35 protein-coding genes and 1 other RNA gene are annotated in these 45,071 nt (G+C 38.3%); 27 read left to right on the forward strand and 9 right to left on the reverse strand.

The window, feature by feature from the left end; translation table 11 throughout:
• Nucleotides 1-77 precede the first annotated feature (77 nt).
• Nucleotides 78-1,325: a tRNA (N6-isopentenyl adenosine(37)-C2)-methylthiotransferase MiaB gene (gene miaB, locus PLR68_03940; protein ID HOW60870.1), complete on the reverse strand. Its 1,248-nt coding sequence runs from the start codon at nt 1,323-1,325 to the stop codon at nt 78-80.
• A gap of 157 nt (nt 1,326-1,482) precedes the next feature.
• Between miaB and PLR68_03945 the strand changes: the two genes are divergently transcribed.
• Nucleotides 1,483-1,728, forward strand: coding sequence for a hypothetical protein (locus PLR68_03945; protein HOW60871.1), 246 nt, complete (start codon nt 1,483-1,485; stop codon nt 1,726-1,728).
• A gap of 73 nt (nt 1,729-1,801) precedes the next feature.
• Here the strand turns inward: PLR68_03945 and thrS are convergent, their stop codons facing one another.
• Entirely contained in the window at nt 1,802-3,538 is a 1,737-nt protein-coding gene (thrS, locus tag PLR68_03950; protein HOW60872.1) for a threonine--tRNA ligase, read from the reverse strand.
• A 287-nt stretch (nt 3,539-3,825) separates the two neighbouring features.
• Entirely contained in the window at nt 3,826-7,320 is a 3,495-nt protein-coding gene (locus PLR68_03955) for a DNA polymerase III subunit alpha (protein HOW60873.1), read from the reverse strand.
• 309 nt (nt 7,321-7,629) lie between these two features.
• Here PLR68_03955 and PLR68_03960 point away from each other — a divergent pair, with 309 nt between their 5' ends.
• The 8 genes from PLR68_03960 (at nt 7,630) to typA (ending at nt 15,605) form a co-directional block, all read left to right on the forward strand.
• Complete coding sequence (locus PLR68_03960; GenBank protein HOW60874.1) at nt 7,630-8,622, forward strand: hypothetical protein; 993 nt, start codon at nt 7,630-7,632, stop codon at nt 8,620-8,622.
• Nucleotides 8,623-8,765: 143 nt separating this feature from the next.
• Nucleotides 8,766-9,509 carry a L,D-transpeptidase gene (locus PLR68_03965; protein HOW60875.1) on the forward strand — a complete coding sequence of 248 codons (744 nt, stop codon included), beginning with the start codon at nt 8,766-8,768 and terminating at the stop codon, nt 9,507-9,509.
• A 12-nt stretch (nt 9,510-9,521) separates the two neighbouring features.
• Nucleotides 9,522-10,199 (forward strand): ribonuclease HII, encoded by a 678-nt coding sequence (locus PLR68_03970; protein ID HOW60876.1) that lies wholly within the window; start codon nt 9,522-9,524, stop codon nt 10,197-10,199.
• Nucleotides 10,200-10,287: 88 nt separating this feature from the next.
• On the forward strand, nt 10,288-10,965 hold the full coding sequence (locus PLR68_03975; GenBank protein ID HOW60877.1) for a 50S ribosomal protein L25: 678 nt from the start codon (nt 10,288-10,290) through the stop codon (nt 10,963-10,965).
• A gap of 181 nt (nt 10,966-11,146) precedes the next feature.
• The gene (locus PLR68_03980; GenBank protein ID HOW60878.1) at nt 11,147-11,443 is read left to right on the forward strand and encodes an RNA-binding protein; all 297 of its coding nucleotides are present in this window, start codon (nt 11,147-11,149) and stop codon (nt 11,441-11,443) included.
• Between the two features lie 153 nt (nt 11,444-11,596).
• Nucleotides 11,597-13,108 carry a hypothetical protein gene (locus tag PLR68_03985; GenBank protein ID HOW60879.1) on the forward strand — a complete coding sequence of 504 codons (1,512 nt, stop codon included), beginning with the start codon at nt 11,597-11,599 and terminating at the stop codon, nt 13,106-13,108.
• 18 nt (nt 13,109-13,126) lie between these two features.
• On the forward strand, nt 13,127-13,699 hold the full coding sequence (yihA, locus tag PLR68_03990; GenBank protein ID HOW60880.1) for a ribosome biogenesis GTP-binding protein YihA/YsxC: 573 nt from the start codon (nt 13,127-13,129) through the stop codon (nt 13,697-13,699).
• A gap of 112 nt (nt 13,700-13,811) precedes the next feature.
• The gene (gene typA, locus PLR68_03995; GenBank protein ID HOW60881.1) at nt 13,812-15,605 is read left to right on the forward strand and encodes a translational GTPase TypA; all 1,794 of its coding nucleotides are present in this window, start codon (nt 13,812-13,814) and stop codon (nt 15,603-15,605) included.
• A gap of 56 nt (nt 15,606-15,661) precedes the next feature.
• Here typA and PLR68_04000 read toward each other — a convergent pair whose 3' ends face one another.
• Nucleotides 15,662-16,393, reverse strand: coding sequence for a ChbG/HpnK family deacetylase (locus PLR68_04000; protein HOW60882.1), 732 nt, complete (start codon nt 16,391-16,393; stop codon nt 15,662-15,664).
• Nucleotides 16,394-16,509: 116 nt separating this feature from the next.
• Between PLR68_04000 and PLR68_04005 the strand changes: the two genes are divergently transcribed.
• The 7 genes from PLR68_04005 to PLR68_04035 all read left to right on the forward strand — a co-directional run bounded on the left by PLR68_04005 (nt 16,510) and on the right by PLR68_04035 (nt 23,253).
• Nucleotides 16,510-17,556, forward strand: coding sequence for an AI-2E family transporter (locus PLR68_04005; protein HOW60883.1), 1,047 nt, complete (start codon nt 16,510-16,512; stop codon nt 17,554-17,556).
• A 30-nt stretch (nt 17,557-17,586) separates the two neighbouring features.
• Nucleotides 17,587-18,441 (forward strand): prolipoprotein diacylglyceryl transferase, encoded by an 855-nt coding sequence (lgt, locus tag PLR68_04010; protein ID HOW60884.1) that lies wholly within the window; start codon nt 17,587-17,589, stop codon nt 18,439-18,441.
• Nucleotides 18,442-18,499: 58 nt separating this feature from the next.
• Nucleotides 18,500-19,528: a hypothetical protein gene (locus PLR68_04015; protein ID HOW60885.1), complete on the forward strand. Its 1,029-nt coding sequence runs from the start codon at nt 18,500-18,502 to the stop codon at nt 19,526-19,528.
• A gap of 218 nt (nt 19,529-19,746) precedes the next feature.
• Nucleotides 19,747-20,472, forward strand: a complete 726-nt coding sequence (locus PLR68_04020) for a hypothetical protein (protein HOW60886.1) — start codon at nt 19,747-19,749, stop codon at nt 20,470-20,472.
• A 97-nt stretch (nt 20,473-20,569) separates the two neighbouring features.
• Entirely contained in the window at nt 20,570-21,490 is a 921-nt protein-coding gene (locus tag PLR68_04025; GenBank protein ID HOW60887.1) for an EamA family transporter, read from the forward strand.
• 35 nt (nt 21,491-21,525) lie between these two features.
• The gene (locus PLR68_04030) at nt 21,526-22,551 is read left to right on the forward strand and encodes a cellulase family glycosylhydrolase (GenBank protein ID HOW60888.1); all 1,026 of its coding nucleotides are present in this window, start codon (nt 21,526-21,528) and stop codon (nt 22,549-22,551) included.
• 3 nt (nt 22,552-22,554) lie between these two features.
• Nucleotides 22,555-23,253, forward strand: a complete 699-nt coding sequence (locus PLR68_04035; protein HOW60889.1) for an HAD family phosphatase — start codon at nt 22,555-22,557, stop codon at nt 23,251-23,253.
• A gap of 193 nt (nt 23,254-23,446) precedes the next feature.
• Here PLR68_04035 and rplT read toward each other — a convergent pair whose 3' ends face one another.
• The 5 genes from rplT to smpB all read right to left on the reverse strand — a co-directional run bounded on the left by rplT (nt 23,447) and on the right by smpB (nt 25,650).
• A complete protein-coding gene (rplT, locus tag PLR68_04040; GenBank protein HOW60890.1) occupies nt 23,447-23,791 on the reverse strand; it encodes a 50S ribosomal protein L20 in 345 nt (114 codons plus the stop codon).
• A 76-nt stretch (nt 23,792-23,867) separates the two neighbouring features.
• Complete coding sequence (locus tag PLR68_04045; protein HOW60891.1) at nt 23,868-24,074, reverse strand: 50S ribosomal protein L35; 207 nt, start codon at nt 24,072-24,074, stop codon at nt 23,868-23,870.
• A gap of 30 nt (nt 24,075-24,104) precedes the next feature.
• Nucleotides 24,105-24,608, reverse strand: a complete 504-nt coding sequence (infC, locus tag PLR68_04050; GenBank protein HOW60892.1) for a translation initiation factor IF-3 — start codon at nt 24,606-24,608, stop codon at nt 24,105-24,107.
• Between the two features lie 125 nt (nt 24,609-24,733).
• Nucleotides 24,734-25,137: a transfer-messenger RNA gene (gene ssrA, locus PLR68_04055) on the reverse strand.
• Between the two features lie 66 nt (nt 25,138-25,203).
• Complete coding sequence (gene smpB / locus PLR68_04060) at nt 25,204-25,650, reverse strand: SsrA-binding protein SmpB (GenBank protein ID HOW60893.1); 447 nt, start codon at nt 25,648-25,650, stop codon at nt 25,204-25,206.
• A 110-nt stretch (nt 25,651-25,760) separates the two neighbouring features.
• Between smpB and PLR68_04065 the strand changes: the two genes are divergently transcribed.
• From PLR68_04065 to PLR68_04115, 11 genes are all read left to right on the forward strand, one after another.
• On the forward strand, nt 25,761-27,041 hold the full coding sequence (locus PLR68_04065; protein ID HOW60894.1) for a U32 family peptidase: 1,281 nt from the start codon (nt 25,761-25,763) through the stop codon (nt 27,039-27,041).
• A gap of 22 nt (nt 27,042-27,063) precedes the next feature.
• Nucleotides 27,064-28,017, forward strand: a complete 954-nt coding sequence (locus PLR68_04070; protein HOW60895.1) for an NGG1p interacting factor NIF3 — start codon at nt 27,064-27,066, stop codon at nt 28,015-28,017.
• Nucleotides 28,018-28,024: 7 nt separating this feature from the next.
• The gene (locus tag PLR68_04075) at nt 28,025-29,293 is read left to right on the forward strand and encodes a pitrilysin family protein (GenBank protein HOW60896.1); all 1,269 of its coding nucleotides are present in this window, start codon (nt 28,025-28,027) and stop codon (nt 29,291-29,293) included.
• A gap of 12 nt (nt 29,294-29,305) precedes the next feature.
• Nucleotides 29,306-30,241: a hypothetical protein gene (locus tag PLR68_04080; GenBank protein ID HOW60897.1), complete on the forward strand. Its 936-nt coding sequence runs from the start codon at nt 29,306-29,308 to the stop codon at nt 30,239-30,241.
• A 98-nt stretch (nt 30,242-30,339) separates the two neighbouring features.
• Nucleotides 30,340-30,561 (forward strand): preprotein translocase subunit SecG, encoded by a 222-nt coding sequence (secG, locus tag PLR68_04085; protein HOW60898.1) that lies wholly within the window; start codon nt 30,340-30,342, stop codon nt 30,559-30,561.
• Nucleotides 30,562-30,728: 167 nt separating this feature from the next.
• Nucleotides 30,729-32,345 (forward strand): peptide ABC transporter substrate-binding protein, encoded by a 1,617-nt coding sequence (locus PLR68_04090; GenBank protein HOW60899.1) that lies wholly within the window; start codon nt 30,729-30,731, stop codon nt 32,343-32,345.
• A 24-nt stretch (nt 32,346-32,369) separates the two neighbouring features.
• The gene (locus PLR68_04095) at nt 32,370-32,978 is read left to right on the forward strand and encodes a glucose-6-phosphate isomerase family protein (protein ID HOW60900.1); all 609 of its coding nucleotides are present in this window, start codon (nt 32,370-32,372) and stop codon (nt 32,976-32,978) included.
• Nucleotides 32,979-33,117: 139 nt separating this feature from the next.
• Nucleotides 33,118-33,822, forward strand: a complete 705-nt coding sequence (locus tag PLR68_04100) for a hypothetical protein (protein HOW60901.1) — start codon at nt 33,118-33,120, stop codon at nt 33,820-33,822.
• A gap of 299 nt (nt 33,823-34,121) precedes the next feature.
• Nucleotides 34,122-34,706 (forward strand): hypothetical protein, encoded by a 585-nt coding sequence (locus PLR68_04105; protein HOW60902.1) that lies wholly within the window; start codon nt 34,122-34,124, stop codon nt 34,704-34,706.
• A gap of 167 nt (nt 34,707-34,873) precedes the next feature.
• The gene (locus PLR68_04110; protein ID HOW60903.1) at nt 34,874-35,848 is read left to right on the forward strand and encodes a hypothetical protein; all 975 of its coding nucleotides are present in this window, start codon (nt 34,874-34,876) and stop codon (nt 35,846-35,848) included.
• Nucleotides 35,849-36,112: 264 nt separating this feature from the next.
• A partial coding sequence (locus PLR68_04115; GenBank protein ID HOW60904.1) for an FG-GAP-like repeat-containing protein occupies nt 36,113-45,071 on the forward strand: 8,959 nt, incomplete at its 3' end.

Raw genomic sequence — 45,071 nt, forward strand, 5'->3', positions numbered from 1 at the left:
TCATCAAGGAGGATGTGAGGGTGTAGCTTAATTAAAAGAAATTCAAAAACACCCCAGGAGGGGTGTTTTTTTTGGGGTTAAAAACTAGCCTCTAAATTCCATATATTAGCTTTGGTTATTTTTGCTTTCACGATTTTTCCAACCAAATTTTTTATTTTAGATTTTATTTTAACGTTTTTCATTGTTCTTGTTTTACCAAAGTAAATATTATTAATTTGTTTTTCTATAAGGATATCTATTTTTCTTCCGACATACTTTTTGTTATTTTCTGTAGCAGTTTTTTTCAATATCTCATTAAGAATTTTTTCACGTCTGACTTTTTCTTTTTTCGAGACATTATCCTTTATTTTCCAGGCAACAGTTTCAGGGCGGGGAGAGAATTGTCCAAAAAATACCATGTCAAATTTAGCTTTCTGCGCAACTTCCGCTGAATCCATAAATTGTTTTTTTGTTTCGCCAGGGAAGCCTACTATAATATCGGAAGATATGGAATATAAAGAATCAGGTTTATATTTTTTAAAAGCTAAACGTATTTTTTTGATAAGTCCAAGGTAGTGTTTTTGTGTGTATCTGCGGTTCATTCTTTCCAGAATTTTATCATTGCCGGATTGAATTGGTAGGTGCACCCATTCGCAGACTTTCTTGCATTTAGCAATCGTTTCAATAAGTTCATTGCTGAAATCTTTGGGGTGTGAAGAGACGAATGAAATCCAAAAATTTCCCGGAATGGTATTTATTTTTTTCAATAACTTTGAAAAATTTATACCATCATCTTTGTATGAGTTCACATTTTGTCCCAATAAGATAATATGCTTGTAGCCTTTTTTAATCAGCGCCTGTACTTCTTTTTCTATTTCTTTTGCTGGTCTGGATATTTCTCGTCCGCGGGCATAGGGAACAACGCAATAGGAACAGAATTTGTTGCAACCGGTCATGATAGGAACATAGGCTTGAAATTTATTTGTATGTTTTGGTTTTATGCACAAATAATTCATTTGTTTCTTGGAAAAGTTTTTCGGAAAATCTTTAATTTCTGTAAATAAATCAACTACCTTTTTCATTCTTATCTGCACATCTTTTCTGTTGGCAAGACAACCAGTCAAGATTATTTTTGTATCTTTATGTTTTTTTCTCAAATCATGAATCATGCCATAAGCTCTGTTTTCAGCAGTTTGCCTAATTCCGCAAGTATTAAAAACAACCAGATCGGCCAATTCCGTCTTTTTAGCCAATATAAAGCCCTGTTTCTCCAAAAAGGAAGCAATCCGCTCGGAATCAGAAACATTCATGGCGCAGCCAAAAGTTTTGATGTGATATTTTGGCATATTTTATCTATATCAAAGCATATCTTGACGGGAGATTGACAATTACGCTTTTTTATTTAATACTTTATTGATTGTTATTTAAAAAATAAGCAGTTGGTATAATGCTTTATATAATATACATGATATAAAAAATAAAAAAAAAGATAAAGGGGGTCTTATGCTAAAGCAAAAAGTAATTCTCTCAGGGAGCAGCCTAAATGATCACAACGTTATTCAAGAAATTGTAAGCAGGGCTACAGAAAAAAAACAAGGTGCCGAGGCTATTTTTGTAAAAGCCAAAGGCAGAAAAAAGAAGGTTTTCTTAATGGTGGATAATCGCCAGCTTCTGGTTAAAAAAGGGAGAAGCAGGCAGACTTTTATCTACGGTGCTGATGACAAAGTCGTATTTCCGGCAATACCGTAACAAAAAAACTTGTGCAACAAATGAGCGGACATACCCAAAAGGGATGCCCGCTCTAATTTTTTATAATGTTTTTTTATTTCTTTTCTTCGATTTCTCTGGCAATTTTTTCAATAAATTTATCAATTGAAAGTATTTGTTGTTCCTTGATTCCGCGTAATCTCACGTTAACGCTTTTTTCTTTTATTTCACGCTCTCCGACAACTAGAATATACGGAGATTTTTGTTTTTCAGCTTCAGAAATTCTTTTACCCAATGATTCTCCTTTATCATTTATTTCTACGCGTATAGTTTTTTCAATTAATTTATTTTCAACTTCTTTGGCATAATCAGAAAATTTTTCAGAAACTGGAATAATTGTCACTTGCACGGGCGAGAGCCAGAGAGGCAAAGCTCCGGCAAAATGTTCCAAAATAATTCCAATAAATCTTTCAAATGTTCCAAAAATAGCTGCATGAATCATAACAGGAGTTTTTTTGCTGCCGTCAGAATCCACATATTCCAAATTGAATCTTTGAGGTAATTGGAAATCAAGCTGTATGGTTGCTAATTGCCAACGGCGGCCAAGTGCATCTTTTATATCAATATCAATTTTTGGTCCATAAAAAGCACCGTCCTTTTCCTTAATTTCAAAGTTCACACCTTCTTTCTTTAAGGCTGTCTCAAGATCTTTTTCTGCTTCATCCCAATCTTTTATTTCGCCCATAAAATCATCCGGACGGGTAGAAAGGAAGAATTCAGGATTTATTCCAAAAACTGCATAATATTCTTTCGTCATTTTAATAAGATTTATAATCTCTTCCTTTATTTGATTTTTCATCAGGAAAACATGTGAATCATCCTGGGTCAGATGGCGGACGCGGAGCAGGCCATTAAGCTCGCCTGATTTTTCATTGCGCAGTATCCTGCCAATTTCGGTATAGCGAATAGGCAATTCTTTGTAGGATCTCTGCTGAGTCTGGTATATTTTTATGTTAAAAGGACAATCCATAGGTTTTAGGCAGTATGTTTCTTTATCCAGATCGAAAGAAAACATTGTATCTTTATAATGATCCCAATGGCCGGAAGTTTTCCATAAAGTATTTTTAGCTAAAATTGGAGTCTGAATTTCAGTATATTTATATTTTTTGCGGATACTTTTTCCGAATTTTTCCAGTTCATTCCAAATGATCATACCTTTTGGATGCCAGAAAGCACTACCAGGAGCTTCCGGGTGGAAAGAAAAGAGATCTAGTTCTCGTCCTAGCTTTTTATGATCGCGCTTAATTGCTTCTTCTTGTTGAATTTTATATTCTTCCAACTCTTTTTCTTTTTCAAAAACCACGCCGTAAATCCTCTGCAGCTGCTGATTTTTTTCATCGCCTTTCCAATAGGCTCCGGAAATTTTTGTCAGCGTAAAAGCTTTCAGGTTTATTTTTCCGGTCGATTCAATATGCGGTCCAGAACAAAGATCCACAAAATGGCCAGCTTTATATACAGAAACTTTTTTATTTCCTTCTTTTTCGAGGTCGTCAATAAGCTCAAGTTTATAAGTCTGCCCAAGTTTTTTAAAATCTTTTCTGCCTTCTTCAGTTGAAATTTCTGCGCGCTCAAACTTGTAATCATTTTTGACTATTTCTTTCATTTTTTCTTCCAGGAGAGGCAAATCTTCAGGAATAAGAGTGCGGGGAAGTTCGAAGTCATAATAAAATCCGTTTTCAATGGCCGGACCAATCCCAAACTTGGCTTCTGGAAACATTTCTAAAACTGCACTGGCTAAAACATGAGAAGTTGAATGGCGGAGAACCTCTAAATTGTTTTGTTTAGTCTTCATAAAATTTATATAATAATTTTTAAAAATAAATTGATATTAAATCACTTTGTTTTCATCACTCGCTCGGAAATGAAAAAATATTCATTTCACTCGCTTCGTTTGAAAATAAATACCCAAAAAATAAATAATTTCGAGCCCCGGCATAAGCGGGGGGTTCCACTCGAATTCCCTTATTTTTTGGGCACTCTTTTTTCCAAATCGCTGGAAAATGGCGGAGACTCAGCGGTTGGTTAATCCGCTTCATTGTATCATTTAATTGTGCTTTTAGTATAAATAAGACTTTATTTTTATGCAAGTTCAACTTTTCCTTCTTTTATTATATTTTTAACCTTTTCCAGTATTTCCTTATCATGTTCAATAGAAAAGGGAGTTTCCATCTTATTTGTTTGGTGGTGCAAAAATACTTTGCAATCACCGGATTTACAATCGCTTAAAATCTGTGTGAGACTTTGAATCATATCCGGCTTGGCATCATCAGGCAAAGTAATGATTAGCCTTTGAGATTCGAGATTTGAGATTTGAGAATCATCTCTTTCTCTATCTCTTGTCTCATGCCTTGTTCTTGTTGCTTCTATGCGCATATTATTTTCCAATTCAGCCTGGTTTATCTCTCTGGCGTCGTCAACTATTAACTTGTATTGGTCATCTTTGTCTGAAAGTCTTCCGGTAGCAATAATAACTTTTTCTTCCTCCCAAAGACTGGTAATTCTTTCCAGCACTTTTGGGAAAACTAATAATTCGATAGTTCCTTTTGTGTCAGCAATAACTATAAAATACATTGTCTGTTGATTTTTGGTGAGTATTTTATGGATTTTTAAAATTACGCCGCCGACAGAAATTTTTTGTCCAACCAGATCTTTTGATAGCTTATCCAAAGGCAAAGCCACTTTTTCAATGTATGATTGATATTCGCGTGCCGGATGGCCACTTACATATAAACCCAACAATTCTTTTTCCCAATTTAATTTCTGCCTTTCAATGGCGGGAGTTGCTTCAATCAATTGAACATTAGGAGCCTCTAAAACAGTTTCGCCAAAAAGGCTGACCTGATTGGAATTTTTTATTTTCTGAATATTTTTTGTAAAAGTCAGAATATTATCCATGCTTTCAACTATTTGGTTCCTTTCTCCCAATTCATCCAGGGCGCCAACTTTAGCCAGAGCCTCAATAGATTTTTTATTGAGATCTTTAGTTTGGACTCTTTCCAGAAAATCACCAAGAGACTTGAATTTTCCATTCTTTTTTCTTTCTTCAACTATTTCATGGGCCACAACATGGCCGACGTTCTTGATAGCATTGAATCCAAAGCGTATGCGCTCAATTCCGTTTTCATCAACAATCACGGCAAAATCCTCAAAACTTTCATTTATATTCGGCTCCAAAACTTCTATGCCCATTTCCCGGCATTCTTCAGCTTCAATAGCTATACGGTCAATATTGTCCTGGTCAGAAGTTAAAAGAGCAGCCATGAATTCAGCAGGGAAATGAGCTTTAAGATAAGCTGTCTGGTATCCAATCAAAGCATAACAGGCTGCATGAGAACGATTAAAACCATATCCAGCAAAGGGCTCAATAAAAGAAAAAACTCTTTCAGCAATTTCACTGCTGATACCATTATTGACGCAACCTTCAATAAATTTAATTCGCTGTTCCTTGATGAGCTCGAAAATTTTCTTGCCCATGGCTTTGCGTAGAACATCAGCTTCACCCATTGTAAATCCGGCCAGATCCCGGGCAATTTGCATAACCTGTTCCTGGTAGACTGCTACTCCGTAAGTATTCTGTAAAATAGGTTCCAATTTTGGATGAATGTATTTTATTTTCCCACCATGTTTTCCTGAAATAAAATCCGGAATCCAATCCATAGGTCCTGGACGGTACAGAGCTACCATGGCGATTATATCTTCAAAAACAGTTGGTTTTAATAATTTAAGATATCTTTTCATGCCACTGCTTTCCAATTGGAAAACCCCGGTAGTGCGGGCTTCCTGCAGAAGCTTGAAGGTTTCTTTATCATCCAGAGGCAACATATCCATATCAATGTTGAGATTTCTTGTTTTTCTGACAATGCGCAAAGTATTTTGTATGATGGTCAGGTTTTTAAGTCCCAAAAAGTCCATTTTAAGAAGACCGATTTTTTCCACATAGCTGGATTTCGTTGAAGATGAATATTGGGTTACAGTGCCTTGGCGATCGCCGATTACATTTTGAATAGGAGAATATTCTGTTACAGGTTTTTTGGTGATGACAACTCCGCAGGCGTGCATCCCGGCATGCCTGACAACTCCCTCCAAACGCATAGCGTTATCAATAAGTTTTTTAGCATCAGCACCAGAATTATAATGAACTTTAAATTCCGGAACATCTTCCAGTGCTTTTTTTATGGAAGAAAACATCGGGATCATCTTGGCTGTCTTGTCGCAAAATTCATAGGGAAAACCAAGAGCTCTGCCCGTGTCACGGATAGCTGCGCGGGCGGCCATTGTTCCGAAGGTTATGATCTGTGAAACATGGTCATCTCCATATTTTTTTCTGACATAATCAAGGACTTCATCTCTTCTATCGTCAGCAAAATCCATGTCAACATCAGGCATAGAAATACGTTCCGGATTCAGAAATCTTTCAAAAAGCAAATTATATTCAATCGGGTCAATGTTTGTTATGCCCGTAATATATGAAACAAAACTTCCAGCAGCACTGCCTCTTCCTGGTCCGACAACAATTTTGTTTTCTTTAGCCCAGTTTACGAAATCCTGTACGATTAAAAAGTAAGAGGCATAACCAGTTTTTTCAATAACAGAAAGCTCATATTCCATCCTTCTTCTGTGTTTTTCTTGGATATTACCGTCGAAACGTTTTTTAAGTCCTTCTTCACAGAGATGTCTTAAATAGGACATGGGCGTAAAACCCTTGGGAACATCAAAATGAGGGAGCTGGGTTTCTCCAAGCTTCAATTGAAAATTACACTGATCAGCAACTAATTGCGTATTGGAAATAACTTCTGGATTATCTGGAAAAGCGAATGCAATTTCTTCAGGACTGCGGAAAGATAAATTAAAGTCTGATAAATTAAGGCGGTCTTTTTCGTAAACCTTGCGGTTAGTTTGAACACAAAGAAGAATATCTTGTGCATCTGCATCTGTTTTATTCACATAATGCACGTCACAGGTAGCAACAACCGGAATATTAAGCTCTTTGGATAATTTAAGAATTCCTTCATTAGCAATTTTTTGATTTTCATAATTTGGATGATCCTGTACTTCAAGGAAAAAACCATTTTCATCGAAGATATCCTTATATTCCAAAGCTAATTCCTTAGACTTTTCGTATTTTCCCATAACTATATGTGCTGGAATTTCTCCTTCAATACAGGCGGAAAGTCCAATTAGGCCCTTGGCATATTTTCTGAGCGTCTGTCGGTCGATCCTGGGTTTGTAATAAAATCCTTCCAAGTGGGCGATAGAAACAAGCTTCATTAAATTATGATAACCCTCTTCATTTTTAGCCAATAATATCAGATGATACCTTTTCCGGTCTTCTGCCGTTGGATTTTTAGAATGTAAATCATTTGGGGTAACATACATTTCACAGCCGATGATTGGTTTGATGCCTTTTTCCTTAGCTTTAATAAAAAGCTCTACAGCACCATACATTACTCCGTGGTCAGTCAGGGCGATTGAATCCATGCCAAGTTCTTTGGCGCGATCAAGCAGGTCGTCTATTTTTCCAAGACCATCGAGCAAAGAGTAGTGAGAATGGACGTGAAGATGGGTAAATTTCATAACTAACTTGTTTAAGCGTTAACGTGTTAACGGGTTAAAGAGTCGGAGCCCGTTAACTCGCAAACTTGTTAACTGTTTAATAATAAAAAACAAAAGCCTCTACCAAAATAGCAGGGCTTAAAATAAAAACTAGTTGAAATTTGAAATTTGGGTTTTGACATTTTTTTGTTATCTTCATACCCCGGGAACTAGCCACTGGGTTTTGCAAGATATTTTATGTTTTCATAATAGCATAGTTTTTAAATGTGCAAAAGTTTTTTTTGTGTTATAATAACATTCAATAAGAGTCTTAAATATTAAAACAAAAAAATGAAAACAAAAACAAAATTTATTTGCTACTGTTTAGGTTTAATAATGATGTTAATTTTAGGTTCTGATACTACCTTTGCTAGAGAAAAAGTGAGAATAATTTCTCCAATTGGCGGAGAGCAGTGGTATTGGGATAATACATATAAAATCAAATGGCAGGCAGATGATTCGGTCAAATCCGTAATGGTATATGTTTATAATGAGGAATCAAAAAAGGGTAGTGGCTATATAAATTATATAACTCCTAACGGAGAACCAATTTCGGCAAAAAGCGGTTCTTATTCTTGGACAATTCAAAAAAGTTTATTGCCTGCATATGATGGGGATCCTGTTCATCATGATTATTATATAAGAATCGATGGTTTAAGTAGTGATGGCAATGTTATTACTTCTACACATAGCCCCAAGTCTTTTAGTATAAGGAATCCTGTTTATAAGACTCAAGACAGTACGTTTAAAGTTACTTATGAAGATGAAAATTTTGGCAAGGAAATTAAAATAACTTCGCCCGTAGGTGGAGAAATTTGGAAATATGATGGTTCATATCATATCACCTGGGAATCTGGAGAAAAAATAAAAGCAGTTAATATTTATGTCTATGACAGCAGGATTCAGGGCAGTGGCAATACTAACTACATAACGCCAAATGGCTACGCTATTCCTGTCGAAAACGGTTATGGTTTTTATACCTGGCCTATTAATTCCAAATCATTACCTATGCCGGCTGACGGTTTAAAACCTGATAATTATCAAATAAGAATAGATGGTTTCGACCAAAATGGAAACATTCTCAATTCTGTATTCAGTAATCATTTTGAAATATCAGAGCCAGTTGTTTATTCAAACGAGATTGCAGAGGAAAATGTTATTCAAGAAGCACAATCTCCAACATCATCAAATAATCAATTAGATGTTCCACCATCTAAGGCGGGCAATTCTCTGGGAAATTGGTGGCATGGACTAGTTACTTTTATAAAGCATCTATTTTTATAATAGGCTTTTTCCTGTGGTTATAAAAAATCTTATAATAATAAAAAATTCACCGCTCTGAAAAGGCGGTGATTTTTGTCTTATCTTTTTCTTTTCATGATATAATATAAATTACAAAAGAATAATGAATTTTTAAGAATCAAAAAATGCATTCATTCATACCCCATAAAGATAATCCCCATATATTACGTAAGTTTTTTGGCGGTGCAGTCATAATATGTGCTTCTTTTGGCATAACATATTTTATCCAAACTTACTCACAAAAACTGCAAATAAAAGCGCAAGCTGAGCAAATAGATAATGAATTTATTATTCAAGAAAGTGAAGTCGAACAGGCTAGCGGGACAAATCAAGCTGCAATAGCAGAAACATTGAAGGATGAAAAGAATAATGAGGCATTGAAAGCTGATATTATTCCAGAGCCTGTTATCCCACCACCTCCAGCTGAAGGACGCAATAAAAATCCAAATACCAAATTGGGTGAGGCTATGATTTATACAAAGCCCCAGATATTAACAGGGAAATATATTGATATAAGTTTAGGATATCAAAACATGGTTATCTTTGAAGATGGAAAGGCTTTAGACGCATTTTTAATTTCTTCCGGCAGAAAAGGATTTAATACCCCAATAGGAACATTCAAAATCGAAAATAAATATCCCAGAGCCTGGTCAAAAAAATACGCACTCTGGATGCCTTATTGGATGGCTTTTAAACCGGCAGGGGAAATGGGGATACATGAATTACCTGAATGGCCGGGAGGCCACAAAGAAGGGGCTAATCATCTAGGGACAGCTGTTTCTCATGGATGTGTCCGTCTTGGTGTTGGCCCAGCCAAACAAGTCTATGATTGGGCAGAAATTGGAACGCCAGTCATTATTCATAAGTAATTTGTTGTACAAATGGAAAAATCTACATTTTTGTTAGAAAAGGAATTTATAGAAAAAGGACACAGTTTTGTAATTGGTGTGGATGAAGCTGGCCGGGGACCTCTTTGCGGGCCGGTTTTGGCTGCTGCAGTAACACTTAAAAAACAAGAATTAGGAATAAGAAATCAGGAAGATGGTATGTGGGATTTGGTAAGAGATTCTAAGAAGCTTTCTGAAAAACAAAGGGAAAAGGTTTTTGATTTTATTTATGAAAATTTTCATGTTGGCATCGGACTTTGCGACCATAAAACAATTGATCGTATAAACATATTAGAGGCTAGTTTTTTAGCGATGAAAAAAGCAGTTGCTGACTTAGTCCGCAACAAGTCTAAGGTTGAAAGTCTAAAATCTGAAGCTGATGGAAAAATAGTTATTCTGGTTGATGGAAATAAAAAGATACCTAATTTTAGTATTGATCAAAAGGCCGTTATAGGTGGAGATAGTATCGTAAAATCAATTTCTGCAGCATCCATAATTGCAAAAGTTACCAGAGACAGGATGATGGTAGAAATGCATGAGAAATATCCACAATATGGTTTTGATAAGCATAAGGGCTATGGCACGAAGATGCACATGGAGGCACTTTCTAAATACGGACCATGTGAAATCCACCGCCAAAGTTTTGCGCCAGTAAAAAAAGTTTTAAAATAAAAATCTAATTCAAGAAAACCCCCTTTACATTTCGGCTGAATAATGTTATCCTGGCTGAAGTCTAATAATATATTAAGATTTTATAAAAATGAACAAAGTAATCACATTGAAAGCTAAAATACGTGAAATTACAGGTAAAAAAGTGAAAAAATTACGTGAGGAAAGTTTAATTCCTGCTGTTTTATACGGCCATGAGACTAAGCCTCAAAATATTCTAGTAAATTATCTTGATTTTGGTAGGGTATATGAAAAAGCCGGAGAGAATGCTCTTGTAGAACTCGAAATAGGCGGTAAAAAAACAAATGTTCTCGTCCATGATACTCAAAAAGATCCCATGAGCGGAAATTTTTCCCATGTGGATTTTTTCCAAGTAAACATGAAAGAAGAAGTTGAAACGGAAATTCCTTTGGAATTTATAGGCGAATCTCCCGCGGTTAAAGAGCTTGGAGGAATATTGGTTAAAAGCCTGGATGAAATTACGGTCAAATGTTTGCCGGCTGATTTACCTGAAAAATATGAAGTTGATATTTCAAAGCTGATTACCTTTGATGATGTTATTGCAGTTAAAGATCTGAAAGTTTCCGATAAAATTGAAATTTTAATTGATAATGAAACAATCATTGCTTCCGTACAGGAACCGAGAACACTGGAGGAATTGGAAAGCCTTGAGGCTAAGGTTGAAGAGGATGTTTCTAAAGTCGAAGGAGTTGTGAAAGAGACACCAAGCGAAGCTACAGCCGGAGAACCAGAAAATAAGGAGAAATAAAAAAATAATTTGATTTTTAAATAGAACCCCTTTTTATGGGGTTCTATTTTTTTAATTGACAAAATGTTCAAGGCAATGTATCATGGGCTCAATTGTAAGTGTCTTACTGGTTTTCGCATTTTGTCGAAAATTAAGAGAAGAGGTCGCCTTACAAAATTAATTTTTTACAAAAAGCGAAAATATGGCAAAGAAGCTATATGTCGGCGGACTTCCTTATTCAACTTCGGAAGATCAGCTGAAAGACCTTTTTGCTCAAGCAGGATCTGTTGAATCATCTATTATTATAATGGACAAGATGACAGGCCGTTCAAAAGGTTTCGGATTTGTTGAAATGTCTTCTGATGAAGAGGCATCAAAAGCAATTGAAATGTTTGATAAAAAAGAGTACGAAGGACGCACACTGACTGTAAATGAAGCTCGCCCAATGGAAGCTCGTCCACCAAGACGTGATTTCAACGGAGGAGGAAACAGATACTAGTCTAATTGATATAAAACCCCCGATTTAAGTCGGGGGTTTTTGTTAGAAAAAATTATAGACATTTAGTTTAAAATATGCTATAATTAAAGGGTAATTAAAAAAGCAGGGTGCAAACCCCGCTTTTTGCTTTAATAATAAGAATAAGAATAAAAAATGTTTACAAGACAAGTAGTCACCAACAAACAACTCAAACCCGTAAACTACCGCAAGAGTAGCGTTATGACGGATATGCTTAAAAAGGGAGGAAAGGAGCTTTTGAAAACTGGGCGTGATCGTCAAGCTTTTTGGAATTCTTTTAGAAAAGAAGCAAAAGGAGGGCTTACCAATGAAGGCTTAAAAAAGGCTTTCGGCAGGCTAATGAAAAACAAAGAAGACAGGTTTTCTGACAAGAAAATGAGAGACTTGTCTAAAATTTGGAACAAGGGTAAGTCTTATACTCTTTCAGGAAGTTCATCCTCACAAAACATCAATGAGAAACATTCTGATTTAAAAAATAACGTAAAAAATGAAAGTGGAAATTTTAAATCTGCATCCAGGGCAGATGTCAGGAGTGAATCAAAAGAAAACAGATTAGCTAAAGATATCAGGAGCAATATTCCTGAAACAAAAACTCTAAATCTCAAAACTGTTAATTATGATATCAATAAAACTGAATCATCTAAGCTTTTTGCTGGAAGCGAAAGAGCTAATATGCAAGAAATGGAGAAAGATATCAGTTTGGCAAAATATTTTAATAAAAACCAGGAAAGCTACAATATTAATGATGTAAAAGACAGACTTAGGAAACTACAGGAAAATACTCCCAAAGAAGAGAACAAGCCAGTTTCTTTTCAGGAAAAAAACAGTATGATGAATAGCATCAAGGAAATGGATCAACAAGAAAAAAACCAGGCTTCCTTAAGAACATATACTGCGAATCGCCAAGAAGATTCATATGCAAACATTGGTGATGTGAAAAACAGGCTCAAAGAACTCCAGGAAAATCACGCCATGAACGAAAGCGTACCAGCCTCTTTTCAAGAAAAAAATAATATCCAAAATGATGCAAAAGAAATATCTCAGCAAGAAGAGGAGCAATCTGCTATTGGCGTATATATTCCAGGACTTCACAAAAAAGATGAAAGAATGGATAAGATAAAGGAAAGACTTGCAGAAGTTCAGAAAAAAGCGGATGAAAAGGAAATTGTCAAAGAGGATGCAAGCAAAAAATATGAACAATATACTAAAGAAAGCAAAAATTTATCTGAACCTTCATTACAAAAAGAAACAATATCTGCAAATATTAAAAAAATATATAGTGATTATTCTTTTAAACTTCTCGCTAAAGACGTTATTGCTGAAAGCGGATTTGATTTATATAGTGTTGACGAAAAAGGTTGCCTTTTATTCCAGGATCTGGCAGGTAAATCAGAAAGTGAAATTGATGACTATATATATAATTTAGTCGGAAATTATTCAAATGAAGGTCAGAATTTTGAAAAAGTAAAGGAAGAAAAAATAGCAGTGCTGTCTTTACTTAGTGAAGATTTAACAACCAGGACCAAAGATCGTAATTTAAGCGAAGATACGCAGGCAAAAATAAAAGATTCTGTGGCTGAAATAGAAAGAATAATCGGAATAATAAAAAAATGCAATCCAAAACCTGCTGATATCAAGGAAGATTAATTTACGATGAATATAGTTATGTTTGAAATAAAATCTGCAAAATTTTTGAAAGGAGCTATTGGCGGGGAAGGACTGCCACAAGATGCATTGCCACAAGTTGCTTTTGTTGGCCGTTCTAATGTTGGAAAATCAAGCGTAATCAATACTTTAGTTGGCATGAAAGATCTGGCGATTTCCAGTTCTACTCCTGGCAGGACACTGCAACTCAATTTTTTTCTTATTAATGAAGACACATATTTTGTCGATTTGCCCGGCTATGGCTATTCCAAACAGTCCCTGAAGTTTGCCGAAAAAATGCGCAAGATGATTATGTGGTATCTGGAACAAAATGAAAAAAAACCCAAAAAAGTGATTTTAATAATTGATGGAAATGTTGGACCAACCAAATTTGACCTGGAAATGATGGAACTTTTACAGGAAAATAAATATAAAATAATTGTAGTTGCCAACAAAATGGACAAAGTAAAAAACAGTGAATTATCCAAAAAAAAGAAAGGCATTATTGAAAAATTACAAACTGAAAATATTATCTATTTTTCTGCAAAAACAAAAAAAGGAAAATTTGAACTTTTAGAAAAAATTTTTGATTGACCTCCGCTTAATTTAATGATATATTTCAATGTAGCTTGGTTAAGGAGAAAGCCTGCGCACTATATAATAAAAGTGCGGGGTAAACTGCCGAGGGGCAGTCTTTTTATTTATTATTATGGAAATTAGGAATATAGCCATCATTGCTCATGTTGACCACGGTAAGACAACGCTTACTGATGTTATTATGAGGCAAACAGGTATGGTGGAAGAAGGGGTGAGTATGGATTCCAATGCGCTGGAACAAGAACGTGGAATCACAATTTATTCCAAAAACACATCTGTTTTTTATCGTGGTTCAAAAATAAATATTGTGGATACTCCCGGGCATGCCGATTTTGGATCTGAAGTAGAACGGGTTTTACGCTCAATTGACAGCGTGCTTTTGGTTGTGGATGCGCAAGAAGGTCCGATGCCACAAACAAGATTTGTGCTCAAAAAATCTTTGGAGCTTGGCCTTAAGCCGATAGTGGTTATTAATAAAATAGACAAGCCGGCCGCCAATCCAGACTTGGTTCAGGAACAGGTATATGAATTGTTTCTGGATTTAGGCGCCAATGATGAACAATTGGATTTCACAACAATATATGCAATCGGAAAACAAGGTATTGCCAAGGAACATCTGACTGATGAATCTAAAACAATAGAGCCGCTGCTGGATATGATTTTGCTTAAAGTTAGACCGGCTAAAGCTGATAAAGATGCAGAGCTCAGAATGCAGCCTTTTAATCTTGGATATGATAATTTTTTGGGACGATTAGCTATTGGACGCATCCATGAAGGAACTATAAAAACCGGTCAAATATACTTGCTTAAGAAAAATGACGGTACGATTGAAAAATCACGCGTTACAAAACTTTATACTTTCAAAGGAACAAGCAGGGATGAGGTAGACGAGGCTTATGCTGGAGATATTGTCATGGTGGCTGGATTTGGAAAAATAGATATTGGTGAAACAATTTGCGAAAATGAATCTCAGGAATCTTTGCCAAAGATTACTATTGATGAACCAACCATATCGCTCCGATTCATGGTTAATGATTCTCCGTTTGCTGGGCGTGAAGGAAAATTTGTGACTAACAAACAAATTCTAGAAAGACTCAAAAAAGAATTGGAAGTTAATGTCGGACTTAAAATAGATTTTTCTTCCTCGGCAGAATATTATACGGTTTTTGGGCGGGGAGAACTGCATGTAGCCATACTTCTGGAAAATATGCGCAGGGAGGGATATGAAATCCAGGTTTCACAACCGCAGGTTATCATAAAGGATGTTGAGGGTGTCAAAAGCGAACCATTCGAAGAGGTGACAATTGATGTTCCGAGTGAAATATCAGGAACAGTCATAGAAAATATGGGAAAACGCAAGGGAATTATGAAAGATATGCAGATTCATGGATCACAAGCCAGACTTTTGTTTGAAGCTCCAACGCGCGGACTTCTGGGATATCGCGGGCAATTTATAGTTGATACGCGAGGTGAGGGAATTTTTTCTTCCCGTGTAATCGGATTCAAACCATATGTCGGGGAAATAAAGAGAAAGGAAGTTGGATCAATGGTTTCAATGATAAGCGGAAAAGCTTTAGGATTTTCGCTGGCAAATCTGCAGACTCGCGGAGTGCTTTATATAGGACCATCAACGGAAGTTTATGAAGGTATGATAATTGGGAATGTCGCTAGAGGAGAAGATATGACAGTCAATCCTATAAAGGGCAAACAACTTACAAACATGCGCGCCTCCGGAACGGACGATGCAATCAATTTGACTCCGCCATGGGAAATTTCAATCGAGCGCGGACTGGAAATTATGAATGAAGATGAATATCTGGAAGTAACTCCCAAAAGCGTGAGGCTTAGAAAACAATTTCTTTCTGAAATAGACAGGATTAGGGCAGTCAGAAAGAAACAGTAAAAATATTTTAAACATTAAAAATCCCGGCGCTGTGCCGGGTTTTTTTGGTTAATTTTTCAGAAATATTTCTTTATTTTTTCAAAATCATCAATAACTTCAGGATGGCATGCAATTTCAGTAATGCCTTTAGGTAAGTTATTAATAAATCCTTCTATATCCTTTATCCAATCCAGGTTAGTGAATGATTCGGATGAAACATATCCGTTTTCTCGAAAATTTTTTCTATTAACTATTTTTAACCAATGTAAAATGCGTGCAGCGGGCTTGTTTTGCTCAGCTAAAGTACTCTCTCCAAAACGAATATAGGGAATAGAATATTTAGCCTGCAGTTTAAGTGCAATCTTAAAAAAGGGAGGATAAAAGTGTACATGTTCGTGAGAACTTATGCCGTCTGGATTTTTGCCGAACATTTTCCTGAATTTTTCTATCTGTTTGGTCCAATCAGCTTCTACTTCTTCATTTGATAATTTTCCGGTGATTCTTTTTGCCATAAACTCTATTACGCGAAAAACTACCCCGGTTCTTTTTCTGTGTTCCTCGTTAAATTTATGCAGAACATCTAGATGAATATCTAGCTTAACTCGGCTTCTGGCCAGCTCTTTTATTTCTTCTTCATAAATTTTTCCGTATGTCATTAAGCCAACTCTGTCTATTTTTCCAAGCATTATTAAATAGAGAGTATTGCTATTTGCATATCTGCTTATGCCAAAATCATCTGCACTTATCATTACACGATGGCGGTGAGAATTTAGATGTGATTTTAAATATGCATCTTCTAGGGCAATCATTTTTGTATGATGTATTATTAATTAAATACTTGATAAAATGCTTTTATATGATACAATGTTATAAGGTTAATGTGCAAGGTTAGGAACATAAAAGCATCTGTTTTTATAAAAAATATATGGAATCAAAAAATTTTAACGTGTATTTTTTTCTTTTTACCTTAGTATGTATAAGTATTTTGGCGGTTTTTATTTTTAAGCCGTTTTTCATAGCAATAGCATTGGCGGCTATATTAGCCGTAGTTTTTCAAAAGCCTTTTAATTTTTTTCTGCGTATAACCGGGAATCGCCAAAGAATAAGCGCATTCATTATATCTTTCTTGGGGATAATTATTTTCGGAGCTTTATTTTTCGGAGTTATAAGCTTGGTGGTAAAAGAAGTCTCTGTTCTTTATCATAATTTATATAATCAAAACTATATAGATAGTTTGGTTCAGGGTGTAAATTCTAACCCAATCCTTAAATCATTGGGAGCTGATAATCTTATCAATAAGGAAACGATAGGAAAATCTATATCAGATTTGAGCCAGGGAGCTTTCTCTATTTTGCAAAAAACTTATGAAAGTATTGCGAACTTTATCCTTATGGGCATAGTTATGTTTTTTACCCTGTATTATTTCCTTATCGACGGTAAGGAATTGGTGCGAAAGGCTATGTATATAAGTCCCTTGCGTGATACTCACGAGAAAATGCTTATTGATAAATTTATTTCCATGAGTAGCGCAACGCTCAAGGGATCTTTGATAACTGGGATAGTTCAAGGCATAGCAGGAGGATTATTGTTTGCGGCAGTAGGAATACCGTCGGCTGTAATATGGGGCATTGTAATGATGTTTTTTTCTTTAATTCCGATGTTTGGTACCAGCTTAATCTGGCTTCCTGCCGGGATAATAATGCTTTTTCTTGGGAACATATGGCAGGGAGTCGTTATTTTAGTTGTCGGCGTGAGTGTTGTTTCAGTTATTGATAATTTGCTAAGGCCGAAATTGGTAGGAAAAGATTCTCAAATGAATCCGCTGTTAGTTTTTTTCGCCATGCTTGGAGGCATAAACATATTCGGATTTCTTGGTTTTATAATAGGTCCTATTATTGTTGCTCTCGCCCTTACTCTTTGGGATATTTATGCGGTTGAATTTAAGAGTCAGCTGAAAAAATATAATGCTTGAAATGACTAAAAATATTAAAAAGATTTAGAAATGTTGTATTTTTACCAGCATATTCCACAATATATAGATCCGATCATTTTTACGGTCGGTTCTTTTTCTATAAGATGGTACGCTTTGTCATATATCGCTGGCTTTCTTGCAACTTATTTAGTTTTAATCTACAGAAGCAGAAAAGGAGAATTTGTTCAAGAAAGTTCAAATTTAAAAACAGAAGAAATTACAATTTACAAATCCCAATTTTCAGGACTTATTTCTGATTTTTTGTTTGTGGCTTTTTTTTCTTCTATTATCGGAGGAAGGATTGGATATGTTTTGTTTTATAATTTTTCATATTATATTTCCAATCCGCTTGCGATTATTTCTCCTTTTGAAAATGGAAATTTTACCGGAATATATGGAATGAGTTATCACGGTGCCTTGCTTGGAATATTGCTGGGAAGTTATGTGTTTTTGCGCATCAAGAAAATAAATTTTTGGAAATGGGCTGATTTTGTTGCTCCTGCTGTTCCTGTGGGATATTTTTTTGGCAGGATTGGAAACTTTCTGAATGGAGAGCTTTATGGACGGGTTACTGATTCTTCATTAGGCATGTATTTCACAAACAGCCCGTTGTTGTTGCGCTATCCATCTCAAATTCTGGAGGCCTTTTTCGAGGGGATTGTCCTTTTTGCAATTCTCTGGAGTATAAGGAATAAGAATTTTTTTCCGGGAAAGATTTTTTCCATATATCTTTTGGGTTATGGTTTTTTCCGTATTTTTTCCGAAATATTCAGGGAACCCGATCCTCAAATTGGCCTTATTTTAGGGTATTTTACCTTAGGGCAACTTATGTCTCTTATTATGATAATTGCAGGAGCAGTTATATTTGTTTCCAGAAAACGTTAAAATATGTTATACTCAAATAAGAAAGTAAGGGGGTTAAACTGATTGAAATCCTTTTTTCATGGGTATTGATTTCAGAAACAAAAAAAGCATAGACATAAAAAGCATAAAAAAACATTCTAAAATTGCTTTTTTAAGGCGGGAAGAAAATATTCCTGTACTTTTTTCGCGTGGGAGAAAGACGAGGCAATTCTTTACTGAAGACTCAAAGCTGTACATAACTCCCAAAGAGCAGGCTTTAATCAGGCAGGGCATAAAGCTTGATAGGGATTTGAAAAAATGGGATAGTCTTAGTTCGCGTATCGTTCGTGAATTTTCATATTACAAACCAAAAAAAGCAAGCAGGCTCGTAGAACTGTTGGAAGAAAAGCGGGAAATTGTTAATAAGTCTATCTCCCAGACTCGTCAAAGCTTAGTAGGCTACTTTTCCTTAGTCAGGCTTTGGAATCTGTCAATAATAGGGTCTATTTTATTCGGAATGTTTATAATGACTTTTGTTTATAAATATTTGGGTCAGGGAGTTTCCGCTGAGCAGATTCAAGAAAATGTAAATAATGAACAGCAAATTTCGCAATCAGCCAGGGTACTGGGAGACGAAGACAGTAAAGATGAAGCAGAAGAATTTACGCAAAGAGTTCTGGAACTTGAAAAAACCAATGGCCGCAAAGAGTTGGAAAAAGAAATCAGAAAAATGGTCGAGGGATATCCAATAGAAAAAATGGTTCCTTATATTGCCAAGAAAGACAGGGTGGTAGCAGCTTTTTTAGTGGGTATTGCCAGGAAAGAAAGTAGCTGGGGAGTGCATGTGCCTGTGCTAAACGGGCAAGATTGCTATAATTACTGGGGCTATCGTGGTATACGCAAACTTATGGGCACTGGAGGACATACATGTTTCAATAGTCCCGAAGATGCAGTTGATACAGTTTCCAAAAGACTGGAAACATTGATTGATGAATATGGCAAAAATACTCCAGCAAAAATGGTTATCTGGAAATGCGGCTCTAACTGCGAAGCAACGGGCGGGCAAGCAGCAGCTGACAAGTGGATAAGTGATGTAACTATGTATTTCAACAAGCTCAATAAAGAATAAGCTTTTCAGCTTTAAAATAGGTAAAGTTATATTATATAAAAAATCCTTATTCAAAGGTATTTTTTTATACTTAAATTTTATAAATGGCTTTATTAAAGCAAAAAAGTTAAATAATCCATTGCCTAGTGTGTATAAGTCGTTTGACCCATTTATTAATTTTTGATAATATGAGACTCGTGTCTCCGGAAACGGAGACTATTAATTTGTAAAAATACCATATGAGTGACTCCTTGTTAGCAAGGGGGGGAAAATTGTTAGAAAACAGAAAATTAACAAAAAAAATTAAGTCTGTAACGAAAAAGAATAAAATTATTATTTTTTCTATAATATTTATTCTTTTTGGTCTGGTATTCCGGATAGGAAATGACCATTCCGGAGCATATGCCCATGCATATGCGATAGATAATAATGTTTTTGAAAATAAAATAGAGTCTCCTATGTTTGGAGAAAAAACCGAACTATTCAAAGAAATCTTGAATAATAATAAATTATCCAAAAAAGAAAGAGAAAAAAGAAATTCTTCAGACCATATGGGCTTGCTGAATAAGATTTATGAAGTTGTTGATGGATATCCAATAAAAGAAATGGCTCCTTTTATTTCCAAACGGAATGAAAAAGTAGCAGCTTTTCTGGTTGGAATTGCCAAAAAAGAAAGCGGTTTTGGGGAACATTCGCCTTCAAGGAACGGACAAGATTGCTATAATTACTGGGGCTATAAAGGATCAGCCGGAAACGGAAGCGTTGGAGGTTATGCCTGTTTTGAAAGCCCAGAAGAGGCAGTAGAAATTGTTGGCAATCGCATTGAAGTTTTGGTCAATAGAAATCATAATACTCCCGAAAGCATGGTTAACACATGGAAATGCGGAACAAGTTGCAAAGGAGATCCGGGTGCTCCAAGCTGGATTTCAACCGTAGCCTTGTATTTTGATAAGATTGTAAGTTAATTTTTTTAAAAGACTTTTTCAAAAAAAGCGGACTTTAGTCCGCTTTTGTTATTTATTTTGTTCGATGTATAATGAAGCTATAATAATTTTTTGTATTATGCTTTGGATTTTAATTGTTACAGGCGCATATTTTTTCGGGGCTTTATCGAATGTTGGAGATAAATTTCTTTTAGGGTCCAAAAAAATATCTTCTGCGCCGGTATATTCTTTTTATATCGGTATTTTTGGATTGGGTGCATTTATTTTGGCTCCTTTCGGGTTAACTTTTCCAAACGGAGATATAATGACACTTTGCCTCATAAGCGGATTGCTTTTTACGGTGGGAATAACCTTTTTGTATTTTGCGATTGAACGGGCAGAGGCAAGCCGGGTAATGCCCGTATTCGGAGCAGTTATTCCTATTGTCTCTTTTATCCTGGCTTCAATCTATGGCGTAGAAAATCTGACTACACTGCAAATCCTCGGAGTAGCATTGCTTGTTTTCGGAGGACTTCTGATTTCTTTTGATCTGCCATTAAAATTGGGTAAAAGAAAATTTTTTTCAGGGTTCTACCATGCCTGTGCAGCTGGATTTGTTATAGCAGTCGCATATTTAATATTTAAATACATTGCTGATAGCGGTGAACCTTTCATTACATGGTATATATGGACGCGGGTAGGAGGTCTGATTGGCGCAATCGGACTGTTGCTTGTCCCATCCTGGAAAAAAAATATTTTTAACAGTTTTTTGTCTGCTAAAAAAAATAAAAAAAATGCGGCGAAAACCGGAGGAATATTTATCGGCAATAAGCTTATCGGAGGAATAAGCACGCTGATGTTGAATTATGCGATTCAATTGGGAAGTGTGACACTGATTAATGCCTTAGTTTCTTTGCAGTATGTTTTTGTACTAGCTATTGTAACAATTCTTTCAAGAACGAGAGCAAATGTTTTCCAGGAAAAACTTTTATTCTGGGACTGGGCGCAGAAAGTTGCAGCTATTGCTATTATCGCAGTCGGAATGTTTTTTGTTTATTAGTCTTTTAAATATTTATGCAAAACAAAAACAAAAGTATGAAAATTTTTAAAAAGATTGCTAAATTTACGGGATATTTTTTAAGCCTTATCTTGGCGCTAGCTTTGTTGTTTTTCATTTATATAAATCTTCCAGTCAAACCAGTTGATGACAATGCAAAAATCGGTGTAACATTTTCTGCGCGCTATGCCCAGGATATCGGGCTTGATTGGCGTCAGGCCTATCTGGCAATGTTGGATGATTTGAAAATAAAGTACATCCGTATTCCTGTTTATTGGGATTTGGTGGAAAAAAATTCTGGTGAATATGATTTTTCTGATATTGACTGGCAGTTATCTGAGGCTCAAAAACGGGATGCAAAAATAATTTTAGTCATTGGACAAAAAGTTCCACGCTGGCCGGAATGTTTTATTCCCGAATGGGTCGGTTCTGATGATGCCAAGAGAAAAGAAAAACTCTTAACCTTTGAAGAAACTGTTGTAAATAGATATAAAAATAACCATCCGGAAATTGCCAGTTGGCAGATTGAAAATGAGCCCTTTTTGGATTTTGGAGTTTGTCCTTCTGCTGACCCCGATCTTCTTGATGCAGAAATTGCTAAAGTTAAAAGCCTTGATTCGTCCAGAACTGTTGTTATAACAGACAGTGGGGAACTCAGTTTGTGGATTGAAGCAGCCAAGAGGGCGGATATTTTTGGAACGACAATGTATCGGGAAGTATATACCAAAAAATATGGCCATTGGCGCTATCCGATAGGTCCGAATTTTTTCAAGGCAAAACAATTATTGATTAAAATATTCGCAGATCAAGATAATATTGTTGTCATTGAACTTCAGGGAGAACCGTGGGTTGAAGGTTGGACGGTGCATGCGCCAATCGAAAGGCAACTAGAATCAATGAACGCGGAAATCTTGAGAGATAACATTGGGTTTGCTAAAAAAACGGGCATCAATGAGATTTATATCTGGGGAGTCGAGTGGTGGTATTGGATGAAAGAAACACAAAATAATTCATCTCTTTGGGAAATGGCCAAATCAATTATTAATCAGAATAATTTGAAATGAAATATGCCTAAACAGAAAAAAATAGCCGTTTTTGATATCGATGGTACAATTTTCAGAAAAAATCTTCAGTTTGAGCTTATTAATGAACTTTCCTGGATGCATATATTTCCCAGGAAGGTCAGAAATCAAATTGTTGATCTTTATGTAAATTGGCTGGAACATAAGGGAACTTATGAACAGTATCGCAAAGGTTTGGTTGATCTTTATGAAAAATATATTCCCGGATGCAGCCTGAAAGATATTGAACATGCCAGCAAACTGGTTGTTTCATTCCATCAGGACCGCACTTATATTTTTGCAGAAAAACTTATACGCAAGCTAAGGCAGGAAAATTATCACTTAATTGCAATTTCCGGATCACCGATTGAAGTTGTCAGGGAATTCAATGATAAACACTTAAAGTTCGATGAAGTTTTTGGTACTGTTTATAGATATGATAAAAATGATAAATGTACGGGTGTAGTCGAGTATGAGCCAGTAAACCATAAAGGACATTTAGTAAAGCAATACATATATGAACACGGGATGACACTGAAAGACTCTTATGGGATTGGTGACACAGAATCAGATGCCAGCTTGCTCGATCTTGTGGAAAATCCTATTGCTTTTAATCCCAATGAGAACCTGAGAGCAATTGCAGAAAATAAAGGCTGGAGGATAGTTGTAGAAAAGAAAGATGTGATATATGATGTTAATAGTTAACAATAAGAATAAAAATTCATATGACCGTTAATGAAATTCTTGAAATAATATTATTAAAAACACTTTGGATCTGGCTTCCATTCAGGGCCTTTGGCCGGATGGTCAAAGAAATATGGGAGAAATACAACAAATAATCGAAAAATAAAAATCCGCCTCTGGCGGATTTTTATTTATTTCATTTATAAGAAGTTCTTTATTTTATTTTCTCCACGAACTTTGCGAAAACTTGGGGATTTTCAACTGCCATCTGAGAAAGCACCTTGCGATCGATTTCAATTTTCTTGGATTTCAGGACAGCAATGAATTTGCTGTAAGAGAATTCAAATTGCCGTACAGCATTGTTAAGTCTGAGAATCCACAGGGATCTGTTGGTGCGTTTTTTAGCGCGACGATCTCTGTGCGCATATTTTCCGGCTTTGAGCAAAGCTTCCTTGGCAGCAACATAATTTTTGCTTCGGCGCCAACGGAAACCTTTAGCCATTTTTAATACATTTTTTCTCCTTTTTGATGCAGCAACGCCGCGTTTTACTCTTGCCATTTTATTTGTGGGGTTGCGGTTAGCTATAAAAACGAGCTTCCCGTACCGATTATCTGTTATTAAATTCTTATATTATTTACTTTCCAATTGCATACGGCAATGCAGCCACGACATTCTTTTCGTCTGTTCTGAACATGCGCTTGTCTTTTTTCTTGGCTCTGCCCTCTGCTCCTGTTTCTTTTGAATTATAATGATTTTGTCCTGTTGATCTGCGAAGAACTTTTTTATTTTTAGTGATCTTCACTTTTTTGACAACAGATTTCTTGGTTTTTATCTTAGGCATTTCTTTGCTTTATAAAAATTAAAAATGTTTTTATTGCTCTGTCGCTGGTGCGATTATAACATTGAATCCTCCGGGAAACCTTTTAATCGGATCCTCTATCTTGTAGGGAACAGTTATGGATGATATGAAATTCTGCAAATTTTGTCTGGCTAAATCCTGGTGAGCTTTTTCTCTTCCGCGCAGCACTATTTCAATCTTCACCTTGTCTCCATGGTTTAAAAATTTTTCAGACTGTGTTCTTTTGAAATCAAGGTCATGGATATCTGTCCTGACTCCGAGGCGCACTCCTTTGGTTTCAACCTTCTTCTGCTTCGCCTTTGCAAGTCTCATTTGTTTGGATTGCTGATAGATATGTTTTCCGTAATCCATAATGCGACACACTGGCGGTACAGCTTTAGGTGAAACTTCGACCAAATCCAAAAAACTTTCTTTAGCGAGAGCGAGAGCTTCAAAAGTATTCATTTCGCCCAGTTGTTTACCGTCTTCGCTAATAACAAACACGCGCGGAACACGGATACCCTCATTCGTGCGCAATTGTATGGGTCCGGTCTGTTGTTTTGGTTTGAACCTGAATCTTTTTCTAATCTTTTTACTGGTTCGCCTTGATTCGCTTTTTTTGTTAAGCGAAAAGGCAAAACTTTAATTTAATATTACAGAAAATGTGGAGTTGATGGGAATTGCACCCATGTCCAAAATTGACAATCCAAAATATTCTACAAGCTTGTTTTATTTCCTCCGCCTAAGGCGGATTCAACTGTATGCAGTAAGAAATAAACAAAACCTGCATAAGCCGTTTTCAGAAATTTTTCGTCCTATGCGTCTGAAAAACCGCACAGAACTATTCTCAAATTTGACACCGAGGTCTGCTTATGAGAAATCAGCAGTTCGATGGCTTTAACTTAAGCTAAAGCAGGTGAAAAACTTGCAAATGCTTGCGCAAATGTAGCCTTCGCCTTTGATATGAAGTTTGCACTTATATCTTCCACGGCAGTTTAATGATATGACCATGGGTGATCAGCTTGCATATTTTGAAAAGTACAACCTGTCGAAACTAAACAACCCCGCACTATTTGCTCCGCAAGAAGTGCGGGGCAGGCTCCTCTTCTGCGAACACACAATGCGCGAATGTTTAATTGTTTTTTATAAACCTTTCCATTCTGCGTTTGGACTCTCTTTTGGCGATGTTTTCTCGTTTGTCAAACTTCTTTTTTCCTTGCGCTAAAGCAAATTCTAATTTGATAAGTCGCTTCTTAGTATACACACGAAGAGGGACCAATGTCAAGCCTTTTGTCTGCAATTTTCCGATAAGAGAGGATATTTCAGATTTACGGACCAAAAGCTTGCGTGATCTTGTCGGATTATATGTTTCGGCAGTCTTGGCAAAAGGATAGGGAGATATATTGGCGTTGGTTAGATATAGTTCACCATCGTGCATAGTCACGAAACTCCCTTTTAAACTGATGTGTCCGTTTTTGACAGATTTTACTTCTGCTCCAGTCAGCATCAAACCGGCCTCAAATTTTTTCTGAAGTTCATAGTCAAAGCCCGCTCGTTTGTTGAATGCTATGTCTGCCATATTACTTAACTATAGTTTATCAATATATGGCGCAGTAAAGCAAATAAAAAAGGAATTTTTAATTGACTAAACAAAATAAAAAAGATAAAGTGAAACATGTACAAATAACCATGAAAAATGCAAAAAAAGCTAAAAATAAAATAGAATTATTGGCGCCGGCGGGGAGTCTGGAAAAATTCAAATACGCCATTAAATATGGAGCTGATGCTGTATATGCGGGCATTCCGGATATTTCCATGCGGGTCAGAATTAATAATTTTACCGAAAAAGATCTTCTGGAGGCAGCCAAATTCGCCCATTCCCAAGGGAAGAAGATATTTGTGACTGTGAATATATATGCTCACGACTGCCATCTTCCAAAAATTGAAAAACATCTGAAATTTCTGAAAAAAGTTGCTCCTGATGCCGTGATCATTTCTGATCCGGGAGTCATAAATTTAGCCAAGAAATATTTGCCAAAAACTGATATCCATTTGAGCACGCAAGCCAACACCACGAATTGGCAGGCGGCAAAATTCTGGCATGAAGCGGGAGTAAAAAGAATAATTTTAGCCCGCGAAGTGACGCTTAAAGATATAAAAAAAATTCATCATAAAGTGCCTAAACTGGAGCTTGAATATTTTGTGCACGGCGCCATGTGCATGAGCTATTCAGGCAGGTGCATTTTGAGCAAATGGATGTCAGGGCAAAGCGCGAATGAAGGTGGTTGCACTCAGCCATGCCGTTGGGCGTATAAAAAAATAAAAAACAGAAAATCAGAAATGAAAAGTATGGAAATTGCAGAAGTGCAGAGCGGGAGAGAAATAGCATTAGAGGAAGATTCTCATGGCACCTATTTTTTCAACAGCAAAGATCTGAATTTGATTGCACACCTCAAGGAACTTCGCAGTGCCGGAGTGTCAGCGTTCAAAATAGAAGGGCGCAACAAGAGCGCATATTATGTCGCCAGTGTCACGCGCGCTTATCGCCAGATGATTAATGCAATTGAATCGAAAAAATCTGCTGGTGAAATCAAGAAAATTCAGCGTTGGGCAGAAAAAGAATTAGAAAAAACTGCTAATAGAGGTTACACTAAAGGATTTTTATTCGGAAACGAGCCAGAGCATGAGTTTGAAGGAAGTCATTCCAACAATGAATTCCAATTTGTCGGGGAAGTTGTTGCGAGTCAGGGGAAAGAATTGACGGTAAAAATCCATAATGCCATCCGCAAGGACGATAAGATTGAAATTATCATGCCGGAAAAAAATATTCCCATAAAAATATTGGGGGTTTATAATGAAAAAAGAGAAGAAGTTGTTTCAGCTCACGGAGGACACAGCAATCTTTATATTATTAAAATCGATAAAGAGGAGATCGAACCGCTGTCCTTGCTGAGGAAAATTATAAAATAAATAATTAAATAATAATAAAATAATGAACATCCAAGAAATTTACAAATTGGCAATTAAGATGGGAATTGAAAATGATTTTCGTTCCGAAAAGCAAATAAAAAAACAACTGAAAAGACAGAAGGAAAATTATGAAAAACTTCCTAAAGATAAAAAGGAAATTTTTGATATGGAAAAATTAACCAATCCGTATTCTGATTCCAGAATACATTTCGATAATGGAAAGAAAAATATAAAAAAAATAATGGCTGGCATCGATATTGATACAGCGGAAATAATGTTGGCTGAAGAATTGGACATTGAAAATATTATTGCTCATCATCCAATAGGACTGGGATTAGCCGGACTGGATGACGTTATGCATTATCAGGCTGATATTCTGGAACAATATGGCGTACCGATAAATGTGGCTGAAAGTCTGATGAAAAAAAGAATCAGCGAAGTAAGCCGCGGTATAAACCCAGAAAATCATTATAAAGAAATTAATGCGGCAAAATTATTAAACATCAACCTTATAAATGTTCATACTCCAGCTGACAATTTAGTAGCAAAATTTGTTGAAAATAAGATAAAGAAAGACAAACCGGAATATGTGGGAGGTATTATAAAATCACTTTTAGAAATACCGGAATACAAAGAAGCGGCCAAGAAAGGTTTTGGCCCGGTAATATTTTCCGGTTCAGAAGAAAACAGAACCGGGAAGATAGCGCTTACAGAAATCACTGGAGGAACCTCTGGAAGCAAGGACATTTATGAAAAGTTGTCTCAAGTCGGGGTAGGAACTGTTATCGGCATGCATATGAGTGAAGAATATCGCAAGGAAGCGGAAAAATATCACATCAATGTTGTGATAGCAGGGCACATCTCATCAGATTCTTTGGGAATGAATTTATTTTTGGATGAACTTGAAAAAAGGGGAATAGAAATCGTACCATGTAGCGGTCTTATAAGAGTAAACAGAAATAAAAAGAAAAAATAAAAATTATATGAATTACAAAAAAACAACATTAAAAAACGGACTCCGAATTATGACTGTGCCGATGAAAGGCACGCAGACTGCAACTGTGGTGGTCATGGTTGACGTCGGATCGCGTCTGGAAAAAGAAAATCAGGCCGGCCTTTCGCATTTCGTTGAGCACATGTTTTTCAAAGGCACAAAAAAACGACCGACGACCCAAATAATCTCAGAAGAGCTGGATTCTTTCGGCGGGGAATTCAATGCTTCTACTTCCAAAGACAAGACATTATATTATGCCAAAGTTGATTCAAACCATATCTGCCAGGCTTTTGATATTATTTCAGACATGTTTCTGAATTCAAAAATAGAGCAGGCAGAAATCAACAGGGAACGCGGTACGATAACTCAGGAAATTAACATGTATCTTGATCTGCCGGGCAAAACTGTCGGCGATGAATTTGAAAAACTTCTGTACAAGAACAGTTCGCTGGGCAGGGAAATAATCGGTTACAAAAAAACTGTTTCCAGATTCAAAAGAAAAGATTTCATCAAATACATCCGGGAAAATTACAACGCCAGCAACACCGTGATCTGCGTGGCTGGAAAATTCGATGAGAAAAAAATTATTGCAGATGCGAAAAAATATTTTGGAAAATTTTCCAAAGGAAAAACGACAAAAATCAGCAAAGTTTCTGAAAAACAAAACAAGCCCGAAGTCAGGATAAAGTTCAAAAAAACCGACCAGACTCATTTTGTAATCGGAAACCGGGCTTATCATAGAGATCACAAAGATCGCTATGCTCTGGCACTTCTGGCAACAATCTTGGGCGGAAACATGAGTAGCCGTCTTTTCATCGAAGTTCGCGAACGCCGGGGGCTGGCATATTCTGTCCATTCCGGCGTGGATGCATATCAAGATTGCGGCTACATTGCCACGCAGGCGGGCGTCGAGCATGACAAGCTGGAACAGGCTATAAATGTAATATTGAAAGAATACAAAAAAATTGCGACTGAAAAAGTCAGCCAGAGGGAACTCAAAAAAGCCAAGGATTTTCTAAAGGGCAGAGGAGTGATGGGTTTTGAAGCCTCTGACGAAGTTGCGATGTTCTATGTCAGCCAGGAAACAGACAGGGAAAAAGTTCTCAATCTCAAAGATGTTTTTGCCAAGATAAATGCGGTCACAGCTGAAGACATTCTGAGAGTGGCCAAGGATGTTTTCCAGAATAAAAAATTGAACTGTGCCATTGTCGGTCCGCACAAAAACAGCAAAAAAATCCAGAAAATACTCAACCTATAATTTTAAAATAATATGTCCGGGAAATTGGAAAAAAATATTCTGGCAACTATTGCATATTATGATTGTTTGGATTATCCCCTGACTCCTTTTGAAATTTGGAAAAATCTTATCAGGACAGACAACTATAACGTAAGCGAAAATTCAGACGAGACGACTTTGGCTGAAGTGATCAAACAGCTTGAAAGCGAAAATCTCAGGAAATATGTGGAGAGTAAAAACGGATTTTATTTCCTGAAAGGCAGAAACTATCTGGTGAAAAAGCGGATTGAAAATAATAAGATTTCTGTCGGAAAAATAAAAAAGCTTCTGAGGATTGCAAAATGGATGAGGCTTATTCCATTTATAAAAATGATCGGGATGACCGGAGCCTTGTCCATGAAAAATGCCAATGCCAAAAGCGACCTGGATGTCTTCGTGGTTTTCAAAAAAGGAAAAATATGGACAGGCCGGACATTGGCGACGATTTTTTTGCAGGCCATCGGAAAAAGGCGGCACGGAAAAAAAATCGCTGACCGCGTTTGCCTGAATTTTTTTGTGACCGATGAATCACTGGAAATCACCACCAAAGATCTTTTTTCAGCCAGCGAATATATGTTTCTTTTTCCGCTTTACGGTTGGGAAACGTATCAAAGGTTCCAGATAAAAAATAAGTGGATAAAAAGCATGAAGCCCTCCTATTCGCTTTGTGAAGTTCCGCCCCTCAAAACCCTCGGAGATCCCAGTTTCCTGAAAGCCATAAGGACTGCTGGAGAATTCATCCTGTCTCCGGCTTGGATTGAAAGATGGCTGGCAAAAATAGAGAAGAAACGCATCATGCAGAATCCGAAAACTCATCAGCCAGGAAGTATGGTTTATGCCGATGACAATGCCCTGATTTTCCTGCCCGAACCCCATGGCCCCAAAGTTTTCGAACAATTCAAGCAAAAGATCAGCCAGCTGGGCAGTTAGGTAATAAAGCCTTAAATAAGCCAAAAAGTTCCATTTATTCTTGACTTATGGGCAGAGACTTGCTAAATTATAAGAAGTTTTAAATAACCAAAAAACACATGAAATTTATAACCATTGCTCAGATCGTTGTTTCTATTCTGCTTTCAATTTCTATTTTGCTCCAGAACAGGGGCAGCGGACTCAGCACTGCATTTGGAGGAGATTTTGGAGGATATTATACCAAGCGGGGAATGGAAAAGTTTCTTTTCTATGCATCTTCATCTCTGGGAGTTATATTCATAATCCTGGCTTTGGCCATAATCTGGATAAGCAACAATTAATTGGAATCCCTTATTTTTCAAAAGACTTATTCGTAAGTCTTATTTATATAAATTAACTTTTCTAACACATCCATATTAGTATCAATCTTAAGGAAAAAATAAAATATTTAAGACCGGAAAATCTGTGGGCAATCAGCAAGAAGCTTGACTTTAAAGAAAAAATTATTGTGACATTGCTGCTGATAGCCATTGCAGTGTCGCTCATTTTCTGGATCGGTGCTTTTTATAAAAACTTAACAAAAGAAATTCCCAAATCCGGAGGAGAATATAATGAAGGCATCGTCGGCCAGCCATTATATGTAAACCCTGCCATATCGCAGACCAGCGAAGCAGACAGCACTTTAGCCCAGCTCATTTTTTCCGGACTTTTCAAATATGACAATGACAGCAAAATCGCCAAGGACTTGGCCGAAGACTATTCTATTTCGGATGACAAAAAGGAATATAAAATTAATCTGAAAAAAAATGTGACCTGGCATGACGGGGAGCCGCTCAATGCCCAGGATGTTTTTTTCACCTTCAATATACTGCAAGATCCCGCATACAAAAGTCCGTTGCGCCAGAGCTTGCAAGGAGTGGAAGCCAGAGTGGATGATGACTACACCATTGTCTTCATATTGAAAAACCAATACAGCGGATTTTTGGAAAATCTCACCTTCGGAATTTTGCCGAAACATATCTGGCAGGACATAGCTCCGGAGAAATTTTCTTTGGCTGAATACAATTTGCATCCGATAGGTTCCGGGCCTTATATGTTTTCCGATATGCAGAAAGATGCTGATGGAACCATTCTGACTTTCAAGCTTGTGGCCTTCAAAAATTTTTACGACGGAGCTCCTTATATCTCAAGAATAAATTTCAATTTTTATCCGGATGATTCTGCATTGATGGATGGGTACAACAAAAAAGAAGTGATGAGCATGGCCAGCATTCCTCCGCAGAACATCAAAGACATCAAAAACAGCAAAAGCACCAAAATCAATCGGCTGGCAATTCCCAGATATTTTGCAGTTTTTTTCAACCAGACAAAAAGCGTGGTGCTGGCGGATGACAATGTGCGCAAGGCTCTGAATCTGGGAGTGGACAGGGAACAGATCATCAAAGAAATTCTTTTCGGAGAAGGAGTAGCTCTCAACTCTCCTTTTCTTCCGCAGATGGAAGGCTATGACGATGATGATATAAAAACAGACACAGACAAGGCCCAGAAAATTCTGGATGATAATGGATGGTCTTTGGACAAGGATGAAAATGTCCGCAAGAAAAACGGAACGAAACTGGAATTCGAACTGGTCACAACCGACTGGCCGGAATTTGTTCAGACAGCCGACATGCTCAAGGTGCAATGGGAAAAACTGGGAGCCAGAGTCAATGTGAAAGTCATGTCAGTTTCAGACTTGCAGCAGAACTATATCCGCAGCAGGGAATATGACAGTCTTCTTTTCGGACAGGGAATAAGTTTCAACCCCGATTTATATTCATTCTGGCACTCAAGCTTTAAAAATGATCCCGGGCTGAATTTGTCCAGCCTTGACGACAAGGATGCAGACGGACTTTTGGAAAGCATCAGGCAGGAATTCGACGAATCAAAACGCAAGGAATCTTATGAAAAATTGCAGGAGATATTTTCCAAAGAAGTTCCCGCCACATTCCTCTATGCCCGCTATTATATCTATCCTACCAACACGAAGCTGAAAGGCATGGAAGTCAAAAACATCAACAACTCCCAGCAAAGATTCACGGACGTGAGCAAATGGTATGTCAAAACCAAAAGAGTCCTGAAATAATTTAAACAATAAAAAAATAAAAATATGGATATTGATTTTAAAAATGTTCCCAAACACTATGCTGCGCGGACGCATGAAAAAATGCAGGATGTCCTGATGGATCCGGCCGGCAAAGGCCCAGCCGTCCACTACTATATGATCCGCGGGGGAAGCGACCAGAGAAACATAACCGTTTGGGAGCCGGGAACAATTTCTGGAGAATACATCAAGACATACGGTCATTATCACGTGGGAAATTTGAGCGAAACTTATTGGATTATTTTCGGCGAGGGCGTGGCTCTGGTGCAAAAATTGAAAAAAGATTCGAATGGTCAGATGATTGCCGACGAAGTTGAGGAGTTCAAAGCAATCCCGGTGAAGGCCGGCGATAAAGTGTTCATGTCTCCGGAAGAAGGCCATTTGGTAGTCAACACAGGAAAGACATATTTTGTGACGGCTGACGACAGCCCGGTTGATTTTGAAGACAGGGATCCTGCCAGTTTTCCCGGACATGCCGATTATGAATTGGTGAAAAAAGCCAGAGGCTTTGCTTACTATGTGATTGAGCATGGAGGAAAGCCGGTTCTCAAAAAAAATCCTTTTTACAAAAAGATAGAGAAAGAAGATTTGGGCGGACTGCCGATAATTGGATAATGTTTCTGATTTTAAATTTAAAAAGCTATCCGCTCTGGATGGCTTTTTTGTTTTTCTTGTTTGGAGCAAACGGAAAATGTGATATAATATAAAGCGCAACTGGGATAATTTTAAAATCCGAATATTTTGTCTTTAAAAAATGCCAGATAAAAAAATAATTTTTCTTTTATTGTTCCTGTCTCTCTTCCTTTTTCAAATTCAGAAGGCGGAAGCTTTGGGCATGAGCAGTGATAATTATAAAATAAACGCGGATGTCATCGGTGCCGGCGGGGGATTGGGAATTTCCGACAGCTACAAATTATTCGACACGGCCGGCGAACCGATCGTCAGCATCGGAAGCAGTGACAACTACAAAGCCAAACTCGGTTTCGAATATATGCTGGATGAACCGCCTACCATATCAATTCTGGCCGATTCCAACACAGTGGATCTGGGCAATGTCACTCCCGGCACTCCGGTGCAGGGGCAATCGACGCTTTCTGTCACCACGAATTCATATGGAGGATATGATCTTCTGGCCAGTGAGAATCATGCACTGCTTCACACTGACGCTGTCACAACCATTCCTGATTATTCAGGTACGATTGCTTCACCGATTGCGTGGAGCGGAACCGGATTCGGATTTACCATAACATCGGGAACCAATGTGGAATCAAAATGGGGATCAAGTCCGAACTTTGCCTATGCTGGTTTTCCTTTGGCCGACACAGTCATCCATGAAAAAACAGGATACAAAACTGCGGCAGATGACACAGTCATAGGATATAATTTGAATGTAGCTTCAACACAAAAATCTGGAGATTATACCAACACCGTCACCTATACTGCTACCACCAGATTGTAAAAAAAGTAATTTTTGACAAAATTATCCACAGAAGTCTTGCAGAGTTGTCTATAATATGCTATAATTAGGTTAAAGAAGAATATTGACAGTATTAGACAATCTAAGAGATTTTATTTTTTTGGCTTGTATCCGCATTTTTACAGAGCGGAACAGGAAAAAGAATGGGAAATTTTAGATTGCAACCATTCTTGACAACAAAATGTTTGAAAGTTCTTAAGGGGTCGATATTAGAACTCAAAATATTGTCTTGCCAAGAAAGTTTTAACTAATAATTTAATAAAAAAATAAAAACAAAAAATATGAAGAAATTTCTATTTTTAACAATCGCAGCATTTGCTTTTGTGATTGTTGTTGCACCAGCTAGCGCTGCTGTAAGCGACACTTGCGAAGTTGATTTGACTGCATATGTTGGTGAAAACATAGATCTAGCCTGCAGCGTTACTTCTGTAGACTTAGGAACAGTAGTTCCTGGTACTCCAGTAGTAGGAAGTAGTTCTTGTACAGTTACAACCAATGCTGACCTTGGTTATGATCTTTTAGTAAGACAGGATACTCCTTTGACAGACAATGAGTCTAACACTATTGCTGCCTATGCAGGCACAATTGGTACTCCTACAGCATGGACTGGAACAGGACTAGGTTTTAGTGTTTATGCTTCAACAGCAACCAAGGATGCTAAGTGGGGTTCAGCCAGCACGTGTACTACCGGTGCTGCTAATAATTATGCCGGTTTTCCCGGAACTTCTGCTATCATTATGGATCATGACTCATATTCAGCTACTGCAACTACGACTGACATCTGCTACAAACTTGATGTTCCATCAACTCAGGAGTCTGGTGCTTATGCTGGCCAGGTAACATACACAGCTACAACAAAGCCGTAATTTATAGAGAGACACTAATCGAACAAGCCGGAATTATTCCGGCTTGTTTTTTTATTCGAAATTTTATCGGATGAGGCTGGGCTATGATGACAAAAAATTTTTTTAATGTTAAAATAAATTCGACTGTGAAAAAATAATCAATAAAAAATTTAACATAAAAAACAAACATGAAAAAAATATCCAATTTCAAAATGCTGAAATATCTGTTCATCATCATCGCCAGTTTCTTTTTTTGTTTTTCTGCCGAGGCCTATGAAAATGCTAAAAGCATCCAAGTTTCACCGACCCGCTTTGACTATAAGCTCGGGCCGGGCGCCGAAACTGAAGGAACGCTCAAGCTCAAAAATTTTGCAAAGGATGAATATAAAGTCAAAGTGTATGTGGAAGATTTTTATGTGGAAGACTACACTTCAGACGCGAAATTTTTTGTGCCGGACAACGCCCATCCGAAGCTGGCTTATGATATTATCAAATGGATAAAATTTGACGAAGAGAATTTCCAAATGGCTCCCGATGAAGCCAAAGAAATCCATTTTAAAATCGATGTGCCGGAAGGACTTCCGACTGGAGGGTACTTCGGTGTAATTTTTGTGGAACATGAAGAACCAGGATCTGAAGAGAATGCAGTCGTGGTGAAAAGCAGAGTTGGAGCTTTACTTTCTTTTGCAGTGCAGGGCAAAGAACCAATAAGACAAGATGCGGAGCTCAAAGATTTCAGGGCTACCCAGAAAATATTTTGGGACAATCCAGCCGGACTGATTGCGGATGTCTATAGTTCCGGCAACATGCATTTCAAAATGTCTGGACAAATCGACATATACAACTTGGGAATTTTTAAAAAAGATCCGATAGTCTTAAAAGACCAATTCCAATATCCGAAAACGATCAGGAGATATGAAGAGAAATGGAAATTTGCGCCGTGGTGGGGATATGGATATTACACTGCCAAGATCAATCTGGTTTCGGAAGACGGAAAAATTATTCTCTCCAAAGATGCTAATTTCTGGGTGATTCCCTGGAAGACGACGGTCATCATTTTGGGAACGCTTTTTCTCTTGTGGCTCATCAGAAAAATATTCAAACATAATTTTGAAGTCAAAAGGAAGAAAAAGGGGAATAAAAGGCCAATAAGACACGTCTAAAGTTGCAAAATTTATCCAAAAACAGGCAGTAAAAATGCCTGTTTTTTTGAACCTGTGGATAACTCCCTGCCAGGGCTTGGGGATTTGTATCTTTTGTGTTAAAATTCGGATAGATAAATATATTGATTTTTGGCACTGCAAAAGCAAAATAATTCAATTAGGAGGGTGTATATATTTATCAAGCAAGCGGGATCTTAAAAAGATGTTAGTTTGAGTTATTTAGTATTGGGGGGAGGTTTTATATAAATAAACCCAGAGTAAGTAATGAGAAAAATAAAAATAAAATTTAATTTCAGGAAAAGCGCAATGTTTTTAATGGCGGCGCTTTTTATTTTTTTCATTTCTTTCCAAGGGAGCACTGAAGCGGCCATTACCAAGCAGATAAATTATCAGGGAAAACTGACAGACAGTCTGGATGCATTGGTTCCGGATGGGAACTACGATATGATTCTCAATTTCTATGACGCGCCGACCGGAGGCAACATTGTCTGGACAGCCAGAGGAACAATCGGAACTCCGACAGCCAGATCAGTGGAAGTTACGCGCGGACTTTTTTCCATCATGCTCGGCGATGTGGCGGCTGGTGACAATCCGATCGAACTTGATTTCAATAGTAGTTATTATCTTGGTGTGACAGTCGGAACGGATGACGAAATGATTCCAAGAAAAATGATCGGCGCATCCGGCTATGCTTTTAATTCTGATTTATTAGATGGACTTCATGCTGACACCAGCGGAAATGACGCGCATGTTGTGGCGACAGATTCATCGGGCAACTTGACAGTTTCCGGCAACACCTATTTTGGCGGTACGGAAAATTATATCGATTCTTCCGGCGATGGAACTCTCAACAGTTTGACTTTTGATGGAGAAAATCCTTTGCTGGTTGATTCATCTGGAATTTCCAATAGCGCGAACAGTATTGCGCTGGATGTTTATGGAAATGTATTTGTAGACAATGTAGAAAATCCGACAGATTATGAAAGTGAAAGCTCCGGACCTACTGGGACAATTGACGCGCAAGTAAGTGCGGGCACAGATGATAGTTTGGGGTATTATGGTGAAGGTGTCTGGGAATTTGGTACCGATGTGGGAATAGCAGGAGCCGGAACACTGGAAGCGATGGCTTCAGTCGATAGAATAGGTTCTGGTTTGCGTTTTGCAGGAGTTAATATTCCAGAAGGAGCTTCTGTAACAAATGCCTATCTAAGTTTCTATGCAATTAATCCTTGGGGCTTGCCTCAGATCGGAGGCAGTGGCACAAAATCCAAAATAACCGGAGAATTAAGCACTTCAGCAAGCACCTTTTCTGATTTGGCAGATTATCAGGCTAGACGAGGAACAATAGTAGGCGGAGCCAACAATAATAATATTACGACAACTCAAGTCAACTGGGATGATGCGACTTGGACAGTAAGTGGTTGGAATAATTCTCCAGATATTTCCAGCGTGATTCAGGAAATTGTCGATTTGGGAGCAGTGACCAATCTGGGCATCTTTTTCGATGACCATGATAATCTGTCAACTTCCGGAAATTATGTATATGCAGCCAATGCTTATGAAGCAGGCGCTTCCACAGCTCCTAAGTTGCACATTGAATACGGAGGTTACGATACCAATCTGGTTGCTTATGCGGAATCAACTATCAAAACTCAAGGAGAATATTCTTTGAGAGGCGAGGCTACTATTACAGACAGTTTGAACAAAACTCTGACCAAAACTTTGACCACGCCTCTTAACCTCTCAGATATTAATACTGTCTATTTCGATCTAAGATCCAATCGCACCGGATCAAATATTAAAATAGGCCTTCATGACAGTGGAGGCACAACCACTGAAATCACTCCCAACCTGACTTCAGCCGATGTTTTCCAAACTATCACTTGGGATATTTCAGGAGTAGCCAATGCCAATAAGGATACAATTGATCAAATCATCATAACCATAGTCAATGCCGATTCAGCCAATACTTTCTATCTGGACAATATTTATTTTCCAGACACTGCAAACCAAAACATGATTTTCTCGGTTGATAGCTTGGAAAGAATGAGAATTTCTGCTTCTGGCAATGTCGGCATCGGAACCACTACTCCAAGTTCTTTGTTGGATGTGGCTGGTACTTTGGGAGTCAGCGGTGTAGCAACTTTCTCCGGAACCCCAACTGGCAGTGGAATCGGTCAAGGTTCGGTATATATAAATCCAACCGCATCAGGAGAGGGCGCTTCGGTTTTTCAAGGATGGGAAGCAGAAACAGATTGGAATTCGGAAGATTTTGGCAGCAATGTTGTTCTTCTTCCAAAATTATCCGATTTAGATAATGATGGTGACTATGATTTATTACTAGGTACAGAAAATGCTGGTGTCTATGTTTATGAAAATACCGGCACAGCCTCTGAACCAATTTGGACACGGCATGCTGGTTGGGATATACCAGATACATTCTATAGCTATGCTTATCCAACTATTGCTGATCTGGATAATGACGGCGATTTTGATTTATTGGTCGGAACCGGGAACGGCATAGCTTATGGAGTTGAAAATACCGGCACGTCTTCCTCTCCGGCCTGGACGCTTAATTCAGGTTGGGATACTCCGGACATGGATGTTGTTGGTGAGGGCGGAAGCACAAACACTCCATCTCTGGGAGACTTAGATGGCGATGGAGATTATGACTTAATGATAGGCTATATAAATGTTAGCGATATTTATTATATAGCTGGTTTTGAAAATACCGGCACAGTTTCTTCGCCAAGTTGGGCATACCACTCAGCTTGGAATATTTTAATGCCTGGTTCTCCCGGCTATGCACTTTATCCAACTTTGACTGATTTTGATGATGATGGAGATCAGGATTTATTTATAGGCAATTGGATAAATTCACCTTATAGTCTCTATGCTTATGAAAATACCGGCTCGGCTTCTGAACCGGTTTGGACGCTTAATTCCGACTGGAGCATCCTAAATATTACCAGTGCAGTTAATGTCGGAGCCTTTGCCGATTTGGATGATGACGGAGATAAAGACTTGATGATGAATGATTATGTGAATGGAATGATACTTGGTTATAAGCAGATCAAAGCTCCTATTCCAACTACTTTATTTGGCGTAGCTTTGGACGGTTCACAATTGTTAAGGATTAGCAGTGATGGAATTACCGAAATAACAAACGATTTGATTATTGGTGGTGGCGCTGAGGTAACAAACAACTTGATTGTCAGTGGCAATGTTGGAATTGGAACGACTGATCCAACTGCGCGCTTGCATTTGGGCGCGGGTACTTCGACAGTAGGTACAGCTCCGCTTAAATTTACTTCGGGGACATTATTAACTGATCCTGAAGCAGGAGCCATGGAATTTTTGGGTGATGATTATTATCTTTCAATATCATCCGGATATGACTCGCAATATCCTCCGGAATTTTCTGATACCTATGTCAAAGCTACCTCGACTGGCTGGAGTGGTACTTATGATCTGGATCCTTGGCTTGCAACTGATCCAAGCAGATCTCTTATTGGGAATGGTTATGGAAATTCCTGGGAAAGCGCAAATCCGGGAATTACAAACCAAAGATTTCATATTGATTTGGGATCGGCTCAGGTTATCGATCGCGTGTATTATGAAAATGGTCACGACAATGGAGGTCAGACTGACTACGGAGCAAGGCACTTTACTTTTTGGGGATCGAATGATGCGGATGCATTCAATGATTTAATTTGGATTTCTGATGAGGAGATGGTTACTGAAGGTTGGACACAACTGACAACTTCTGTAGATGAATTTGATCAGCATGTTGCAGAAAATCGTCCTGATCCAAAATATTTTACTGTAGACAATAATAATGCTTACCGCTATTATGCTTTTAAATTTGCAGACAACTGGGGGTCCTACTATAGCATGAAGGTTCGTCGTATTGAATTGCAAACTGCTGGGGAAACTGCTGGCAGCAGAAAAGGCATTGTCCTGAACGACGGAATCAATCTGACTTCTGGCCGAATTCCATTTGCGACAACCAACGGCAGACTGACTGATAACGCCAATTTCGTGTTTGATGGAACCAATGTCGGAATTGGCACTTCCACTCCGAGTTATATGCTGGATGTTGGTGGGGATATTAATTTGACTGGTGATTTATATAAAAATGGTGTATTGGTAGACAACACCAGTCAATGGTTAAACTCTGATGTTTTAGATGGCATCTATTACAATTCTGGAGGGGTTGGAATCGGAACAGATCTTCCGGCTGGTTTGCTTGATGTTAAATATGGCGGTTATGGTAATGATTCCTATGTCAAACTATTGTTGCACGCTGATGGAGATGGCAATGCTTTTGCCGATGATTCTTCATCTGAAAACACAATTACAGCTTATGGAAACGTAACTCAATCAAATACCGAATCAAAATTCGGTGGCAAGAGTGCTTATTTTGACGGTAATGGAGATTATCTTAGTTTTCCTAATTCTTCCGATTTCGCTTTTGGAACCGGTGATTTCACTATGGATTTTTGGATTAACGCTCCTTCGCAAGGGAATATGTTTATTTTAGGTGGACGTTCTGCTGTTGGAACAATGCATATAACAACAGGCACGTCGGGGGAACTGGTAGGAGTGTTGAGATATGTGGGAACTTCTGAAATATTATCTTCCGTTTTAATTGCTGATAATTCTTGGCATCATTGTGCTATCGTCAGACATGAGGGAACTGTAACATTGTATGTTGATGGGGAAAATGTTGGTTCCGGAACAGATACTTCTAATTATACAAACACTTCCGGAACATGGTGGATGGGCATTAATGATTATGGAAATCCATCCTATCAAGATTTTCTAAACGGCTATCTGGATGAATTCAGGATTTCCAAAGGTATTGCCCGTTGGACTTCTAATTTTATTTTGCCAGTGAGAGAATATTATCAAGGCGAAACAGGTTTAATAGTTACCAGCGGTGGACGTGTTGGAATTGGCACCGATAATCCTCTTGGAGCTCTTCACGCTGTATCACAGGTTTATGATCCTGAAGGTGAACATATAATGGGAGAAGCAACATTTGACTACACCGGTTCTGAACAAACTTGGGTTGTGCCGGAAGGTGTTACATCAGTTATTATTGATGCCAAAGGCGCTAGTGGTGGAGAGGGAGCTATTGGCTCTAATGTTGGTGGCGATGGTAGCGGTTCTTTAGGCAAGGGAGCTAGAGTGCAATCTACAATTTCAGTTACACCAGGCGAAACATTGCATCTCTATGTTGGTGGTGTTGGAGGAGATTATGCGGCGATAGATTGTAACAACACCTATGGTGGATATAACGGCGGTGGTGCAAGTTCTGGTTGGGGATGTGCTGAAACTGCCGGTGGCGGAGGTGGTGCTTCTGATGTTAGACAAGATGGAACCAGTCTTAGTGACAGAGTAATTGTTGCCGGTGGTGGTGGAGGTGCTGGAGGCAGTAGTACTGGATACTGTGGTAGTGGTGTCGGAGGTAACGGTGGAGATGCCGCGCAAAATGGTGCCGATGGTACGGCATCTGGAGGTGGTGCAGCTGGTGGTGTTGGTGGTACGCAAAGCGCTGGTTATGCTTTAGGTATTGGCGGTGCAGGCAGTAGTAATGGAAGTTGCGGTGGCAGTGGGGGTGGTGGAGGCGGTGGATATTATGGCGGATATGGTGGTAGTGGCGGGAATTCAACTGGAGGCGGTGGCGGAGGAGCTGGATCAAGCTGGACAAGTGGCAGTAATGCAGCTTATATCTCGGGTTATCAGGAAGGTAATGGTCAGATAACCATTAGTTATGACACGTATGTAAGCGATACTGATTTAGTTTTTAATAATGGAAGTCTTGGTATCGGTACAACTACACCGGGTTATACTCTGGATGTTGCTGGAGATATTAATTTAACGGGAAATTTATACCAAAACGGAAGCTTATTTACGGAAAGTCAATGGGTAACTTCCGACAGTGATATTTATTACAATACTGGTAATGTCGGTATCGGCACAGATAATCCTGATGCTACATTTTCTGTCTATAGAAATTCAAGCAGAGATACTTGCACTGGCGGAACAGCTACTACTGACGGTGCTTATATAATTAGAACATTTACTACTAGTGATACTCTTGAGTGTTCTACGCCAATAGATGCTGAATTTTTGGTTATTGGCGGCGGAGGCGGCGGAGGCGGCGGCAGAGGCGGCGGCGGAGGAGGCGGCGGTTTTAGAACAGGAACAGATACTCTAAATAATGGTGAGCATCCTGTAGTTGTTGGTCTTGGTGGTGCGGGTGGTGCGGTTTATGAAACAGGCGAAAATGGGGGAACTTCTACTTTTGCATCGATATCTGCGACTGGTGGCGGAGGTGGAGGATACTTAGGTATTGATGTTGCTGGTACCCCTGGTTCTGATGGTGGTTCAGGCGGAGGAGGTGGCGGTTCTACTACTAGCCCAGGATCTGGTGGAGATTCTGATTATCTTACACCCAAACAAGGATATGATGGAGGTGCTGGTTATGGTGAGGGAGAAAGTTATTCTGGCGGCGGTGGCGGAGGTGCAAGCGAAGTTGGAGGCACAGCTGCCCATGGTGGTCCTGGTGGTGACGGCTTGGCATCTACTATATCTGGTTCTTCTGTTACTTATGCTGGCGGAGGAGGAGGCGGAACTTATATTGGCACTTTTACTGGTTACGGAGGATCTGGCGGTGGTGCAGACGGTGGTAATTATCACTTAATTGCTGGTAATGATGGAACTGATGGATTAGGCGGAGGCGGAGGTGGTGGCGGTAATGGAGCTGTTGGAGGAGATGGCGGTTCTGGCGTTGTGATCGTCAAATATTTACCAATACCTACTCCTTTAGCAACACTCATGGGCGGGAATGTCGGTATCGGCACAACAGATCCATCTTCCATGCTGGAAGTTGCAGGACTGGGTACTTTTTCCGGAGCTCCCACAGGAACAGGAATTGGTCAGGGTTCTCTATACATTAATCCGGCCTCAGCAGGCGCGACTGTTTTAAATAGTTGGTCCGCTGAAGCAAGTTGGAATTTGCCGACTGTCGGAAATGGATTTGCTAGACCAGCTTTTGCCGATTTGGATAATGATGGCGATCTGGATGCATTAGTCGGAGCACAAACTAACGGGATAGCTCTTGGCTACGAAAACACCGGAACATCATCTTCGCCTGTTTGGACTGCTAAACCAAGTTGGAATACTCCAAGCGTTGGCCTTTATGCTTCGCCGGAATTTGCAGATTTAGATAATGATGGCGACTACGATTTAATGATTGGTTCAGTAAATCCAGGCGATCTGACTAAAGGTTATGTTTATGGCTATGAAAATACAGGTACAGCATCATCGCCAGTTTGGACAGCTCATTCCGGTTGGGATAGGCTCGGAATTGGCAGCGTGCCTTTTGCTGTCCCGTCTCTTGTTGATTTGAATAATGATGGAAGAATTGATTTAGTAATAACCTTGGGGGACGGAGGACATCCTCCAGTTAATGGTGATGTACTTGAATATGAAAATACCGGCACCGTGTCTTCACCAGTCTGGACTCTCAGCTCAGAATGGGAAGCTCCATATGGTTCTCTAGCTTTTGCTGATTTAGATAGTGATGGAGACCAGGATGCAGTATCAGGCACACTTAATGACATAATTACAGCTTATGAAAATGTAGGAGACGAATTTTCGCCGACTTGGGTAGCGAGATCAGAATGGAACGCGCCACAAGTTGCTGATGACTATTCTTTGCCAGCCTTTGCTGATTTAGATGGTGATGGGGATCAAGATTTATTAATTGGCGCAGCAGAAGATGGCATAACTTATGCTTTTGAAAATATAAGCAGTAACTCTCAAAATACTTTATTAGGTGTGGGTATAAACGGATCACAAATGTTCAAAGTTAACGCCAGTGGTACGGTGTCAGCTTCAAATTTCCACGCTACTTCAGCCGTTTCTAATTCTATTTTTGACGGAGGTTTATTGCTGACTGGCATGACTGGCAATATTATTTCCAGTGAAGATGTTAGGACTAGCATTCAAGAATTGGATGCCCGTTTGTATAATCAGCAAAATGAAACCAAAGAAATGACAGGATTCCCAAACAGGACCGACACAGCTATTTCTTTCAATGACACCAATCGCAACTTTACGATTACCGGAACAGACTTCAATATATATAGTGCTGGAGAACAATATACTAAAGATACAGAAAGCGTCCAAATCGACAGTGCTGCCGGACTCTATTTCATTTATTATGATAAAGATAATCTAAATTTGAGTTACAGTTCATCCCCTTGGAACATAACTGACGGAACAGTGCAAATTGCTACAGTTTATTGGAACGGTACCAATGGAATAATCGGGGATGAAAGACATGGGCTGACTATGGACGGAATGACTCATGAATATTTGCATAATACCGTGGGGACCAGATACAGTTCTGGATTGACTGGGACATTTGGCAATTCCTCCTTCTCTGTTGGTGCTGGGGATGTTTATGATGAAGATATTAAAATTTCTATTCCAACTTCAACAAATACAAGAGTGCTCTATCATAGCGGAGCCGGTGCTTTCACCTTCACTTCTTCGCAGTCCAAATATTTCCATGAAGTGAGTGATGTCATCCAATATGATACAGGAACCGGCATAGCGGATGTTACTGATGGACGTTATGTAGCTTATTGGATTTTTGCTACTAATGATCCTTCAACGCCCGTCTATTCTTTGATGGGTCAAAGCAATGACACCAACATAACCAATGCCAGAAATAATAATAAATATGAAAGTCTGGTGCTTTCCAATCTGCCATTCAAAGAGATGAAACTCCTTTACCGCGTAATCTTGAGAAGAAATGGAACCAGCGAAACATATGTTGAAACTCAGGATATGAGAAGCGTTTCCAATTTGCCAGCCGGCACCTATGTGGCTACTGCCCATAATAATTTAACTGGCTTGACCTTGGGCGATGACCATACTCAGTATGCTCTCTTGGCCGGAAGGACTGGCGGGCAAACATTATATGGCGGAACTGCTGCTGATGAATATCTGACCATTCGTGGAAATTCGGCTACAAGTGGCAATACACTAACTTCAGCTAATCTGGTTTTTGGCGTAGGCGACTCTGGTGCTACTCAGGCTATGACAATTTTAAACTCAGGCAATGTCGGCATCGGTACTTCTGCACCGTCCCAGATGCTGACTATCGGTAACGGAACCAACCAAGGCAATGTCTACATTGCTA

The organism is Candidatus Moraniibacteriota bacterium (assembly GCA_035390125.1).
In the GTDB taxonomy this organism is placed as follows: Bacteria; Patescibacteriota; Minisyncoccia; order Moranbacterales; family GWC2-37-73; genus DAOOTD01.

Excerpts from the sequence above, each read along its gene's own strand:
- PLR68_04035 (HOW60889.1), top strand. The coding sequence starts at position 22,555 with ATGCCTAAACAGAAAAAAATAGCCGTTTTTGATATCGATGGTACAATT.
- PLR68_04110 (HOW60903.1), top strand. The coding sequence starts at position 34,874 with ATGAAAAAAATATCCAATTTCAAAATGCTGAAATATCTGTTCATCATC.
- yihA (HOW60880.1), top strand. The coding sequence starts at position 13,127 with ATGTTTGAAATAAAATCTGCAAAATTTTTGAAAGGAGCTATTGGCGGG.
- PLR68_03965 (HOW60875.1), top strand. The coding sequence starts at position 8,766 with ATGCATTCATTCATACCCCATAAAGATAATCCCCATATATTACGTAAG.
- PLR68_03960 (HOW60874.1), top strand. The coding sequence starts at position 7,630 with ATGAAAACAAAAACAAAATTTATTTGCTACTGTTTAGGTTTAATAATG.
- PLR68_04020 (HOW60886.1), top strand. The coding sequence starts at position 19,747 with ATGAGTGACTCCTTGTTAGCAAGGGGGGGAAAATTGTTAGAAAACAGA.
- PLR68_04000 (HOW60882.1), bottom strand. The coding sequence starts at position 16,393 with ATGATTGCCCTAGAAGATGCATATTTAAAATCACATCTAAATTCTCAC.
- PLR68_03970 (HOW60876.1), top strand. The coding sequence starts at position 9,522 with ATGGAAAAATCTACATTTTTGTTAGAAAAGGAATTTATAGAAAAAGGA.
- PLR68_04025 (HOW60887.1), top strand. The coding sequence starts at position 20,570 with ATGCTTTGGATTTTAATTGTTACAGGCGCATATTTTTTCGGGGCTTTA.
- PLR68_04100 (HOW60901.1), top strand. The coding sequence starts at position 33,118 with ATGCCAGATAAAAAAATAATTTTTCTTTTATTGTTCCTGTCTCTCTTC.
- PLR68_03975 (HOW60877.1), top strand. The coding sequence starts at position 10,288 with ATGAACAAAGTAATCACATTGAAAGCTAAAATACGTGAAATTACAGGT.
- PLR68_03945 (HOW60871.1), top strand. The coding sequence starts at position 1,483 with ATGCTAAAGCAAAAAGTAATTCTCTCAGGGAGCAGCCTAAATGATCAC.
- PLR68_04005 (HOW60883.1), top strand. The coding sequence starts at position 16,510 with ATGGAATCAAAAAATTTTAACGTGTATTTTTTTCTTTTTACCTTAGTA.
- PLR68_03980 (HOW60878.1), top strand. The coding sequence starts at position 11,147 with ATGGCAAAGAAGCTATATGTCGGCGGACTTCCTTATTCAACTTCGGAA.
- PLR68_04015 (HOW60885.1), top strand. The coding sequence starts at position 18,500 with ATGGGTATTGATTTCAGAAACAAAAAAAGCATAGACATAAAAAGCATA.
- PLR68_04095 (HOW60900.1), top strand. The coding sequence starts at position 32,370 with ATGGATATTGATTTTAAAAATGTTCCCAAACACTATGCTGCGCGGACG.
- PLR68_04105 (HOW60902.1), top strand. The coding sequence starts at position 34,122 with ATGAAGAAATTTCTATTTTTAACAATCGCAGCATTTGCTTTTGTGATT.
- smpB (HOW60893.1), bottom strand. The coding sequence starts at position 25,650 with ATGGCAGACATAGCATTCAACAAACGAGCGGGCTTTGACTATGAACTT.
- PLR68_04080 (HOW60897.1), top strand. The coding sequence starts at position 29,306 with ATGTCCGGGAAATTGGAAAAAAATATTCTGGCAACTATTGCATATTAT.
- secG (HOW60898.1), top strand. The coding sequence starts at position 30,340 with ATGAAATTTATAACCATTGCTCAGATCGTTGTTTCTATTCTGCTTTCA.
- miaB (HOW60870.1), bottom strand. The coding sequence starts at position 1,325 with ATGCCAAAATATCACATCAAAACTTTTGGCTGCGCCATGAATGTTTCT.
- PLR68_04075 (HOW60896.1), top strand. The coding sequence starts at position 28,025 with ATGAATTACAAAAAAACAACATTAAAAAACGGACTCCGAATTATGACT.
- PLR68_04070 (HOW60895.1), top strand. The coding sequence starts at position 27,064 with ATGAACATCCAAGAAATTTACAAATTGGCAATTAAGATGGGAATTGAA.
- PLR68_03985 (HOW60879.1), top strand. The coding sequence starts at position 11,597 with ATGTTTACAAGACAAGTAGTCACCAACAAACAACTCAAACCCGTAAAC.
- PLR68_04065 (HOW60894.1), top strand. The coding sequence starts at position 25,761 with ATGAAAAATGCAAAAAAAGCTAAAAATAAAATAGAATTATTGGCGCCG.
- PLR68_04045 (HOW60891.1), bottom strand. The coding sequence starts at position 24,074 with ATGCCTAAGATAAAAACCAAGAAATCTGTTGTCAAAAAAGTGAAGATC.
- PLR68_04030 (HOW60888.1), top strand. The coding sequence starts at position 21,526 with ATGAAAATTTTTAAAAAGATTGCTAAATTTACGGGATATTTTTTAAGC.
- lgt (HOW60884.1), top strand. The coding sequence starts at position 17,587 with ATGTTGTATTTTTACCAGCATATTCCACAATATATAGATCCGATCATT.
- PLR68_03955 (HOW60873.1), bottom strand. The coding sequence starts at position 7,320 with ATGAAATTTACCCATCTTCACGTCCATTCTCACTACTCTTTGCTCGAT.
- rplT (HOW60890.1), bottom strand. The coding sequence starts at position 23,791 with ATGGCAAGAGTAAAACGCGGCGTTGCTGCATCAAAAAGGAGAAAAAAT.
- thrS (HOW60872.1), bottom strand. The coding sequence starts at position 3,538 with ATGAAGACTAAACAAAACAATTTAGAGGTTCTCCGCCATTCAACTTCT.